General features: G+C 38.2%; 60 protein-coding genes (1 of these 60 only partly in view). 16 read left to right on the top strand and 44 right to left on the bottom strand.

Going from position 1 to position 57671, the window contains the following annotated elements:
• Nucleotides 1-641, top strand: the 3' portion of a protein-coding gene (locus tag H0185_RS01835; RefSeq protein ID WP_343223066.1) for an IS3 family transposase. It extends 235 nt beyond the left edge of the window; only the last 641 of its 876 coding nucleotides appear in the window; its start codon lies beyond the left edge, outside the window; the stop codon is at nucleotides 639-641.
• Nucleotides 642-1168: 527 nt separating this feature from the next.
• On the opposite strand, the gene nadE is transcribed toward H0185_RS01835, so the two are convergent.
• Entirely contained in the window at nucleotides 1169-1987 is an 819-nt protein-coding gene (nadE, locus tag H0185_RS01840) for an ammonia-dependent NAD(+) synthetase (RefSeq protein ID WP_221870634.1), read from the bottom strand.
• Nucleotides 1988-2198: 211 nt separating this feature from the next.
• Here nadE and H0185_RS01845 point away from each other — a divergent pair, with 211 nt between their 5' ends.
• Nucleotides 2199-2720 carry a MerR family transcriptional regulator gene (locus H0185_RS01845; protein ID WP_221870636.1) on the top strand — a complete coding sequence of 174 codons (522 nt, stop codon included), beginning with the start codon at nucleotides 2199-2201 and terminating at the stop codon, nucleotides 2718-2720.
• 106 nt (nucleotides 2721-2826) lie between these two features.
• Here H0185_RS01845 and H0185_RS01850 read toward each other — a convergent pair whose 3' ends face one another.
• The 3 genes from H0185_RS01850 to H0185_RS01860 all read right to left on the bottom strand — a co-directional run bounded on the left by H0185_RS01850 (nucleotide 2827) and on the right by H0185_RS01860 (nucleotide 6371).
• Entirely contained in the window at nucleotides 2827-3837 is a 1011-nt protein-coding gene (locus H0185_RS01850; RefSeq protein ID WP_246628961.1) for a potassium channel family protein, read from the bottom strand.
• A 315-nt stretch (nucleotides 3838-4152) separates the two neighbouring features.
• A complete protein-coding gene (locus H0185_RS01855; RefSeq protein ID WP_221870814.1) occupies nucleotides 4153-4635 on the bottom strand; it encodes a ribonuclease H-like YkuK family protein in 483 nt (160 codons plus the stop codon).
• A gap of 188 nt (nucleotides 4636-4823) precedes the next feature.
• Entirely contained in the window at nucleotides 4824-6371 is a 1548-nt protein-coding gene (locus H0185_RS01860) for an acyl-CoA carboxylase subunit beta (protein WP_221870637.1), read from the bottom strand.
• A 294-nt stretch (nucleotides 6372-6665) separates the two neighbouring features.
• Here H0185_RS01860 and H0185_RS01865 point away from each other — a divergent pair, with 294 nt between their 5' ends.
• Nucleotides 6666-7055: a thiol-disulfide oxidoreductase DCC family protein gene (locus H0185_RS01865; protein ID WP_221870639.1), complete on the top strand. Its 390-nt coding sequence runs from the start codon at nucleotides 6666-6668 to the stop codon at nucleotides 7053-7055.
• A gap of 1 nt (nucleotide 7056) precedes the next feature.
• Here H0185_RS01865 and H0185_RS01870 read toward each other — a convergent pair whose 3' ends face one another.
• The 13 genes from H0185_RS01870 to H0185_RS01930 form a co-directional block, all read right to left on the bottom strand.
• Entirely contained in the window at nucleotides 7057-7902 is an 846-nt protein-coding gene (locus H0185_RS01870) for an alpha/beta fold hydrolase (protein WP_221870816.1), read from the bottom strand.
• A 43-nt stretch (nucleotides 7903-7945) separates the two neighbouring features.
• Nucleotides 7946-8503 (bottom strand): AAA family ATPase, encoded by a 558-nt coding sequence (locus H0185_RS01875; RefSeq protein ID WP_221870641.1) that lies wholly within the window; start codon nucleotides 8501-8503, stop codon nucleotides 7946-7948.
• Nucleotides 8504-8537: 34 nt separating this feature from the next.
• Complete coding sequence (locus H0185_RS01880) at nucleotides 8538-9038, bottom strand: GNAT family N-acetyltransferase (RefSeq protein ID WP_221870643.1); 501 nt, start codon at nucleotides 9036-9038, stop codon at nucleotides 8538-8540.
• A 121-nt stretch (nucleotides 9039-9159) separates the two neighbouring features.
• The gene (locus tag H0185_RS01885; RefSeq protein WP_221870645.1) at nucleotides 9160-9858 is read right to left on the bottom strand and encodes a hypothetical protein; all 699 of its coding nucleotides are present in this window, start codon (nucleotides 9856-9858) and stop codon (nucleotides 9160-9162) included.
• Nucleotides 9858-10607, bottom strand: a complete 750-nt coding sequence (locus H0185_RS01890) for a hypothetical protein (RefSeq protein WP_221870647.1) — start codon at nucleotides 10605-10607, stop codon at nucleotides 9858-9860. The genes H0185_RS01885 and H0185_RS01890 overlap by 1 nt, the downstream gene beginning before the upstream one ends.
• Nucleotides 10585-11499 carry an ATP-binding cassette domain-containing protein gene (locus tag H0185_RS01895; RefSeq protein ID WP_221870649.1) on the bottom strand — a complete coding sequence of 305 codons (915 nt, stop codon included), beginning with the start codon at nucleotides 11497-11499 and terminating at the stop codon, nucleotides 10585-10587. The genes H0185_RS01890 and H0185_RS01895 overlap by 23 nt, the downstream gene beginning before the upstream one ends.
• A complete protein-coding gene (locus tag H0185_RS01900; protein WP_221870818.1) occupies nucleotides 11496-11873 on the bottom strand; it encodes a GntR family transcriptional regulator in 378 nt (125 codons plus the stop codon). Before H0185_RS01900 ends, H0185_RS01895 begins: the two co-directional genes overlap by 4 nt.
• Nucleotides 11874-12134: 261 nt before the next feature.
• A complete protein-coding gene (locus H0185_RS01905) occupies nucleotides 12135-12680 on the bottom strand; it encodes a hypothetical protein (protein ID WP_246628963.1) in 546 nt (181 codons plus the stop codon).
• Nucleotides 12681-12728: 48 nt separating this feature from the next.
• Entirely contained in the window at nucleotides 12729-14684 is a 1956-nt protein-coding gene (locus H0185_RS01910) for an insertion element protein (RefSeq protein ID WP_221870651.1), read from the bottom strand.
• A gap of 1 nt (nucleotide 14685) precedes the next feature.
• A complete protein-coding gene (locus tag H0185_RS01915) occupies nucleotides 14686-14934 on the bottom strand; it encodes a hypothetical protein (RefSeq protein ID WP_221870653.1) in 249 nt (82 codons plus the stop codon).
• Between the two features lie 289 nt (nucleotides 14935-15223).
• Nucleotides 15224-16138, bottom strand: coding sequence for a DMT family transporter (locus H0185_RS01920; protein WP_221870655.1), 915 nt, complete (start codon nucleotides 16136-16138; stop codon nucleotides 15224-15226).
• Between the two features lie 123 nt (nucleotides 16139-16261).
• Nucleotides 16262-16795 (bottom strand): GNAT family N-acetyltransferase, encoded by a 534-nt coding sequence (locus H0185_RS01925; RefSeq protein WP_221870657.1) that lies wholly within the window; start codon nucleotides 16793-16795, stop codon nucleotides 16262-16264.
• 59 nt (nucleotides 16796-16854) lie between these two features.
• Nucleotides 16855-17217, bottom strand: coding sequence for a group I truncated hemoglobin (locus H0185_RS01930; RefSeq protein ID WP_221870659.1), 363 nt, complete (start codon nucleotides 17215-17217; stop codon nucleotides 16855-16857).
• 217 nt (nucleotides 17218-17434) lie between these two features.
• On the opposite strand from H0185_RS01930, the gene H0185_RS01935 reads away from it, so the two are divergent.
• Nucleotides 17435-17905, top strand: a complete 471-nt coding sequence (locus H0185_RS01935) for a GNAT family N-acetyltransferase (RefSeq protein ID WP_221870661.1) — start codon at nucleotides 17435-17437, stop codon at nucleotides 17903-17905.
• A 439-nt stretch (nucleotides 17906-18344) separates the two neighbouring features.
• Here the strand turns inward: H0185_RS01935 and H0185_RS01940 are convergent, their stop codons facing one another.
• The 3 genes from H0185_RS01940 to H0185_RS01950 form a co-directional block, all read right to left on the bottom strand.
• A complete protein-coding gene (locus tag H0185_RS01940; protein ID WP_221870663.1) occupies nucleotides 18345-18623 on the bottom strand; it encodes a hypothetical protein in 279 nt (92 codons plus the stop codon).
• A 78-nt stretch (nucleotides 18624-18701) separates the two neighbouring features.
• Complete coding sequence (locus tag H0185_RS01945) at nucleotides 18702-18968, bottom strand: phage holin (RefSeq protein ID WP_221870665.1); 267 nt, start codon at nucleotides 18966-18968, stop codon at nucleotides 18702-18704.
• 275 nt (nucleotides 18969-19243) lie between these two features.
• A complete protein-coding gene (locus tag H0185_RS01950) occupies nucleotides 19244-19477 on the bottom strand; it encodes a group-specific protein (protein ID WP_221870667.1) in 234 nt (77 codons plus the stop codon).
• 141 nt (nucleotides 19478-19618) lie between these two features.
• On the opposite strand from H0185_RS01950, the gene corA reads away from it, so the two are divergent.
• The 4 genes from corA to H0185_RS01970 all read left to right on the top strand — a co-directional run bounded on the left by corA (nucleotide 19619) and on the right by H0185_RS01970 (nucleotide 24088).
• Nucleotides 19619-20569 (top strand): magnesium/cobalt transporter CorA, encoded by a 951-nt coding sequence (gene corA / locus H0185_RS01955; RefSeq protein ID WP_221870669.1) that lies wholly within the window; start codon nucleotides 19619-19621, stop codon nucleotides 20567-20569.
• Between the two features lie 265 nt (nucleotides 20570-20834).
• Nucleotides 20835-22967 (top strand): transglycosylase domain-containing protein, encoded by a 2133-nt coding sequence (locus H0185_RS01960; RefSeq protein ID WP_221870671.1) that lies wholly within the window; start codon nucleotides 20835-20837, stop codon nucleotides 22965-22967.
• A 200-nt stretch (nucleotides 22968-23167) separates the two neighbouring features.
• Complete coding sequence (locus H0185_RS01965; RefSeq protein WP_221870673.1) at nucleotides 23168-23824, top strand: FMN-dependent NADH-azoreductase; 657 nt, start codon at nucleotides 23168-23170, stop codon at nucleotides 23822-23824.
• A 111-nt stretch (nucleotides 23825-23935) separates the two neighbouring features.
• Entirely contained in the window at nucleotides 23936-24088 is a 153-nt protein-coding gene (locus tag H0185_RS01970; RefSeq protein WP_221870675.1) for a YpzG family protein, read from the top strand.
• 98 nt (nucleotides 24089-24186) lie between these two features.
• Here the strand turns inward: H0185_RS01970 and H0185_RS01975 are convergent, their stop codons facing one another.
• The 4 genes from H0185_RS01975 to H0185_RS01990 all read right to left on the bottom strand — a co-directional run bounded on the left by H0185_RS01975 (nucleotide 24187) and on the right by H0185_RS01990 (nucleotide 28288).
• Nucleotides 24187-24621 (bottom strand): GtrA family protein, encoded by a 435-nt coding sequence (locus H0185_RS01975; RefSeq protein ID WP_221870677.1) that lies wholly within the window; start codon nucleotides 24619-24621, stop codon nucleotides 24187-24189.
• A complete protein-coding gene (locus tag H0185_RS01980) occupies nucleotides 24590-25654 on the bottom strand; it encodes a glycosyltransferase family 2 protein (protein WP_221870679.1) in 1065 nt (354 codons plus the stop codon). Before H0185_RS01980 ends, H0185_RS01975 begins: the two co-directional genes overlap by 32 nt.
• A 35-nt stretch (nucleotides 25655-25689) precedes the next feature.
• Entirely contained in the window at nucleotides 25690-27369 is a 1680-nt protein-coding gene (locus tag H0185_RS01985) for a DUF6044 family protein (protein ID WP_221870681.1), read from the bottom strand.
• Nucleotides 27370-27571: 202 nt separating this feature from the next.
• Entirely contained in the window at nucleotides 27572-28288 is a 717-nt protein-coding gene (locus H0185_RS01990) for a hypothetical protein (protein WP_221870683.1), read from the bottom strand.
• Between the two features lie 203 nt (nucleotides 28289-28491).
• Between H0185_RS01990 and H0185_RS01995 the strand changes: the two genes are divergently transcribed.
• A complete protein-coding gene (locus H0185_RS01995; protein ID WP_221870685.1) occupies nucleotides 28492-30216 on the top strand; it encodes an AAA family ATPase in 1725 nt (574 codons plus the stop codon).
• 174 nt (nucleotides 30217-30390) lie between these two features.
• On the opposite strand, the gene H0185_RS02000 is transcribed toward H0185_RS01995, so the two are convergent.
• The 3 genes from H0185_RS02000 to H0185_RS24185 form a co-directional block, all read right to left on the bottom strand.
• Nucleotides 30391-30636 (bottom strand): cytoplasmic protein, encoded by a 246-nt coding sequence (locus H0185_RS02000; RefSeq protein ID WP_221870686.1) that lies wholly within the window; start codon nucleotides 30634-30636, stop codon nucleotides 30391-30393.
• Nucleotides 30637-31143: 507 nt separating this feature from the next.
• Nucleotides 31144-31311, bottom strand: a complete 168-nt coding sequence (locus H0185_RS02005; RefSeq protein ID WP_221870688.1) for a hypothetical protein — start codon at nucleotides 31309-31311, stop codon at nucleotides 31144-31146.
• 213 nt (nucleotides 31312-31524) lie between these two features.
• Nucleotides 31525-31653: a hypothetical protein gene (locus H0185_RS24185; protein ID WP_281427513.1), complete on the bottom strand. Its 129-nt coding sequence runs from the start codon at nucleotides 31651-31653 to the stop codon at nucleotides 31525-31527.
• 295 nt (nucleotides 31654-31948) lie between these two features.
• Here H0185_RS24185 and H0185_RS02010 point away from each other — a divergent pair, with 295 nt between their 5' ends.
• The gene (locus H0185_RS02010) at nucleotides 31949-32731 is read left to right on the top strand and encodes a GNAT family N-acetyltransferase (protein ID WP_221870690.1); all 783 of its coding nucleotides are present in this window, start codon (nucleotides 31949-31951) and stop codon (nucleotides 32729-32731) included.
• 70 nt (nucleotides 32732-32801) lie between these two features.
• On the opposite strand, the gene ltaE is transcribed toward H0185_RS02010, so the two are convergent.
• Entirely contained in the window at nucleotides 32802-33833 is a 1032-nt protein-coding gene (gene ltaE, locus H0185_RS02015; protein WP_221870692.1) for a low-specificity L-threonine aldolase, read from the bottom strand.
• A 322-nt stretch (nucleotides 33834-34155) separates the two neighbouring features.
• Between ltaE and H0185_RS02020 the strand changes: the two genes are divergently transcribed.
• Nucleotides 34156-35313 (top strand): TIGR04053 family radical SAM/SPASM domain-containing protein, encoded by a 1158-nt coding sequence (locus H0185_RS02020; RefSeq protein ID WP_221870694.1) that lies wholly within the window; start codon nucleotides 34156-34158, stop codon nucleotides 35311-35313.
• 142 nt (nucleotides 35314-35455) lie between these two features.
• Here H0185_RS02020 and selB read toward each other — a convergent pair whose 3' ends face one another.
• From selB to H0185_RS02045, 5 genes are all read right to left on the bottom strand, one after another.
• On the bottom strand, nucleotides 35456-37339 hold the full coding sequence (selB, locus tag H0185_RS02025; protein WP_221870696.1) for a selenocysteine-specific translation elongation factor: 1884 nt from the start codon (nucleotides 37337-37339) through the stop codon (nucleotides 35456-35458).
• A 75-nt stretch (nucleotides 37340-37414) separates the two neighbouring features.
• A complete protein-coding gene (gene coaW / locus H0185_RS02030) occupies nucleotides 37415-38221 on the bottom strand; it encodes a type II pantothenate kinase (protein ID WP_221870698.1) in 807 nt (268 codons plus the stop codon).
• Between the two features lie 180 nt (nucleotides 38222-38401).
• Nucleotides 38402-41539 (bottom strand): AAA family ATPase, encoded by a 3138-nt coding sequence (locus H0185_RS02035; protein ID WP_221870700.1) that lies wholly within the window; start codon nucleotides 41537-41539, stop codon nucleotides 38402-38404.
• A complete protein-coding gene (locus tag H0185_RS02040) occupies nucleotides 41536-42681 on the bottom strand; it encodes an exonuclease SbcCD subunit D (protein WP_221870702.1) in 1146 nt (381 codons plus the stop codon). Before H0185_RS02040 ends, H0185_RS02035 begins: the two co-directional genes overlap by 4 nt.
• A 326-nt stretch (nucleotides 42682-43007) precedes the next feature.
• Nucleotides 43008-44087: a CotH kinase family protein gene (locus H0185_RS02045; protein WP_221870704.1), complete on the bottom strand. Its 1080-nt coding sequence runs from the start codon at nucleotides 44085-44087 to the stop codon at nucleotides 43008-43010.
• A 165-nt stretch (nucleotides 44088-44252) separates the two neighbouring features.
• Here H0185_RS02045 and H0185_RS02050 point away from each other — a divergent pair, with 165 nt between their 5' ends.
• Nucleotides 44253-44840, top strand: coding sequence for a CotG/ExsB N-terminal domain-containing protein (locus tag H0185_RS02050; protein WP_221870706.1), 588 nt, complete (start codon nucleotides 44253-44255; stop codon nucleotides 44838-44840).
• Between the two features lie 79 nt (nucleotides 44841-44919).
• Here H0185_RS02050 and cspD read toward each other — a convergent pair whose 3' ends face one another.
• Both cspD and H0185_RS02060 read right to left on the bottom strand, forming a co-directional pair.
• Nucleotides 44920-45120, bottom strand: coding sequence for a cold-shock protein CspD (gene cspD, locus H0185_RS02055; protein WP_221870707.1), 201 nt, complete (start codon nucleotides 45118-45120; stop codon nucleotides 44920-44922).
• Nucleotides 45121-45666: 546 nt separating this feature from the next.
• Nucleotides 45667-46035: a hypothetical protein gene (locus H0185_RS02060; RefSeq protein ID WP_221870831.1), complete on the bottom strand. Its 369-nt coding sequence runs from the start codon at nucleotides 46033-46035 to the stop codon at nucleotides 45667-45669.
• A 428-nt stretch (nucleotides 46036-46463) separates the two neighbouring features.
• Here H0185_RS02060 and H0185_RS02065 point away from each other — a divergent pair, with 428 nt between their 5' ends.
• From H0185_RS02065 to H0185_RS02075, 3 genes are all read left to right on the top strand, one after another.
• Nucleotides 46464-46688, top strand: a complete 225-nt coding sequence (locus tag H0185_RS02065) for a hypothetical protein (protein ID WP_221870710.1) — start codon at nucleotides 46464-46466, stop codon at nucleotides 46686-46688.
• A 211-nt stretch (nucleotides 46689-46899) separates the two neighbouring features.
• Nucleotides 46900-47532, top strand: a complete 633-nt coding sequence (locus H0185_RS02070) for a LysE family transporter (protein WP_221870822.1) — start codon at nucleotides 46900-46902, stop codon at nucleotides 47530-47532.
• A gap of 93 nt (nucleotides 47533-47625) precedes the next feature.
• Nucleotides 47626-47946, top strand: coding sequence for a hypothetical protein (locus H0185_RS02075; RefSeq protein WP_343223063.1), 321 nt, complete (start codon nucleotides 47626-47628; stop codon nucleotides 47944-47946).
• A gap of 78 nt (nucleotides 47947-48024) precedes the next feature.
• Here the strand turns inward: H0185_RS02075 and H0185_RS02080 are convergent, their stop codons facing one another.
• Nucleotides 48025-48645, bottom strand: coding sequence for a LysE/ArgO family amino acid transporter (locus tag H0185_RS02080; protein WP_221870712.1), 621 nt, complete (start codon nucleotides 48643-48645; stop codon nucleotides 48025-48027).
• A gap of 178 nt (nucleotides 48646-48823) precedes the next feature.
• Here H0185_RS02080 and H0185_RS02085 point away from each other — a divergent pair, with 178 nt between their 5' ends.
• A complete protein-coding gene (locus tag H0185_RS02085) occupies nucleotides 48824-49621 on the top strand; it encodes a TIGR00266 family protein (protein WP_221870714.1) in 798 nt (265 codons plus the stop codon).
• A 75-nt stretch (nucleotides 49622-49696) separates the two neighbouring features.
• Here the strand turns inward: H0185_RS02085 and H0185_RS02090 are convergent, their stop codons facing one another.
• The 8 genes from H0185_RS02090 to H0185_RS02125 all read right to left on the bottom strand — a co-directional run bounded on the left by H0185_RS02090 (nucleotide 49697) and on the right by H0185_RS02125 (nucleotide 57516).
• Nucleotides 49697-50515, bottom strand: coding sequence for an ABC transporter ATP-binding protein (locus tag H0185_RS02090; RefSeq protein WP_221870716.1), 819 nt, complete (start codon nucleotides 50513-50515; stop codon nucleotides 49697-49699).
• Nucleotides 50516-50684: 169 nt separating this feature from the next.
• Nucleotides 50685-51209 (bottom strand): gamma carbonic anhydrase family protein, encoded by a 525-nt coding sequence (locus tag H0185_RS02095; protein ID WP_221870718.1) that lies wholly within the window; start codon nucleotides 51207-51209, stop codon nucleotides 50685-50687.
• Nucleotides 51210-51232: 23 nt separating this feature from the next.
• Nucleotides 51233-52744, bottom strand: coding sequence for a tripartite tricarboxylate transporter permease (locus H0185_RS02100; protein WP_221870720.1), 1512 nt, complete (start codon nucleotides 52742-52744; stop codon nucleotides 51233-51235).
• A 35-nt stretch (nucleotides 52745-52779) separates the two neighbouring features.
• Nucleotides 52780-53286, bottom strand: coding sequence for a tripartite tricarboxylate transporter TctB family protein (locus tag H0185_RS02105; protein ID WP_221870722.1), 507 nt, complete (start codon nucleotides 53284-53286; stop codon nucleotides 52780-52782).
• Nucleotides 53287-53350: 64 nt separating this feature from the next.
• Nucleotides 53351-54346, bottom strand: a complete 996-nt coding sequence (locus H0185_RS02110; protein WP_221870724.1) for a tripartite tricarboxylate transporter substrate binding protein — start codon at nucleotides 54344-54346, stop codon at nucleotides 53351-53353.
• A 304-nt stretch (nucleotides 54347-54650) separates the two neighbouring features.
• Nucleotides 54651-55445: an enoyl-CoA hydratase/isomerase family protein gene (locus H0185_RS02115; RefSeq protein WP_343223064.1), complete on the bottom strand. Its 795-nt coding sequence runs from the start codon at nucleotides 55443-55445 to the stop codon at nucleotides 54651-54653.
• 20 nt (nucleotides 55446-55465) lie between these two features.
• Nucleotides 55466-56677, bottom strand: a complete 1212-nt coding sequence (locus H0185_RS02120) for a CaiB/BaiF CoA transferase family protein (protein ID WP_221870726.1) — start codon at nucleotides 56675-56677, stop codon at nucleotides 55466-55468.
• A 197-nt stretch (nucleotides 56678-56874) separates the two neighbouring features.
• On the bottom strand, nucleotides 56875-57516 hold the full coding sequence (locus tag H0185_RS02125; protein ID WP_221870728.1) for a GntR family transcriptional regulator: 642 nt from the start codon (nucleotides 57514-57516) through the stop codon (nucleotides 56875-56877).
• Between the last annotated feature and the right edge of the window lie 155 nt (nucleotides 57517-57671).

Consider the following 57671-nt stretch of genomic DNA (forward strand, 5'->3'; position numbering starts at 1 on the left):
AAACAGTCGCCAGAAGAATGAAAGAACTCGGTCTTACAGCTACTCCAAAAGAAAAATTCGTAGTCACAACTGATTCAAAACATAATTTAAATGTATATCCAAACTTAGTTAAACGGGAGTTTAACGTAAAGGAGCCTAATAAAGTCTGGGTAGCTGATATTACTTATATTTGGACACTTGAAGGTTGGTTATATTTATCTTCGATAATGGATTTGTTTCCTAGGAAAATAGTAGGTTGGAGTATAGGGAGTACCATGAAGAAGGAATTGACTCTACAAGCCTTAAACATGGCCATTATCTCAAGGCAGCCACCTGAAGGGGTTATACATCATTCTGATCGTGGTTCTCAATATTGTTCTAATGACTATATTGATGCATTGAAAGAACATAAAATGCAAATTAGCATGAGCAGAAAAGGCGACCCGTATGACAACGCTTGCATTGAGTCTTTTCACGCTACAATAAAGAAAGACTTAATCTATAGAAGGCGTTTCACTACAAGAGCAGAAGCTATAAAAGCCATCAATTTTTATATCAGCAATTTTTATAATGAAAAGCGTAAACACTCGACATTGGGAAACTGTTCTCCGAATCAATTTGAGAATAAGTATTACCAGTCAGAGCTTAAAATCATCTCATAGATTAGACATTTGGTGTTAAAAATGACCAGTCATGTTTTCCGAGTGGTCATTTTTAACACCCCACCAAACGAAGTGCGGTAGAAGTTTGAGGAGAATTTTGTCTCAATTTTTTGTGTCTACTTTCTTGACAGAAGACCAGAACACAACCCTCATTCGGACTTCATTTCCGTTTTTCACCCTGAGACTGTCCGAACACAACCCTCATTCGGACTCCATTTCCGTTTTTCACCCAAAGACTGTCCGAACATACCCCTCATTCGGACTCCATTTCCGTTTTTCACCCTGAGACAATCCAAACTCTACCTTCATTCGGACTCAATTGGCGCTTAAGCGCCCGGCACGACCGGGGAAAGCGATGTGCCTTGAGCGAAAATCTCCCCCTTTAACACAGCCTTTAATAAAGGAAAAGCAGTCCATTTCAATTTAGAAAAGGACTGCTAATTCGTGTGCATAGGTATTGTATATCAAAACAGAACTGTTACAGTTGTGATCGGTCGTTTTTCAATGTCAATAAGAAGGAACTTTTGTTATTTCCACCACTCATCAAAAATAGTTGCAGGTAATTGGCGTTTATGTTCTGTTACGAGATAGCGTTTCTCAATTTTTTCCGCAACTTCAGGAGAAACCTTTTTGCCTTCAAGGTAATCATCAAGCTCGTCATAAGTAATACCTAACTCTGTTTCATCGGCTTGCCCTGGCTTTTGATCCAATAAGTCTGCTGTAGGAACTTTCAAATAGAGCCTTTCTTCTGCACCTAACTCCTGTAGCAAAGCTCTCCCTTGGCGTTTGCTTAAACCTGATAAAGGGAGAACATCCGCTCCACCATCGCCATATTTTGTATAAAAACCAGTAACAGCCTCGGCAGCATGGTCGGTTCCAATCACAAGCAACCCTTCTTCTCCGCCAATAGCATATTGTGCAATCATTCTCATGCGTGCCTTTACATTGCCCTTATGATAATCGCTTAGTAATTTGCTACCTATGGTATTGAATTCCGTCTCAACAGCATCCACGGCACTTTTGACATTATAAACATACTCTTTATCTGCCTTAATAAAATCTAACGCGGCTTTTGCATCATCCTCATCTTTCTGAACTCCATAAGGGAGGCGCACAGCAATAAATATTGCTTCATACCCTTCTTTTCTAGCTTCTTCCACCGCAAGCTGGGCAAGTCTGCCTGCTAGACTTGAATCTTGTCCACCACTAATTCCAAGTACAAAACCTTTGGCTCGAGAGTTTTTTAAGTAGTTTTTTAGAAAAGTTACACGGTCTTTAATTTCTTGCTTTGCATCAATTTCTGACTTTACATGTAAATCCTTTATAATTCTCTCTTGTATATTCATCGCATCCACCTCATTTATAACATACTAAAAGTTTAATACTTTCTGACTCTAGATTCAAATGAATGGTCGGATTGGACGAGCGGTATCTTTTTTTAACTTCGACAAAACACGAAGAATCTTCTCTTTCTTTGCCGAACAAATACTTGTTTTGTCATTCTTAAAGGATTCCTTTATTCGATAGCGAATGTGTAATTATCGGGGAGGGATTCGTATGAATACAAATGCAGTTGCAAAATTACTTGGTGTTTCACCGAGCACCATTCAGCGCTGGGTGAAGCATGCCAATCTTAAAATGAACCGAAATGAACTTGGCCATTATGTGTTTAATGATGCAGATATTGATGTAATGAAAAAAATTCAAGAGCAGATTAATAATGGAGTCCTCCTTCAAGATATTGCTGCAGCAGCGAAAAAGACTCGACAGGCAACGGTAAGGAAAGAAATGCGCCAGGAGGATTTCGAGAAACTTCTAACTAAAATAACTGAACTCGAGGCAAAAATAGAGCGTAAAGCTGACGAACATGTTTCGTACCAACTCCTGCAGCACCGAAGAGAAATCGAGGAACTCCATGAAAAAATCGACACTCTCACTCAACAAATTGAAAGGTTAGAAGAAAAGGACAGAAAAAATGAAATGGATTCAATTGATATGGTTGCAGCCTCCACTGAAGAGACTGGACTCTTTAAAAGGCTAAAGAAAAAAAACTTCATTAGTTCGTTTTTAGGGATTTAAAAAAGCACATTTCAATGATGTGCTTTTTTCATTCTCGTTGACTTAAATATAGCTTTGTGAATAACCTAGTTTTCATCCTGGACAGCGTTCTATCAAGTAGTTTTATCTATGTAGTGATTTTTTCATATGTCTTTTTATCACATATAATAAATAATCTGCCATCAGTTGGGATCTCTTCATGAGAGCGGCGTGCAATATCTAAGCTAGTTCCGTCCGAAATTAATGTTGCACCTTGTTCAAATAGTTCTGCAGCAGCATCTCTATACGTAACCCAATGGTTCTTCTTCCTAATCTCATAAAGGGTTTCCCCTTCTTTTTTACTCATAAGCTGTTCGAATAATTGACTAGATCCATGATGAATGGTCGCTTGCGCCATTAATCGAGACAAAGAGTCACTAGACAAAATAAATTCATCGACATTTGCGTGGTCAAAAAGCGCTAGGTGCATTTCCTTCTTCACTTCCACCACTGTATAGATATCTTTATTGTGTTTTTTTGCCAGTTGCTCCACTCTTGAAGCAATGAGAAGAGACTTTCCATCCGAATACTCTGCGTGTTCATTCCATTCATCGGAAAAAATCGCCACCGATTTTGCCTCAAGAATATTGGCTTTTAGTAAGATATCTTCAGCAGCTGGGTTTCCACTAACAAAATGGACCCGCTCGTGAACGATTGGGGAATGGGGGCTATTATCAATAACGACCACATCACTTTTATTATCGTTAAGGAGGATTTCCTCAAGGATACTTCCGAGCTTATCCTTTGAGGAGCCAATCAAGATATAATGTTGTTTCCCCTCATATTTCAATTTCCCTTCCTCCTTTAGCCTCCGGAAGATAGTAAAACCCTCGAAGAGCTTCCCTACAAGAATCCCCATTGCGCCAATCCCAAAGGTATAGACAAAGGCCATTGTAAAGATCTTTCCAAAATCAGTTTTAGGATATATCTCACCGTATCCAACTGTAACAAGTGTTGTCATCGTCCACCATAGGGCGTCAAGAAAACGCGGAAATGTTTCAGCCTCGACCTTCAACATTAAAAAACTACAAAGCACTATTAGAATAATAGCAATCACTGCCGCATGCCACAGACTGATCTTGATAAATTTTGAGAGCATTCTATGTAAAACACCCATCATGTATCCTCTTTTCACAATGCTCTTATTGCTTATAGCGTTTATTGCATTTTATTTGTACACATCTAAAGAAATCCAATTATCAGATAAGAACTTGTAAACTTATTTAAAGCTTCATCATTAGCCGTACTTACGCTAAAATTCCAACTGAGTTTTTAAAGTATGCCCAAAACAGTGAAGATGAATGCCTCTTTTTTGCATCTGTCCAAGAGTATATTTTTTTCAACAATAAAAAGAACGGCGGTTTTTTATCCCCCGTCCAATTTTAAAATCAATCAAACCAAATTATGGAGCCAGTTACTTCGTAAAGCGATTCGCATAGCTGGAGGCTACAAATGCTTCTGGTTTAATTTTAGGTTCAACGCCAATGGTTTCAAGTCGTGAAACCATTTCCTGTACAAACTCTCTTGTCTTATTTCTCTTCCCCGAACCGATATCCAAATGACCTTCCATCGTAAAAGTAGCACCTTTATAGATATGCGGTAAAACGATGTCAATCATCCGGTTCTTATGCTCTTCTGTAAACTGATAAACGATTTCCTCCGTAAGTGAAGTTTCATAACTGATCCGTTCATGGAGATGAAGCATTTTTCTTGGAACAATACTTTTTCTAATACAAGCCCATGCGCCTTTCCCTTCATTTTGAATCACAATGCCAGTAATAAAAATGGTTCTGTCCATATGAACCTGAGAATCAGTTCCAACCATCAACTTGTAATTCCCATTTGGCTTTCGGTTCATAAATTTAAGGATTCTCTCAAATACCTGGTCAAAAGTCATGTTCTGTTCTTGTAAATTCTGAAAAACATACTGATTTGTACCCACCTGTTATCACCACATTATTTGGGATAGAGTTGAATTTTTCACCCTAAACACCTTTGATACTACTATTGTATTAAGCTAGTAACAGGATGTTGTTCATTTTCTGTGATTTTTTCAGACGGACACGCACCAATCGAACCTTTCATTCATATACCAGTTGGCCAAGTAGCTAAACGTCGTTCACTTTTTTTGCGTTTTGAGGTTAATAGGTATTCAAGCGATTGACATAAAAATTTTCTAGTCTCGGCTGGCTCAATCACATCATCAATTAAATGTTTGGCTGCCGCCTTATATGGCGAACTATCAAATGACCAATGAGTAAGGAGCTCCTGTCTCATTTCCTTTGGATTATCAGATTTTGCCAACTCACGACCATACACAACGTTAATTCCAACTTCAGGACCTGTGAAATTAATTTCTGCTGTAGGCCATGCCACAACTAAATCTCCGCCCATTCCTGGACCAGCCATATTGCCATAGGCTGCACCAATGCTTTTACGGATAACTACAGAAATCTTAGGTACCGTAGAAAGAGCAAGTGCTTGATTCCAGACCATAATTTTTGTTGGCATTTTTGCTTTTTCCGCTTCCGAGCTGATACGGAATCCTGGTGTGTCATGAAGAAAAACCAATGGAATATGAAAAGAATCGCAGAGACAGATAAATTCAGTGGCCTTTTGACATTCTTGAGGCCCTGGTGCACCTGCAAATTGATTCGGTTGATTCGCAATGATTCCAACTGTTTGCCCATTTAGATGTGCCATACCAGTAATCAGCCCTTTACCAAAATTAGGCTGAACCTCAAACATCTCTCCATCGTCAACAAGAATTCGAATGATTTTTTTCATATCATAAACCCGATTGCTTTTCTCCGGGAGGATGTCATACACTTCCTCCACCCTCCGGTTAGGGTCATCGTTAGTTGCCCTCATCGCCGGCTGTTCATCAGCATTTTGCGGCATATATTCAAAATATGTTTTCAACTGATTGATACATTCCTCTTCCGTAGCTGCATTCTGATCAATTTGACCAGTATATTTATTATGAACAGTGACTCCACCGAGTTCCTCCGGTGGTAGCTTTTGACCATTAGCAAGTTCAAGCATCCTTGGGCCCGCAATTGCCATGCATGTACCATTAAGCTGGGTGACAAAATCAGATGAGACCGCCATCCACGTTGGTCCCCCAAAGCTATCACCAAGAATAGCCGTCATCGTGGGAACCTGGCGATGATGAGTTAACATTTCTGGAGGAAACAATTTATCGCTAATCCCGTCTGAACCCATCCCATCTGGCATACTTAATCCTCCACCTTCATGTAAGAAAAACATCGGTAATCCATTGCGTACAGCAAAATCGTGTACCATTCTTGATTTCCGAATATGAACATTTCCTTCTGTCGCTGCAAAAACGGTCTTGTCTCCAGCCTGAACAACTGCAGGTCGCCCATTGACTTTACAAACGCCCGCTATGAGACCATCTCCATAGCTTTTCTGTTCCTTGCCACTTACATCTGACGTATTTAACATTCCGAACTCCATAAATGACCCTTCATCAGCTAATAAGTCAATTCTCTCTCGAGCAGTTAAAAAGCCTCGGTGATGCTGACTTTTAATCTTCTCTTCTCCCCCACCCAATTGAGCTGCGGCCTTTCTCTCTTGTAAATCCTCTACTTGTCTTCTAATGTTATCCATAGAAACCTCCTATTAATCTAGTTATTAAACATTCTAACCAGTCAGTATATAGGTCTATCATTAAGAGCCTCCTATTAGTAGCAGGCTTTTAATTTTTTATTTATAGAACACGTTTTATGCAGACTATAGTTTTAGAATCTTCTGAATATATATTTACTCTATCATAATATGTATGTAAGCTTATAACAATTATTTCAATAAAAAACTGTATCCTTTCCGTTTTTTACGAAATAAAATAATAGAAAATGTTAGAATATAGGTAGAGCAAATAGTCATTACATGGAGATGACCAAAATGAACAAAATTGTTTTATTTGATGGAGAATGCCACTTTTGTGACCAAAGTGTTCAATTCATCATTAAGAGAGATCCCAACGCTAACTTTAAGTTTGCATCAATACAAAGTGATATAGGGCGACAAATCATTAGAGATTATAACATCCCACTGCATATAGATAGCTTGATATTAATTCAGGATAACCAATTCTATATAAAGTCAACTGCAGCCCTACGAATCTGTAAAAATTTAAAAGGGGTGTGGAAAATCGGGGTTTTCTTTCTCCTTATTCCAACACCTATTCGGGACTTGGTCTATGATGATATTGCGAAAAATAGATATAAGTGGTTTGGAAAAAAGGAAGTATGCGAAATTCCATCACCCGAAATAAAGAAAAGATTCTTATAGATTAGCTTCCAATTTCTAATAAAAACTTTTGAACTTCTTTTAGAAATAATTCCTTTTCTTCCAAAAAGGGGTAGTGATTGCTCTTTAAGAAAGTTACCAGCTTAGAACCTAAAATCTCATCATGCATCTCAAGTGAGTACACCAATGGACATTGAACATCGTAATTCCCACACATAATGAGCGTAGGTGTCGTAATCAGTTTTAACTTTTTGCTCACATCAAAGATTTGAAGTTCACGATTAAAGAAGTTCATCCTTGTAGCTGACATTTTTTTCGTTCTATCTGTAGAGAAAAATTCTGAATAACGTTGCGGATCATATAATGAAAGCTTTGTTCGTTCAATGGAGAGCGCCTTTCTTGCTTCATCAGATAAATCAGAGCGTTTCAATTCTTCTATTAGTTCTTGCATTCTCGTGAATTGGGGATGGTTTCGATTATAAATACATTCTGAAGAGAATGTAGCATATTCCCTGGCTGCAGCACCCACTACCACATTGAAGCTCAAACTATCTGAAAAATAAATAGCGTAAATAATCCCTAGCATCCCCCCGGTTGAATGCCCAGCATAGCCCCATTGATTATAACCCAATGCCTCTCGAATGGCCTCTAAATCGAAAATCGTCTCCAACATACTAAGCTGATAATGTTCTACTGCTTTCGCCGACTGTCCTGCTTCCCTCAAGTTCACAAGATAAACTTGATGTGAGCTGGTAAAAGTATCTGCAAAATAGTCGCCTGTCTCATTAAACTCAGAGTAATGATGTGTCACACATAAGGGGGTGCCCTCCCCCTTTATGAAGATTTCAAACACTCCCCTAGAAGTATTAACCAACCTTCGCTTCCATATATCCACCCTATTTCCTCCTCGTCATTCTAAATGTATGAACCTGCTATATTCCAAACTTTTCCTTAATTTTCACAGCAACCTCTTTAGGACCTAAATTGGTATTATTAATCTTAATAAAATTCTTCCTAGTAATTTCCCCAGCAAAGGAATTCAATCGATAATGATTCATACTACTTTTCAACTCATTATCAGACCATTCAAGATCACGTTTTGAAGGCTTATGGGCAAGTCGGTTTGGTGATTTATTTCTAACTTTCCGTTCATCTATATCTGCTTCTAGCTCTACAAAGTAGATTTCTGCCCCTTTTTCTTCAAAGATTGTGCAAAGTTTATCAACAAACGCCCAATCATCCTTTTCGTTAAAAGCCCAAACGTAGGTAAAAATCATCCCTTCCAAATCACTATTTGCCACAGCTTTAAACACCTCAAAACGGAATAAATCCGATAGCCTCCAAGTCTCAGGTCCGAACCCAAAAATTGGAGACAAAAGCTCTAACGTCATATGATTATGAAAGAGTTTTAATTGTGTTTTTTGGGCTAATTCCTGCCCTACCGTCATTTTTCCAACAGCTTGCGGGCCAAAGATTAGTACAAATTTCATGTGGTCCTCCCTGAATGATGCTTCCATCTACTATTTATAAGAACAACACCATATGATGCTCATCTAAATAGGTGAGCTCATCTAATTTTAATGCCCGTTTTTCTGTTCCAAACACGTCAAACCCCAATGATGTATATAGTTTTTTCGCTGGTTCATTTGTAGTTACAACAGACAAATTTAGTTGCTCTATCACTCCAATGGATTTCGCTTTTTTAATGGCCTCGATTAATAGAATTCTGCCAATGCCAGATCCACGATTTGCTGGGTCTACATACATCCCAACAATATTGGCTCTATGTCTAAACTTTATATATGTTTCTTTCACCAATGTAACGGTACCGACCAACTGATTATCTAAAAAAGCCCCATAAGTAAAAGATTCTTCCGATGCAAGCCTTTGTCTATACACCTCAACAGGTCTGTTTTTCTCTTCTTCGTAACTTGAACCGAAAGCCTCAGGGTTGTTTCTCAATGCTTTTAATCTAATCTCTAAGTACTTCTCCGCGTCTAGGACTCCTAATCTCCTAATTTTCATCTTTCCACCCCTTTTAAAAATGATTTTATCAACCATTATACTTCAGAATATAATGAAAATAAACGAAAAGAGTGTCCCTTAACAGGAACACCCTTCTACAGCTCTAGAAAGAAGTTAAATGCTAATTTATTAGTTGTAATGCATCAATATTCCCTTCAATCTCAATACCACTTGGAATGCGCAAATAAACAAAAGAATCTCCACTCCTGAACGAATGATGCTCAAACATCGTTTCTCCAGTAAATTGTCTAACTGGATAACCATTTCCTGCAATTGCAAAGTTAAACTCTTGATAAATAGAATTAATCGTTAGGATATTGTCTGTTAATTCAACTTCACTGGGCTTTAGAAGGCTTGAGAAATCAAGTTCGTCTACCACTAAGCCCGTTGAGTAAATAGCTACCTCAATTGTCGCATCCGCTTTTTCCTTCCTTTCTACAAAAACTTGCGGTCCATTAATTGTATTAGGAACAATGCTTATTGATTTGTTCGAATAATGTTCAAAGTTTCTCTCTTCTTGTAAATAAGAAGAATCAATTTCAGCGACTTCTCCATTACTTAATTTTGAATAAAGCTGTGAATAAGGATCATTCATTTCATCATGGTCATCCTTTTCTTGAACACTTTTTATATTCCCATGTTCCTGGGCAAAAAGCGGAACAGTTACTGAAGCAAGAACAAGCACTCCCACATAAACCAATAGCAGCCAGTGGGTGATTTTTATCGTCAAGTACTTTTTTCCAATCTTGACTGTGATAAAAAAGAACAAGCCAAACAAAATGACAAAAACAATGGGTAAAACGGCACCTAGCAACATCATTATCTTTTCACCTCCAAGCGGTTCAATACACTAGTAGCAAGTGTAAAGAATGCTACCGTTGTAAGTACTGCTTTTAGAATAAATAACGATACTGTTGTTTCAGTTGTATAAAACTGAATCATATTCCAGAAAAATGGTTCCTTTTCCTTTAAGGAAAAAGCCTGGAAAAATAATGTCCCAATAAACAACACTGGAATAATCACCACAAACACTTTGCTTATTTGAACCAATGTTCCGATAAAATATCCAATAGAGCTAATTAAAAACAAGTAGAAAAACGTGGTGAGTATTCCCAGAATGTAATGAGATGATCCACCTGACAGATGGTATAATTGTTCATCCATGAATAAAGCTGAAATAATTTGTAGTAAATTCCCTGACAATACTGAGGTAATAGCACCAAGGAGGCCTGCACTTCCCAAAAACAATACATTTGCTAGGCTACTACTTAGTCGATTGGTTACGAAAGTGAAATCATAATTTCGGTACGGTTTGGTTGTGATCGTTATTGCTGTTATAAACGCCCAAATCATCGTAAATACAAAAATCATATCGGAAGAATAGTATTTTATATTTACACTAATGTCTCCCCCACTAAAGCCAGAAGAACCTACACCACCCAATGAAAAAAGCATCGCTAAACTTTGAATCCCCACAAGCGAACTAAACGAATCAATATTTGCCTTCAATTTATAAAAATATTGATTTTTCACCGTTTCTACTAAACTAGTAGTTGTTAAAGACATCATCTATTCCCCCCTTTGACTTTGCTTCTGTTGTGAGATGAACAAAAAGATCACTTGAACGAACAGCTGTAACCTCTAAACCAGCCAATTGTGCTTGTTCTTCTATGCTACCTGATCCTGATGAATCTTTCCTAACAACAGCATACAACGTGTTCATTCCCACCTCTTTTTGATATAGAACTTCTTTATTGTTTATCAGTTTTAGAACAGTTTCTGAGTTCCCTTTGATCCCACATGCCCATTCTTTGACTTCGGCAATTGGCAAATGCAAAAGCTTGCTTCCCTTATTAATTAGGAGAACGTCCTCTAGTATGTCTTCTACCTCATCAACATGGTGACTTGAAATAATGATTGTCCTGGGGTGAGCAATATAATCTTTAAGCAAGGCACGGTAAAAATCTTTCCTAACAGCTTCATCCATTCCCGTTGTCGGTTCATCAAAAATCGTTAACGGGCAGCGAGAGGCTAAACCAATAATCATATTAAATGTGCTCGTTTTCCCTTTTGATAGTCGATTATGATAAGCTTTTTCGTCAAATCCAAAATAATCAAATAGACGTTTTGCTAAATTGGCATCATAGTTTGGATAGAACCGTTTCGCTTCTCCTAATAATTCACCTAGTTGCAATGCAGGCGGGAAGCTCATTTGATCGTCGACAAAGATACTATTTCCCGAAACATTCAGACTATTAAATGATCTCTCAGAAAAAACCCTCACTTCTCCTGATGTATTTTTTATGTACCCTGCGATAATTTTAAGCAAAGTGGTCTTACCTGCACCATTTCTGCCGACTAGTCCTGTGATGGTGTTCTCTTCAATTGAAAAAGATAATTGATTTAGTACTTTTTTTCTGTTATATGACTTTGTCAACTCTGAACATTCTATCACTTTCATGTTTGTACCTCCTCTTCATTTGCGTCTTGGATCATGGTAATCAATTCTTGCTTAGAAATATGTAGCCTGTTTGCCTCTTGAACTAATTCATCTACTAACTGCTTTAGTGTTTGATTTCTCCGTTTATTCAGGATGATTTGTTTTGCATCTTCAGTCACAAACATTCCAAGCCCCCGCTTTTTATATAGTATCTTCTCGTCTACTAGAAGATTAAGTCCTTTCGCTGCAGTAGCTGGATTAATTGTGTACATTTCTGCAAGTTGGTATTGTGAGTAAACCTTTTGATCCGCTTGGAAGTGGTTATTTAGTATTTCTGATTCAATCCAATGAGCTATTTGTACATAGATAGGCTTAGAACTATTATTGTTAAGAATCGCCCTCGCCCCCCTCCGGTGTAGTGCATTACTGTTGTAATGTAGTATATAATAATTTGCCAATCTTTTCAATTCAATTCGTAAAAATTAGGTATATACAAAAAAAAAAAACAGCCCGTAATTGGTAACGGATTCCGTTATGGGAGAGAAAACTTAAATTCTCCCCTTAAAAAGTAAGGTGTTTAGCACACGATTTATCACATTAAATAACAATAAAAAAAGCATCGGTCACTGATAACCGATGCTCTTTTTATTTTCTGTTTAATTTCTTATTGAATTTGCAATTTCCACTAATATTTCGGGTGTAACTTTATTAGATATTCTTTTATCAACACTCAAAACATACTGAAATCCATTTTTTTCGAATACTAAGAGGTTAAAACTTCCTACGGCTTTCGTGCTATAAATTGCTTCGTTGCCGTCATTTAGTTTCATTTTTTGGTCGATAAGGTTATCCCTGAAATCAATCCCATATTTAACAGGTTGGACAAAAATCTTATAGTGATTTTGAGGTATATCCTTATTTATATACTTGATTTCAAGTTTATCGTTAGGCTTATCTTCTATATCACCTACCCTTGAAAAGCTATGAGTAAAAGCAATTGGAGGTAGTTCGACTGGCAATTCAATATTACGATTAAAATGTATGCTACTATCTTTTAATGCCTGATGAATACCTGTATACCCGATTTCAAAAAATGATTTTTGAAATTCTTCGCTTGAGTAGTCTGCTTTAGCTACAAATGAAAATGTAAAGGTGAGAACAATACATAAAACGGATATTTTTATTATCTTGATAAAAACCACGTCCTTGATATTTTAGGTAATCCACTCAGACGTTATTATCTACAATTATTACCTTAAATATAAAATATCCTCAATTTTAAATTCCTTATCCGTTATACCTAGTCGTTGGGCGGGAGTTTGCTTTTTACCATCTAGACCTTTAATTGTTTCACAATAGTTATAAAAAGTTCGTAGAATCGTTAAGGCATACTGAGCATATTTCGGATTGAAATTTGCGTAAATATAACTCTTACCATCTCCCCTAGCTGTTACAAGAGGACGTTCCAAGATGGATAACCTCCTACGAATTTGTTGAATAAACGAATTTGAAGCGTGGTCACTTACATTTAATATTAGATTTGCAATCTCACTTGGTTCCAAAGAGGATAGGTCTGTTTTACAATCTACATTATAAAATCCTTTATCCTTTGTTGGAATAGGATGCTCTATTGGTTCTTCTGCCCACTTACGATATGAATCCGAACCAACAACTACTTCTTCGTGAAAGGTTGCATTTTGAAACAAATCAAGAAGTTTAAGATAACCTAAGCCCCAAATAGAACGAGTATCGTGCATCATTGATGCACCCCAGCGTAGTAATTCCCCTCTACCTTCATTGTGCTCTTTATAACATTGCTTCAAGGTTTTTCCTCTATCAACTTGGCAAATAAAATGGTGAGCGTCTGACAGACGGATTTCTTTCTCAAAAACACGGGAAAAAGCTGTCATTAAGGAATTATCTTTATCAGTGACAAAACGCCATTCTGATGCGTTCACAAGCTGCTTAATAAGCCAAAGGTGAGCGATAGTAGTGTAGGTGGAATTGACGTGTAATCCTTCAACGTATTTCCCTCTCCGCTCAAATTCCTTCAGTGCCGCTTTATATTCATAGTCAGTTTGTGTATCGTTCTGAGTAGGAGGCTGGGGGAAAAATGAACGGTCTTTAAAACGAGCATTTTTTCGGCAAAATTCATTTAAATGGTCTTCTTTTAAAAGATCTGTGTCCAATTTGATTTCGTCTAAGTCAATATCCCAATCATATGCAACATCCGTCCTAAACACATATTGTGAATGGACATCTGCGGTGACAACGATATGAGTAGGAAATTGTGATTCTTCAACATCATGAAATTCTTTGCCTCCCTGACCTTTTTTCCGAACATTATTCAGGTTATAAATCATTTTATCGGTATTTAGCCACATTACTGGAAATTCCGTTCGGGCAAAAGCAGTTTTCTCGTGTCGTTCAAGGAATTCTAAACATCTTCGATATACCCATTCTAATTTGTGATAGTAGGTGCTTACTCCAATTTCTAATTTTTCACAGGTACGAGTAACAGGAGTTCTATTTAAAAGGTCTCTTGTAAATGAAGGCAGGATGTCGTTTCTCTTTTGATTGTACGTTGTAGACTGTTTTCTGGTCGGCAGCAAACTTGTTTTCTTTTTACAAGTTTTGCATTGCCAAACTTGAGCACCTACTTTACTTTTTCCTTGTTTATAAAAGAGACTTGGTTCCCTAAAAGGATTTGCTTCGCCATTGATGCAGGTTTCCTTATGAAACTGATAATCTGGTTCCAAATCTTTAATCGTCTCTATACGCACCAAACGTTTGATTTCCTCAGCGATTGACCAATTGGAAACAGGCATCGAAATGCACCCCCAGGTCATTCCCCTGATTAATCCTACTGGGTCATCGTTACAAATAATTGATTGCCTTTCTCCTTTTCCACGTCCACTTAATCGATAACGACTTGGTTTTGATTTTACCGAAGTAAATTTCTCTTGAGGCAATCCGTGCCATTTACAAAAGGGGTTGGTGCAAAAGTTATACTGAATCTGGTGTCTTTTTTCGTTAAATGTAAAAGATACGGGGCGATAAAGAAGGTCATTATATCTTTTCGAAAATCTACTTGGGGCTAACTCTACATATTGTTTTACTCTATCGGAAACCTCTTCTTTTGATAAAGGTATCTGAACAACAACATCTTCTTCATCCTTCGTAGCTAATCTTTTTAGTTGAGCCAACTTATTTTTCCTCCGTTTCCTCTATTCCAAGTTGTTTGAGCAATCGTTTATTATTCCGTTTATTCGTTGCCCATTTAACAAAATCATCATCAGTTAGAAGATTCTTTAAAAATTTATCTACCACTTCGCTTTCGGTGTATTCGCTATACTCCGAAAAGGCTGCCACGATGTTTCTTGTATGTTCCGAAATAAGCCATTCAGGTCGCTCTGCATTGAGATTTTTAGGCTTAATATAATTCCATTTTTTCATCGCCATTTGCCTTCCTTTCTTCAAACCGAAGTCAGCTTTAGCACCAAAATTAGTAGCTAAATTAACATATCAATTTTACAGAGGACAATAATTATTGTCCACTTGTTATTTAGGTTGTTAATACCACAATTATCTCCACAATAAAAACTGAATAAACATTGATATAACAATAAAAAGCAAAGACCAAATCGCTATGCGAAATGGTCTGTTAAATGGATAACTATTTAGTGTTTTCTCTCCCTAAACGGAACCCATTACGTAATTGGACTGTTTTTTTGTATTCTAGTTACTACATTTGAGTATCTTTGGCTATTTTCCTATGAAGCATCGAAGATATAAACTCTTTGTTCACACTTGCTATTAGCGCACCTAGGATTGTAATGAAACCACCTAGCCACGAGACGAAAGAAACCTGTTCCTTAAGCAAAAGAATTCCAAATAGAACAGTCCAGACAGGTAACAAATTCAGGTATGGAGCTGCTTGACTAGCGCCAAGGATTTTCACACCAGCATTCCATGCTAAATACGCCCCAACGGATGCAAGTGTGCTAACATATAACAAAGAAACCCATGCTGTACCATTCATACTGACCATGCTTGGTTCAACCGTTCCAATACAACTAATTGCACTGAAGATTGTCCCATATAGGGCAGATCCAGCAGTTAAAGTAAGAGAATCATGCTTTTTCCCATAGCGTTTGCCTATCACCGTATAGATTCCCCAAGCCAAGCAAGCTAGCACAACTTGAACATTTCCTAGCAGAGATCCATCTAAAGCAGCAACTCCACTTTTCCCTAAAAATAAAACGATCACACCTAAAATTGAAATCCCTGCACCAATCCAGGCTCTCATGCTTACCTTTTCTTTCAAAATAAATGGGGTGAATAAAAGGATGCTAATGGGAATTCCAGATGAGATCATCCCAGCTTGAGAAACGCTAATATTTCCAAGTGCCATATAGGTTAATGTGGAAAAAGCAAAAATACCAGTGAAGCCAAGGATGGAGAACTCTTTCCACATGGTGACAATAGGGAGTTTCTTTTTATTTAAATTTAATAACCCTACAAGAATAAGTGTTGAAATCCCCCACCGAGTTGTATTCAGTAAGGTCGAAGGCATTGCCTCACTTAAGTACCGTCCGCATATATAATTCCCTCCCCAAAGGATAGTTGCTAGTACTAATAATCCCATTCCCCTTTTCATGTTTTGTATTGATCCTCCTAGCGTAGTTGCGAATCTACCAATTGGTTAACGCCACCACTGCCTTTTATGTAAAAAATTCATATGACCGACTATTCCTTTTCACCTTTACGCAATGATATGAATCTACTGTTTATGTTCCCTCCATTCCTCTTCCAATATACTCATTTCCCATTGACTCCAGTATGTGTCATTGTGTTTTAAAGTGTCTCGGAACAGTCCCTCTTTCGTAAAGCCCGCTTTTTCATAACATGCTATAGCCCCCGAATTAAAATCAAAGACACCAAGAGTGACTCGATGCAACTTCAGCTCATTAAAAGCTATCTTCAGCATTTCCTGTATCATCAACTCTCCTAAACCTTGTCCTCTATAGCGTTCGTCGCCCACTAGTACTCTACCAATTCGCGCTGATTTGTTTCTATGGTCAATTTTCGTTAAAGAAATATGGCCAATCACCTTGTCTTTCTCATTATGAACTACACAATAAATAAGCTTCGTAGAACCTCCTTGATTGGCGTCCCTTACATAGTCCTCTAGTTGTGCTTCTGTTAACGGGTAATAAAAGCTAGATCCGGCCCATTGAAGCAAAAATGCAGGTGAATCAACCCATTGAATAAGAGTCTGAAAGTCTGGTGGTTCAAAATATCTTAAAGCAATCATCAAGTCCCCCCCCTAAAAAAAGGGAGTTGAAGACAACTCCCTGGTAACTCGCTAAAAATTTATTTATTAAGAATATCGTCCCTAAGGGTAGCAACCTTTGTCAATGCTGTATCAATATCTGCCTCGCTAACTCCAAAGTGAGCAAGTGCGTCGTGAAGATGATTGACAATGGCATTGAAATGCTCAGGCTGTAAATTCATCCCTTCATGTGCTTTGGCCATTGACTTTCCTGAATATTGGTTCGGTCCACCTAATGCAAAACTAATAAATTTCGCTTGATGACGGATTTGCTTGTCCATATCCGTCTCTTCAAAAAATTGATTAACAGTTTCATCCTTTAAAACAAGTTCATGATAAAAATAATTTACAACCTTTTCAATTGCTTCCGCTCCGCCCACTTTGTCGTAAAGGCTTTGGTCCATAGAAAACACCTCATTTAAAATTTAATCATTGGTATTTTCTACAAAAACCCTATATTTATCCACAGTTTATCTTTATATCATGATTAGCATTTAAACAATTGACACGCTTGAGGTAATATTCTAAATTTAAAATAAGTTTATCACGATATCATTTAGAAATAAACAAAACGATTGCGTTTTTACATTGGACTTCCTAATCACTCTAACGAGGTGAATCATGAAATTATTTATAAAAGAAATGGACGACGGGTTTGCTAGAGAAATTTTACATTGGAAGTACTCTCCACCATATGACTTCTATAACAACGAGTTTAGTGAAGAAGCATTACGAGAATTGCTAGAGGAATCTTATTATGCAATAGTGAGTTCGGAAAGGGAATTAATTGGATATTTTTGCACTGGAAAAACAGCACAAGTACCGATTGGCTCTCAGTTCGGTGCATATTCTAAAGACTTGCTTGATATTGGTATAGGGATGAAACCAGCTCTAACAGGACAAGGATATGGGAGTGAATTTTTCGGTTTTATTTTAGCACACATAGCAGATTCTACTCCGTATAAGACTATCCGTTTAACAGTTACTGATTTCAACAGTCGGGCCATTTCTCTTTATGAAAAACATGGTTTTGTTAAGAACCTGGAATTCAATCGTGGTGAAACTAAATTCATTACGATGATAAAGGAATAGAAAAAGAAAAAGATCCTACCACAAATGGAGGCAATGAAAATCCTTTGGCTTTTGGTAAAGTAATCTCTCCAATCAAAAAAAACGACTCTAACATTCAAAATCTGAATTTAGAGTCGTTTTTTATGTTCGGTTTGGAGCTTATTTCCCCTTAATTTTTAATCCATTAGCGTTAAAAATTAATACTATAATTAACAGCTGGCATAATTCCCTTTATAAAAAAGGGGTTATGCCTTTTTGAATTTAACCTAAGTATAGGAACTCAGTTGATTAAAGTGGAAGGCGGCGAAGACTCCTGTGGGAGTATGGAGACCCCACAGGTGCCTAAGGCACCGAGGAGGCTCCCCGGCACGCCCGCGGAAAGCGAAGCCGCCTGGAACGGAAATCAACAACTATGTTTTAGCACATTACTTAATTTAAAGGCCTTTTCAGTGTCCTCCCACTAATGTGAAGGATCTTTTCGATGCTTTCTAAAGAATGATATAAATTTAGATTCCCTAACGATTCTAAACAATCTAGAATCCTTAATGGCGGTTAGCAATTGATATTCTTTAATTGAAGTAAAGACATTATGAAACCTGATTGCCAACCGTTCCTTTCGTTTTCCTTCCTTCTTTTCTCTTGGCCCATTCATATATCTTTTCAACAAAAACTGAACAGCTTCCTCAATTATAAGGAACAAAGCAATGGGTATGAGGGCAATGATTATCCATTTTACCATGGTTCCAGCCCCTTTCATTAACCTTCATTATGATTAAATATATGAAACTATGATGATATGATTCCTTTTACGACAAATTTAATGGGGTTTGCGATACAACTTTGCTCGGTTACTATCTCGATACCCCTTAGTTGTTGGATCTTGAACTAAACCAAGAAAAGATAGAAGGAAAAAAAGACTATTTGTAGTCGCAAACACTTCATTTTTTAATTGCTCAGTTAGTTGAAAATCCGTTACACCGAACACGTTCAATGCCTGTAGCATTAGCTGCAGAACCAATAAAACTTGAGAAACAAAAGCAAGTACCCATGTACGATTTCTAAACCGGACTTTCCAATTAATCAAACCTATCAACTCCTTCATAACGAAAGCATTATGCTTCAGTTTATGCAAGAAGGAGGATGGGTTGTCTTCTTTTTATTCCTGTTTCTTCTAATTTACATAAAATAATTCTCTCTTTATTACATTTAAGATTCCTTTGCACAATATGTACCCCCAATCCAAACCGGTACACCATTGTATACTGAATTATTCGACAAATTATCAAAGAATTCCTGTCTTTTTACAGAAAAATTATATTAAGATGACAAAAAAAACGCCAAATGGCGTTTTTATCATTCTTATACATTTTTTAAGACCATATCAATCCTTCTGTTCCGTTCTTCCCTTTCCTCTAGCGAAGCTAAGTCATATTTTTTCAATAAATGAAACACTTCGTTAAGGATATCTTGAGTATGTTCTTCACTAAAAAAGCGCTCGAACAAAGATTTTGCTTCTTCAGGTAAGTACGGAGACTGTTCCTCGTATTTCTTTCTAACGTCTTCCGGGCTATGATCAATTTTACATTCTCCCATGACAATCCCTCCCTTTTAAAAGATTTCTTCTTCTAGGATACCAAAATTTACGAGAATTTACGCTTATGCTTATGGAATTTTTGTCCATATATGTCTTTTCGTTTAAACTATAGATAAGCATACTATAAATGAGGGACTTATATGATCCGTACAATAGCGATTAGTAAAGAAAACCAGATTCATTACGATATACCAGTTCAAGACCTTGTTAGCAAAGATTATAGTTGGTATTGGATTGATTTTAATCAACCAACAAAAGAGGAAGTAGTTGCCTTAAGAAATCCACTTCAGTTTCATCCACTTGCAATTGAAGATTGTCTTTATAACCTGCAAAGAGCAAAATTAGATTACTACGAGGACCATACTTTTTTTGTATTCTATTCGCTGAATCAGAAAAGATTGGAAAAAGATGAGGTTGACCTATTTCTTTCTGAAAAGTATATTGTGACATTTCATCAAAACCCCTCCTCGGAGATTAATGAAGTTTGGAAGCGACTCAGGCACTCTGCAGATCCAAGTATATTGACACCGGCTAATGTGTTGTATCATATCTTGGATAAAATTGTGGATAATTATTTCCCCCTTGTCTATGAAATAGAAGATATTCTTAATGACTTAGATGAAAATTCAGGCCAAGAAACGATGGAATCTTTGCTTGACCGGCTCTTTGATACAAGGCATGATTTACTTGCTTTACGTCATACCATTAACCCGATGAGAGATCTTGTGTACAGGATGCTTAACTCACAAAGAGTAGCAGACCAAATATCAAATATCGAATATTTTTCAGATATTCATGACCATTTGCTGAAATTAACAGAAATGGTAGAGGCAAACCGGGAACTAACCACAGATATTCGTGACAGTTATCTATCCCTCAACTCACATGAAACCAATCGAGTCATGAAGGTTTTAACCGTCATCACAACAATATTCATGCCTTTGACCTTTATTGCGGGTATATACGGGATGAACTTTCAGCACATGCCTGAGTTGTCTTGGAAATATGGATATTTTGCTACTCTCTTCCTTATGCTTATCATCGGCATAGGAATGTTTCTATGGTTTTGGAAAAAGGGTTGGTTTAAGTAATGAAAAATGGAATAACAAAAAATAAGCATCTGATTTTCCTGTAGGTGCTTATTTTTTTATGCTATAGAATTTTTTCATATGGCTTTTCTTCCAAATGCTATATACCCATATTCTCTTAATAAAAAATACCAAAATGCTTTCTTACCTGTACTTTCTATTTTCCGATTTAATGATAATAGATATAATAATGAAAAATGTCTAACTGAAACCCTTTGTAGAAAAAATACGTATAATAGATAGGAATACAAGTAAGATAGGAGATCAAATGGAGAAGCTAATACATATCATGAAAAAAGTGATAAAGCGTTTATTGGATGCTTTCATTCTTTTTTGGCAAAGAAAACATATAACGCAAATTTTACTATTAGGAATTTTAGTCATCATTCTTTTATCTATCCTTTGGTTTGCGTTTATCGCCAGCCAAGCGAATGTTCAAAGCTTAAAAGATGGATTAAATCAATCGACAATGATTTATGACAAGGACGGGGATTTAGCCGGTAGTGTCGCGACAAACCGTACGAATAGCGTATCCTTTTCTCAGTTACCTGCCCATGTGCCAAATGCTGTGGTTGCTATTGAGGATGAACGTTTTTATGAACATAACGGCTTTGATATTAAAGGGATTGCCAGGGCGTTTTTCAACAATCTATTTGCAAGAAGTATTACTGGTGGCGGAAGCACCGTTACGCAACAATTAACAAAAAACGCTTTACTCTCACAAGAACAAACTTATAAGCGTAAGGTTGAAGAATTATTTCTAGCTGTTGAAATTGAAAAAGCGTACGAAAAAGAAGAAATCATGGAAATGTATCTGAATCAAAGTTATTTTGGAAGTGGTGCTTGGGGAATAGGAAATGCTTCAAAAAAATATTTTAACAAGGACATAAAAGATGTGTCCATTAGTGAAGCAGCCACGCTCGCTGGCCTTCTTCAAGCTCCTTCCGCCTTGGATCCTTATAAAAATTATGAAGCTGCCATCAAACGGCGGGATGTCGTCCTAGGACAAATGAAAAAACTTGAAATGATCTCAGAAACAGAATTCAAAGAAGCAAAAAACGAAAAGATTGCCTTAAAAGATGGCGGCGGCAGTGTGATTGACCGAAAATATCCATATTATATGGATGCTGTCTTGGATGAAGCGATTAATGAATATGGGTTAACACAGGAAGAAATTTTAACTAGGGGCTACGTGATCCACACGCAACTCGATCAAAATTTACAGACAAGCCTTGAAAAAGTGTACGCAAAAGACTCTCTCTTCCCGAGAAGTACTGGTGAACAACGGGTTCAAAGTGGAGCCGTGTTGCTCGACCCAAAAACAGGCGGCGTTCGTGCACTTGTTGGTGGTAGAGGAGATTATGTCTTCCGGGGATTTAATCGAGCTACTCATTTGAAAGCACAACCTGGCTCGACAATGAAACCACTAGCTGTGTACACCCCCGCCCTTGAGGAAGGCTACAAATATGATTCTATGTTAAAAGATGAAAAAGAATCCTTTGGAAATTACAGCCCAGAGAACTTTTCAAAAACATATCAAGGCGAAGTTCCAATGTATGAGGCCGTAGAAAAATCGATCAATCTTCCAGCAGTCTGGCTACTTAATGAGATTGGCCTAAGTAAAGGGATCTCCTCAGTAAATAAATTTGGAATTCCCTTACAAGAAGAAGATAAAAACCTTGCCATTGCACTAGGTGGTATGCATAAAGGGATTTCCCCTCAACAACTTGCGGAAGCCTATTCAGCCTTTCCCAATGGTGGGGTTCGAAACGAAAGCCATATCATTACCAAAATAGTAGGTCCAACTGGTAACGTTGTTGCGGAAAATAAGAAAAAATCAGTGAAAGCAACAACAAAACGAGTGGCAGAAGAAATGACTTCAATGCTCCTCAATGTTGTAGAAACCGGTACTGGCCAAGCTACTAAAATGGATGAAATGCAAATCGCTGGGAAAACGGGCTCAACTCAGCTCCCATTTAATGATATTAATGGCACAAAAGATCAATGGTTCGTAGGTTATACTCCTACAATCGTTGGTGCCGTTTGGATCGGGTACGACAAAACAGATCGTAATCATTACTTGCCAAATAGCAGTTCTGCGACAGTTGTTCCGATTTTCAGGGATATCATGACTCAAGCCTCGCCTTATATTGATAAAGCTGACTTTCCTGTAAGATCAGTGAATGCACAGCTTGGACAAAATGAAAGTAAGTTGACTGAAGAGCAGTTAAAAGAGCAAGCAAAGAAACTCGAAGAAGAACTCAAAAAAGCAGCTGAAAAAGTCGAGGTAAAGCTTAAGGAAGAAGCACCTAAATGGAAAGATGTCTTAGAAAAAGCAAAACAAGATGCTGAAGACATTGGAGGAAAAGTAAAAGAAAAGCTCGGTGATTGGATACCGTGAACATGAAACGTTTGGGACCCGGTGGTTCCAAACGTTTTTTACTATGCATATTTGTTCTACCCAACTGATGTATTTAGAATATTTCATCTATTGACACTAAATCTTCATGAACTTGTTTCTTTCTTAAACCATGGAAATACATATTTCAAATATAATAGTGGTGATATGATGAGAATCCATAAAGATTGGAATGAATATACATGAAGAAACTGCTATATATAACAGCCAATCCAAAGAGCTTGGAAAAATCTAAAGGCTTACAAATTGGTGAGACATTTATTGAAACCTTTCAAGCTGAGTTACCTGATGTTGAAATTACCCGCCTTGATTTGTTTAATATTGATATGCCCGCCATGGACGCTGAGTTAGTTTCAGCACGCGCAAAAGTAGGTGGTTACGGAGTACCAATCGATCAATTAGAAGAAGGAGAACGAGTCAAGTTATCCAAAATGCATGCTCTTGCTGAGGATTTCAAAAGCTATGACTTTTATGTATTTGTCTCTCCTGTTTGGAATCTAGGATCGCCAGCTGTATTAAAAGCCTATCTTGACAATCTGTTTGTTCACGGCAAAACCTTTGCGTTTACTCCTAATGGACCTAAAGGATATTTAACTGGGAAAAAAGGCATCCATATTCAGACACGTGGTGGTGTTTATGACCAAGGACCCATGAAGGGTTTAGAGTCAGGTGACCGCTATCTACAAATTGCCTTAAATTTTCTTGGAATAAGCATGATGGACTCCGTGATTGCCGAAGGCTTTGATCACTATCCAAAACAAATTCCAGAAATCATTGCAAAGGCAAAGGAGAAAGCCGTTCTTGCTGCAAAGAAAATGGCACGGTCCAATTATGAGTAATAAGCTTAACCAAGAATTTGTATAAAACATACGGATTAAGCAAAGTCTATAACCGATATTCGGTTTTTCGAATATCTCCCGTATCAACAAAACCATCTAAGAGGTGATTTGATGAGTTACAGAGATTTTCTAGACCCTCAATCACAGCGTTTCGTGAAAAACACGACAAGACGAAAACACTTAAGTGCTCAAATTAACGGCGAAACGCAAAGAAGCCTTAGCAACACTATTGCGTATAGTAATGCAAAAGCTCATAGGTTTTGATATCGGGAAAGGAAAAAGACGCATCTATTGCGTCTTTTTTCTCTTTTAGTAAAAAAAAACGAGCTGTGAAGATAAGCTCGTTTGGTAAGTTGTCTTTTCTATTCCTCCGTAACACTTCTAAAAACAATCGTCTTCTGTCCTATATAATTAGTGAGTGTATATGTGACGGTTCCGATTAACACCGCCAATTCATCTTGGGATATAAAGCTTAATGTCTGGCTAGAAAGCTGAATAGTAGCAGCTACTATCTCCCCTAAAGAATATGAGACAATATAACAACTAAGGATAACAAAGAAAAACCTAGGAATCCCTTTGGAACCATTTATGTTGCTTTTAAAGGTAAAGGAACGGTTCAATATGTAGCTAACCCCTGCCCCCATACAATTCCCAACAAAAGTTGCTAACCAATATGACCAACCAAAGAGATTTAAAAGAATCAACATAATCGATAGGCCAATAATAGTATTGATCACTCCAACTAGAAGAAAACGAAAAAATGAATTAGTTCGTCTCAGACTGTTTACGGCGATCATCTCTGTAAGGCTCCTTATTTAGGTTGTTTTCTTGCAAGACCACACTTCCCATTGTAGGGGAATCCTCCACGATTGGTCTTCCTAAATTAAATAAATCAATGTCGACGTTGTATTTTGGACGCCTTTTTGTCTCCTTATATATTTTCCCGATATATTCACCGACCAACCCTAACCCAATAAGCTGAAGTCCACCAATTAACCAGATTGACGTTATTAATGAAGTCCAACCTGTTTCTGTACTACCGAAAAATTTTAAAGAAAGAAAATAGGCCCCAAATATCAAACTCACAAAAAAGGATAGACAGCCGACCAACAACACGAAACGAATGGGAGTCACGGAAAAGGATGTGATTCCATCTAAGGCAAATGCTAGCATTTTCTTTAATGGATATTTTGTGACCCCTGCAAGACGCTCTTTTCGTTCATAATACACAGACGTCGATTTAAATCCGATTAACGGTACAATCCCCCGCAAAAAAAGATTTGATTCTTGATAACGTTCTAATTCTTCAATCGCTCGCTTACTCATCAATCTATAATCAGCGTGATTATAGACTAGATTTACCCCCATTTTTCTCATTATTTTATAAAAACCTTCTGCTGTTGTCCGTTTAAAGAAACTATCACTGTCACGTTTTGACCTGACACCATAGACAACCTGATAGCCTTCCTTGTATTTCGCCACGAAATCACGGATAACTTCAATATCATCTTGTAAGTCAGCGTCAATGCTAATCACACAGTCAGCCATCCTTTTGGCCGAGAAAAGGCCGGCGAGTAGAGCATTTTGATGCCCTACATTCCTAGCTAACTTTAACCCCCTCACAACGTTTCCCTGAATACTTTCCTTATAAATAATCTCCCAGGTGCTGTCCTTACTCCCATCATCAACGAAGAGCAGTCTACTTTCTGCTGATATCGTTTGCTCTTGTATCATGTCGGTTAGTAAGGTTTTTAATTGTCTCATCGTTTCCGTCAATACTTCTTGTTCGTTATAGCACGGGACAACGATTGTAAGTACTGGTTGTTGCATTGTTGTACCCTCCCTGTTGTAGGCTTACAGATAAGTTAAAACGTACTGTAAAGGTGAATTTTCCATGCAGATTCTTTTGATTTGAATACTTTCTCGAGTTTTAGTCCATTCTCATCCGCATTCTCAATAAAGACAGAGGAAAAAATATATCTTCCACCCATCTTTTTAAATTGGTCCATATTGAGTTCTAAATTCTTTATCCGTTTTTTGGTAGATTTCTTAAACATATAATGTTTTCCTAATTCAGCACTAAAAAGATAACAACGGCCACCCCATTCATCAAAATAAGTGCGAATCGTATTATTCTTATCAAGCTCTTTTTCAATAATTTTACGGAACTCATATTTATAGGTTAAAGGATAAAAATTATTATAAGTGTCGAGCGTGTAGAAACCATTGTACTGTGCAATGGCGGGGTGAAGTCCAATGCTCGCTACTCGATAATCATCCTGAGGAATTCCGATATAATCTTTAATTTCATTGAATTGTTCTATAGCATAAAATTGTCCAACTGACGGCTTCTTTGAATAAACAACCTCTTCGTTCGCAAAAATGAGTACAATTACTTGAGCAACTGCTATCCAAGGCACAAGTTTTCTCCAATAGCGCCCTCTTTCCCATAACACTTTTAACCCGATTGCAAATAGCACATAAATAATTAACGGGCGTAAAAAATGGTAACGGGCAAAATTAAACGTATTGAGAAAATGAAATTTTTCTGTAGCTGGAACCCATCCCTTATAGAACCAAAAGGCATACCAAGCGGAGAGCGCAAAATTTAAGATAAAGAAAAACACAAACCATTTTTCTTGTCGCCATAAACTTTTTAACCAAATAGCAAAGAACGCTAAAAAAAGCACAGGTTGGATAATAATGGTATGGATGGTTAATACATGATTGTGGCCGAGAAAGTAGTTTTTAAAGGTTAACCGTACAGATTGCCAGAACGTTAATCGAGCATGGAAATATTCATCCCTACTGTTCGGTTCATGATCAAAGATAAATGAGTACACGAGTCTATATTCGACTAACATAAATATCAATGTCATATAAACAATGGCAAAGAAAAATGGCCAATTCCATCTCTTTTCCCTGATTCCATCACTTAGCCAGAAGACTCCTAATGCACTTAAAAAAAAGAAAAAGCCTAGCACAATACTTGCGTACAAAGGAAGTAGGGTCAGTACTAAATAATTCTTCCAGGAGTAATCACCTTTACGAATATTAAGAAATGCCCACAAAGCAAGTGGCATCCCAAGTGTACTAAGCATGCCTGATGGCCAAAACGGGGTCATCGCAAAGGCTAAAGCAACACCCACTCGGATGATGGCCCAGTTTTTATCAGGGACGAAGTGTTCTTTCAACAATAAATACATCCCTAGAAAGGCTACGAAACGAGTAATCGCTTGACTAAGCCCATAAGCAACCATGGTCGGGAAAAAGGCATGTAGCCAAACAATCAAGCTAAATTCTGTACCAAAGGCATTTCTCTGGAGCTCCCCATTGATGATTTGTGGAATTCTGGCTTCCGTGGATCCAAGGAGTTCGCCACTCTCCACTAGAACCTTATACCAAGCTAGATTTGAATCTAGGTTATCATGGACTCTTATATGAGCATCTTCCCCTAGGATGAATAGTGGCGAGAGAAATAACGCCAAGAAGATAAGAGCACCGACGAAAACCCGTTGTTCCGTCTTCGATTCCGTTAATGTCAATCGTCACACCCCATAATTGCCGTAATCTTACCCTTAAGTTTCGCGTTTATCCTTGAATCTATTCCCATCATCTCCAAGATAATTTCAGTAGCCGATCCAAGTCCTCATAAAGAAAGGCCGTTACCGCAATGATTGTATAGCAAGAAAGGTAGAGAAAAGAGCCAAAAGAAAAGAACGCCATAGTTGCTGGCGCTCTTCATCATTAATAAAAATCAACATCATCATAGCCTGTTAAAGAATCCATATGGCTTGCAATCATAGCAATGATGGTACTTGCCTCTTCCTTTGTAAAGATAAAGTTTGACTCATCCTTTATAAGTTCATCATCTTCCGTCCAAATTCGATTAACTCGTCGTAATACACCGTCTCCAGTATCATTTACAATTCCAAATTGATAAGTAACTTCAACCTCATCTTCCTTTTGGAAAGCTGTTACTTCAGGAGTTTCCCATTCGACATCGATTTCTTCGATAATGTCTCCATCATCATCAATAATCTCACCAACATAATATTCATCTTCATCTTCCTCAACATCTACAGCTGTCAAATATTCTTCACCCTCGACGAGTCCATCGTCTTCTTCAATATAATAAACCTCAGTATCATCTTCATTTAAAAATTCATGGAAGCTTTCATGAACGGCATCTACAATATCATCAATATCTGCTAGGATTGTTCGTGATGGCTGTTCAAGGTCGACATCAAAGGTTTCTACGTAAAATTCTGAGTTATATGGGTCAAAAAATAACGTGCAAAAATATTCTCTTTCATCACCCTCAGTTTCCACAAAAAACTCAATTCTTGGGTGTTTTGCACTGCGGTCGATGGTCATATGTCCAGTTTGATCATATTTTTCACAAATCGATTCGAGATGCTCTTGTAATTCACCTGTTACCCTGTCAAACCATTCTAATGACATGAGCCTCACATCCTTTCCATTTACTCGCATGTATTATGTCCACTTTTGTCCATTAACCTGAATACCAGTTTCAACCAGTAAGCTAGTAACAATGGCTTCTACCTTGTTTAGAAAAGAACATCACATTCTTACATGAAATTACCATCACTTTTCTTTTTTATTACTCTTATAATGGTAATTAGATTGAATAAGGAGATGGAAGAATGAACACTACTAAGATTTTCTCTAAACTATTTCCATTTTTCGCAGTCCTCATGATCGTCTTGACAATAAGCACAATCATTTATATAGATACAACGTCCAATAAAACTTCCGTCCCATATTCAACTATTGCTCAAACAGTCGAATCTTTGGGTACTGAAACGGCCAATTTAACAGAACATCCAGATGGAACACTTGAACTTGAAACAAAGGAAGCAACCTTTATATCTAAAGTTCCACCGAATAGTCAAATGGTCGAAGAATTAGTAGCAACGCAAAATATTCATTATACTTATTCAAACAATAGTAAGTATGGCTCACTTATTTTAGGAGGTATTTTCTTTCTTCTTCTCACAGCCGCTTTTATCGTCCAGAAGAAAACAAAAGGTGGAATAGGGATTGGCAATAAAATGAAAAACAGTCTCTCAAAACCAACTCCTCTTCCATCGATTACACTGAATGACGTGGGTGGACTTCAAGAAGAGATGAAAGAAGAAATTCTTCAGACTCTCTCAATCCTTAAAGAGCCAGAACGTTCCGTAAAAATGGGGATAAAGCCACCAAAAGGGATATTATTATATGGTCCTCCAGGTACAGGAAAAACCTTACTTGCACAGGCAATTGCTCAAGAACTAAAGGCTAATTTCTTTTCAGCAAGTGGTTCGGCTTTTAACGAAATGTTCATTGGTGTAGGTGCCTCCCGAGTCCGCAGCTTATTTACCAGCGCACGTAAACAAGGGCCTGCTGTCATTTTCATTGATGAAGTGGATGCTCTCGCTGGGAAAAGAAAACCAAATGGGGGTGAAGAAGGAGAAAAGACTCTAACCGAACTCCTAGTTCAACTCGACGGTGGTCATGATAATGATGGCATATTGTTCATTGCTGCGACTAACCGGAAAGATATGCTAGATGAGGCATTTTTGCGACCAGGAAGAATTGATTTTTCATTCCAAGTTCCCCTTCCTGATACAAAGGGACGCAGAGAAATTATCGACATCCATATAAAAGGGAAAGAACTTTCTGATGAAGTTCGTGCTTCTCTTGATGAGTTAGCCGAGAGCACTTCTGGTTTTTCTGGTGCCGAACTGTCCTCCCTTTTTGCTACTGCCAGTAGACTTGCATTAAGAAAAGGCCGAACAGTATTATTAAAAAGCGATTTGGATTATGCTTTGGACCGGACGATACTAGGAAGTAGCTCTAGAGCACTATTGGATGTAGATCTAAAGCGCAGAGTCGCCATCCATGAAGCCGGCCATGCACTTATCGCTGCTGTCACCAAACCTGGCTCAGTCAGGAAAGCAACGATTGTTCCTCGTGGTCAAGCATTAGGATACGTTGCGCCTATCTCTAAAGAACTACAATTATCGACCACTAGTGAACTATTAGAGAGAGTGGCAATGATACTTGCAGGTGGAGTAGCAGAAAGGCTATATCTTGGCGAACATAGCATAGGGGTAAGTGGTGACGTCCATCAAGCAAAGCAAATTATTGAACAGATGGTCGATACTGGGTTATTACAAGATGGATTCACTCTAACCTTTAGCAAAGCAGATAAAGAAGAAAACATGCAAAAGCTTTTCCACAAGGCTCTTACAAAAGCAGAAACACTGGTAACCACACACGAGACACAATTTCAGGCACTCGTTGATGCTTTGTTAAAGAAAGAAACACTAGAAGGGACCGAGATAGAGGAAATCGTAAACACTAAAAATCAACTGGTCTCGTAAGATTCCTACCCATAACAACAAAAAGAAACAGGAATCTTAGCTACAGATTCCTGTTTCTTTATATTTTTTATTAAGTTTCTTTTCATTAATATGACCTTCATATGACATTCAATCATGTTAAACAGGATATCTAGCTGTTCTTACGATCGCGGATTTTAGCATCCTAAACCTATATTAAAACCAAACATTATGCATTTTCATTAGAAAATTCTTCGTAATGGGGTATCCAGAACTTACGCCGATTATTGAGTCGATTCCACAATAAGGACAAACAGCTGTATTTTCGTCATCCACCCATTCAACAATTTGACTAGGACTAAAAATCTTCTGACAATGGAAACAGCCACAAACTTCGTCCTGCTGTAGCTTATCGCGATGACGACTACTAAAAAGATATGCATCTTCTATTTGTTTATCCATAAGAATCAACTCATTTCTATTAGGAATTTAGCCATAGAATCGATTATACCTAATCTGCACTCCAAAATCTCAAGAGTATTCCCAAATGGTTCCTTCAGGGAAAATTCGGGTTACCCCGGGCAATTCTTCCAATAAAAAGGTCCTTAGAGACCAACTTGAACTTGAACGTTTCTAGACTAAGCTCCCTCCTCTGTTTCAAGGTATCAGGCTTTTCAATTTCAACGAACCCCAAACAAAGACAGAAAAACATCTAGCAGCCCCCACTTATCTTTTGGAGCTACCAAATGAACATGGGAGATGCTTAAAAACAATTGACACATCTTCCCCACAAAATCCTCATTCACTTCTATTCTATGTCACCATGCAAATTTAATAAATCAAATACTCTTACTATTATATTCTTCCCTACTATCTTCAATACCTTTTTAGCTATTTGACTGTCTATAAGTTTTGAAAAAAGATCCAAAATAAAAAATACCGCAACCTTTTTGACGGATGCGGATAAGATTAGATAAAATGATTATTCTCTTCATTATCAGGATCGATAGCTTCAGCTAAAAGATGAATATCCTTGATGATCTGTACACGGATTCTGTCATCCTTACATTTTTTATATTCATCAAACAAACGACCCAGTTCCTCGATGAAAATAGTTACTTCCTCAGCTTCGGTCATAATATGATTACCCCTTTATCATTAATCCAGTTCCTTATTATTTACGTGCTTTTCCATCAAGGCTAAATAAGTGGACACTACGTTCTACCCGATAAATAGAAGACCTAAACATTTTGTCCGATATTCACTAGGGATGTTCCTCCTTAAGTCTCAAGTCTCTTTCAATTTAATTAAAATAACCGTCCAATTCAATTGGACGGAAATAGTTATTGTTTACCAATGACGTGTACGATCAAGTAGTTGGTCAATTTCAATTGGGCTCATTGTTAAGCAAGATGCTTCTTCGGCAATCTCAGCCGTTTCATCAAGTAATTTGTCTATGTCGGTGTAAAGTATTACCATGCCGAACCTCCAGAATGGTTTATTTACTATACAATCCGAAAGACAATAACATTTTGTGGGGGTACTTATATATTTTTTCATAGGTTGATTGGGATTTATGAATGCACAGTCTTGGTTGGGTTTTTATTATCACTTTCTGTAAACTTGAGTGTTGATTTCTGCTGCAAACAGTGGTGTTATACGTTAACAAAGCTCTTTTATGAGTTTACTAAAATAAACCTGTATCAAAAGTCATATTTGTATTAAAATGAATATCAATATTCGGAAAATTACCATTGCTACAGGAGGACTAGGAATGATTAGAAAGCTTTTGGCAAAGGACCATCAACAGGTTATGCAATTCCTTGCAGATGAACCTTCAATTAACTTATTTATTATTGGAGACATCGAGGCATTCGGCTATGATTCTACTTTTCAAGCACTATGGGGGGAGTTTTCCGATAGCGGGGATTTAGTTGCTGTCCTATTAAAGTATCATAATTCATTTATTCCATACGCAAAGGATGCCTTTGACATTCATGGGTTTACAGAGATTATTAAGTCCTTTACAACGGAGCCTTTACTATCTGGTAAAGCTGATATCGTTGAACAATTTGAAAGGATTCAAGGCCTTAAACTTGGTAGAAAACAAGAAACCTACTTTGCAGAGTGCCGGACAGATGCACACTTAGGAAGATCGGAATTACCTATTAAAAAAGCAACGCTAATGGATGTGGACCGTATTATTGAATTACGCTCAACAATTGATGAATTCGTTGTAACCGATACGTCTCGTGACATGCTCATTCAGTCAATGGAAACCAAGACGGGACGAACCTACTTCTTAGAAGAGAATGGCATCTTAACTGCATGTGCCTCAACAACAGCAGAGAACTCGGTTTCTGCAATGATTGTGGGCGTTTGTACCAATAAAAATCATCGACAAAAAGGTTTAGCTACTACTGTTTTACAGAAGCTTACCCAAGATGTGCTTACTGAAAATAAAATCCTTTGCCTGTTTTACGATAATCCGGCTGCTGGACGAATTTATAAAAGATTAGGCTTTCAAGACATCGGCAAATGGACCATGTACCGGTAAACCAAACTTATTAAAAGGACTCACCTGCTGGGTAGCCATTAGTGCTATCCTGCAGACGAGTCCATTTTTATTATTTACATTTTAGGGCGGCTCTAGAAATCGCTGCAACTGCATCCTCAATTTGTGTGGAACTAACATCAAAATTGGTCACAAACCGAACAGACGTCGTCCCAAACCCTCCCGCTAACACGCCTTCTGAATGCAGATGAGTAACAAATTCCTCTGAGCTAACTCCAAGTTCCTTCACATCTACAACAATAATATTTGTTTCTACAAGGTTTATTACATGAAGGCCATTAATATTTTCAATACCCTCTGCTAATTTCAAAGCATTCGCATGGTCGTCACCCAAGCGATCTGTCATTTTCGTGAGGGCAATTAATCCTGGTGCTGCAATAATCCCTGCTTGTCGCATTCCACCACCAAGCATTTTCCTCCATCTTCTTGCTATGTGAATAAATTCTTTACTTCCTGCAATAATCGATCCAACTGGTGCCCCGAGACCTTTTGATAAGCAAAACTGAACAGTATCAGCATATTGTGCAAAGTCTTTTACGTCTACACCTGCACTCTCTGCAGCATTAAACAATCTTGCTCCATCGATATGTACTGGAACTTGATGAGATTTGGCCATTTCATAGATTTCTCTCATATTCTCAACCGGAACAACTGCTCCGCCTGCACGATTATGGGTATTTTCAATAGAAATCATTCCTGTAACAGGATAATGAATATCCACACCTCTAACCGCATTTTTTACATCCTCAGGATTCATAGCCCCGCGAACTCCAGCGATTGTCCTAGTTTGGACTCCTCCTAACGCAGCTACAGCTCCCGCTTCATAATAAAAAATATGAGATTCAGCTTCTAAAATAATTTCTTGACCAGGTCGGCAGTGCGTCAGTACCGCAATCTGGTTCCCCTGTGTACCACTTGTTACCAACAATGCAGCTTCTTTGCCAAGAATATCGGCAGCTGTTTCTTCTAAAAGAGTGACAGTAGGATCTTCCCCATAAACATCATCCCCAACCTCTGCATCATACATTGCTTTTCTCATTTCTTGAGTTGGTTTTGTAACTGTATCACTTCGTAAGTCAATCATTCTTCGCTCCCCTTTCACCATTGCTTGAAATCTATGCAGTTGCTAATAGTTTCTATTTTAACAGAATTCTGTTTAAAGATTAGGGGAAATTTGACCTTTCCCTTATAGAGAATCCTGTTTCTACCCGGAACGACTAGTCACACTCATTGATTGATTTCATTCCTTTGTAGGAAGATTGTAACATTCCAACCAAACGTTTCGCTTTTTTACTTTTATAATAACATTATATTAAAAAAGATATCGGTGATTATACTACCTAGAACGAGGCTGAGAGAGAGGAGTAAATGCCTCCTATTAAACTATGAAAAGATGGTGATTAAGAATGCAAGGACATCAAAATGGGCATGGAGTAGCTGGAAAAGGGATGCATCCACGTGTAATTGACTATAATGTCAATCCTTTTATTGTGATTTGGGAAGTAACCAGAGCATGCCAACTAAAATGTGTACATTGTCGAGCAGATGCTCAAACAAACCCAGACCCTCGCGAATTAAACCATCTAGAAGGGCTCGACTTGATTGACCAGATTTATGATATGGGGAATCCGATGCTAGTAATTACAGGTGGAGGTGGAGATTGCATGCTGAGAGAAGACCTTTTTGAACTCGCTGATTATGCAGTAAAAAAAGGAATGCGTGTCTCGATGACACCGAGTGCGACACCGAGTGTGACAAAAGAGAAAATGGTTAGAGCAAAGAAAGTAGGACTATCACGTTGGGGCTTCTCGATTGATGGACCAACCCGTGCGATTCATGACCATTTTCGGGGCACTCCTGGAGCTTTTGATTTAACCTTAGAAAAAATAAAATACTTAAATGAATTAAACATGCCCTTGCAAATCAATACAGTTATTTCTCGCTATAACTATGATCATTTAGAAGAAATGGTCAAGCTCGTAACCGATATGAAAGCCGTCATGTGGTATTTTTTCCTGCTCGTTCCGACTGGACGGGGTCAATTAGATGCCTGTCTAACTCCTGCTGAACACGAAAAAGTATTTCGCTGGTTGTACGAATTGAGCAAAACAGCTCCCTTCGATATTAAGACAACAGCTGCACAGCATTATCGTCGAGTGGTCTTCCAACAAAAAGCTCGTGAAAACATTGTGGATAAGCACGAGATTCGTTACGAGGACACTTTAACAAAAGATATGGCTTCTTCCACTGATGGATTAAAACGTGCACCAAAAGGCGTGAATGATGGCAACGGATTTGCCTTTGTTTCACATACTGGAGATGTCATGCCAAGCGGTCTTTTACCTATTGTAGGTGGGAATATACGGGAACAACCACTCGCAGAGATTTATCGTAAAGCAAAGGTCTTTAAAGATCTTCGTCAGCCTGATAATTATAAAGGCAAATGTGGTGTGTGTGAATTCAGAAAAGTATGTGGTGGCTCTCGTTCAAGAACCTATGCAGTTACTGGTGATTATATGGAAAGTGAACCATTCTGTGTGTATATCCCAGAGGTAATGCGGTAAAAAGAATAGTGTTTTATCCTAACGCTAACTTTAAAGAGGCTCTTCCTACTTTGTTTCATACACTATAAAGGTTTTTTTGATGAAATCTCGACTCTTTACCCAGATTATAAAACAGCGGACTGATTTTTCAGTCCGCTAATCGTTATTTTCTCCATACGCGTTTATTTTCTACACGTCTTGTATAGCCTATTGAATCAAGCCGCTCGAGGAACGGAATCATATACTTTCTTGACAAATCGACTGCCTCTTTCGCCTCTCCTACTTCAAATTCAGAACCTGTGTGGTTTCTAAGCTTCGTTACAGCTTCTTCGAATAACTCCATATCCCAGTAATATTGGTCATCTAATGGAACAATTGTCTTTTGTTCTTCAAGAAACCTTTTTAATTCTCCAGAAAGGTTATCAGGGATTCCTGCATCCTTAAAGTAATCCTTTAGGTAACGAACCTTTAATCCATCTTTTCGTAATTCTTTTAATAGATTTTCTGTCCGTTTTTCCCAATTTTTTGGAACATGCGGTTCGAAGGAAGCTGTTTTAACATATTGATCCTTCCGGGTGAAGATTCCCTTTTTAAGCCCATTTTCAACCACGAAATCCAGGAGGTTCTTAGGAAACATTTTTTGCATACTTTGAAGAAGCTCGGCCTTATTAAGTCCCTGGCGCATTGGATTTTCACGATGGTAATCTTCTAGCTTGTCCGTGATATCATCTTCAATCGCCTCAATCAGCTTCGTTAGCGTATACTCCTTCCCATTATATAAAACAAACTCTTCACTCTGAAGAGTATCTTTTAATGTTCCCTCATCTAGAGCGGTGCGTTTATTTAATTCAATGAGTGGTAAGCTTTTTGCTTCGTATAATGCCGCTGAAACACGTTCGATTGGAGAACCAACTTTTTTCTTTTCAAGTTCTGCAATTGTTTTCTCACCAAAACGATATTTATTGCCACGAGGGTCGATTACCCAACCACCACCTATTGTTTCCTGGGGACTTGGTCTGCGGATAATAAACCGATCGCCTCGTTTTGTGACAATCTCTTCCTCTAATCGGAGCTGACAAAGAATCTCTTCATTTTCTTCTTTTAATTCATTTCTGTCAAAAAAGACAATTCTCCCCATTACTTCTGCTGTTCCGATATGACATTTGATTGGCGTTCGTTGCTTAACCAAATACTCAAGGTCTTCAACTACCTTGATGGCAACATCAAGAGTTCTCGTCACAATAAATTGCTCAGAAGAAACAAGTACTTCCCCGCGTTCAATGTCTTCCTTTGAAACACCAGACAGATTAATCGCTACACGCTGACCTGCAAACGCTGAGGAAGCTGGCTTATGGTGCACCTGTAACTGACGCGCTCTGACTTCAAGTCCTTTCGGCATTACTTTTAAAAGCTGCCCTTCTTCAACACTTCCCTCATATACTGTTCCTCTAACCACAGTTCCTTGCCCTTTCACTGTGAACACTTGGTCGATTGGCAAGCGAAAAGCTCCGCGAGAATCACGAACCTCTTGTTGTTTCAAAGTCTCGATAATTTTTGACTTTAACTCTTCAATCCCTTTTTTAGACAGTGAGTCCACCAACATAAAAGGCGCGTCCTCAAAAACAGTTCCTTCTAACTCACCTAAAATATCATCTTTGACAAGATCAATGAATTCTTCCTCGACACGATCCACCTTCGTGACCGCGATGATTCCTGCTTTAATGCCCAGGAACCCCAAAATATCAAGATGTTCTTTCGTTTGCGGCATAACACCTTCGTCGGCAGCCACGACTAGTACGACTAGGTCAATTCCTGCTACTCCAGCAATCATTTGACGGATGAATCGCTCGTGTCCTGGCACATCAACAACCGAAATTTGCAATTCATCATCTTCGTATAAGGGAGCGAACCCTAGCTCAATTGATATTTGCCGTTCTTTTTCTTCTTTTAATCGATCTGTATCGACGTTTGTCAACGCTTTCGTTAATGTCGTTTTTCCATGGTCGATATGGCCAGCCATACCGATTGTAAAATATCGTTTACTCAATACTGACACCTTCTTTTATCTCATCTACCATTAATACTCTACCTTGTCTGACACTTTTGTTCAAGAAACGATTCTTTAAACGATTAGTGACCCAAGAGCTCCACAATATTCTCCGTCTGGTAAGAAATGCGGAGTAAGTCCAACCAAGGTTGAAAAACGCTCTAATCCAACCTGCAATGCAGGGTTCTCAATAAGCGTACTCCCGATATAAACGATTACCTTGGTTTGGTAATAAGTTGCGGTTTGATTACTAAGGAGTACAATGGTTTCCGCAATCATATTCACAAGAGCCGCCATCATGTCTGATTCTGAATGAACGCCAAGTTTTTCTACTTTGGCAAAATTACTAGCTGTTAATGTCCCCTCAATAGGTGGCTCTCCAGGATGATAAATGTCCTTCACCAACAAGTCAATAGAAGCTCTATCGCCTTCCATTGCCTGTTCGGCCAGTTGGGAATATTCAACCTTAGAAGAAAGAAGCTTCCCAAGACCCATAAATGTTCCACCACCAATGCCACTCCCGAGTATTCTTTCTGTTTTCTCTTCTTCAATCAGATACCATGATGTTCCTGTGCCGATGTTAACAAGCATGAATTTTGAGGCGATTTGAAGTCTAGACTGTTTTATTAGATAATTCGCCCCCACACAGGTGGCCTTAAATTCTGTTACCACCCTAGCCTGTGGAAAGTATCTTTTCTTTAAATATTCAGCCTTCCCTCCAGTTAGATTTACCTCTGCTTGCTGAGCTAGAATAGATAACCACCCCATTGCCTCGTCTAGCTTTTCGATTGGATACTTTTTATATGTAATCTTTCCTTTTTCTTCTATTACGATTTTCAATAATGTTCCACCTGCATCAATCCCGATCTTCTTTTTCAGCATCCAACACCCTCCTTAGGGTAGTGATAAGCGTAGCTCCTTGTTAATAATCTATCATAAAAACTCTTATTCGAACGAATTAGAAGTATGCTGGCTTTTTCAAGTAAAAAAAGAGGGGCACACTAAAGTAAAGTGTACCCCTCTTGGAATCTGAAAGTTGTTGTATGTTTAGACGTCAAGTCATTAAACTGAGAAATAAAACTCTGTTTCACTTCCAGATTGGGTAGCTGTCACTTCTAGGCGAGCATCAATCCGTTCCTTTAGTTCTGGAACATGTGAAATGATCCCGACTAAACGACCGCTACTTTGAATATCAATCAATGCCTCGATTGCCTGATCTAAAGATTCTGGGTCAAGCGTTCCAAAGCCTTCGTCAATGAACATGGTCTCTAATGACACACCACCGGCATAATTTTGAACAACATCTGCTAAACCTAGCGCTAAAGAAAGGGCTGCTTTGAAGCTTTCCCCACCCGAGAGAGTTTTTACGTGGCGTGTTTGACTCGTATACTGGTCAAACACCAACAGTTCTAGTCCACTCTGAACATTTCCCTTCGAACGATCAGTTTTTCGTAATAGTTTGTAACGTCCACTTGTCATTTTTCCCAACCGAACATTCGCTTCTGTTAAAATATCATCAAGAAATGCAGCAAGAACAAAGCGCTCGAACGTAATTCGATACGTATTCTGTCCCTTAGATATTTCGTAAAGATGCCCAATCAGATTATACCGTTCTTCTAATGACTTAATATTCTCATTGATGCTCTCGACAGTAGCTACAATCTGTTTATTCTCACGCAATTTAATATAAAGATTTTGGTACTCTTCCTCTAAGTTTGCAATCACCTGTTCAAGTTCTAATAAAGCCGTACGCACTCCCTCAATATCAGGACGTTTAGCATCTTTTAATAGTTTTGAATATTCGTCTAAACGGTCCGAAACGGAACGAAACTCCTCTCGATAATTACGGGTTTCCGCTTCTAGTTTTTCAACCACCACGTCATCTCGTTTAGCTTCCCGGTATAGTGAATAGGTTTCAAAACCCTGTTGATTCATTGTATTGATAAAGGTAGCCCGCTCATCATCCAATTTGGTTTTCGTCTCATTGAGTCGTTTTTCTGCTTCCTCGAAGCGAGTTTTTTCCTTGTCTAGTAAATCCTTTGCATCCTGATATCGTTGTTGGGATAATTCAAGCTGACTAGCTAATTCCTCCTGAACACGAACTGCTCGTATATACTGCTGTTCAAATGCCTGCGAGGAGCGCAAATCCGCTGGAATACTTCCCATCAAACGAGCCAATGTCGTCTTCTTTTCTGTAAACTGAATCGTTAGTTGTTGCCGCTCACTATCAAGTGCTTTCTTTTTCTCCTGCAACTCTACCTTCACGTGATCAAGCTTTACAAGCTCTTCTTTTACTAATGGAAGTTGTTTCATTTTACTAGAAACTGCTCGTTGGTCTGTAACAAGTTGAGAAAGCTTGGATTCCACTGTTAGGATACGCTCCTGTAATTCATGAGCATCAAAATCAGGGTCCATGTTCTTGAGTTCAGAAAATAATTCATCGCCATTTTCTACAAGTGTATTTAATGTGAGGCTTATCTCCATCAAAACTTTTTCACATTTATTTTTCTCTTTCTCAAGAAGGTCAGCTTGTTCCCTTGCGGCTTTAATATCCTTCTCGGTGGGAATTGACCCCTCTTCAGCTTTAGCTGGCTTAGGATGATGATTTGAGCCGCAAACCGGACATTCATGTCCATCAGTTAACTTGCTAGCCAATACGGCTGCCTGCGAATGTAACCATGTCTGCTCAAGAGTTTGAACTAGCGCTTTCCCATCGAGGAGCCTCGCTTCTGCATTTTCCAGTTCAGCTCTACGCTTATCATTTTCAAGGTTGCCTTGCTGAATTCGAAGTAGAATTGTTTCATATTTTTTGAGCTTGTCCAATTCTTGTTCGAGCTTTTCAATCTTCCGTTCACCCTCTAGGAAGGTAAGCTGGGATTTTTCAATTTCTTCTTTATTTACTTGAAGAGTTTTCAACTTTTCCTCGGTAGCCCGTACGGATTCTTCACATTGCTCGTTTTGCTTTTGGACAGAAGTAAGACTCTGATTTACACGTTCCGTTTCCTGTTTCATGCCAGCAAAAGCTCTTACATCGTCTTTCATGTGCTCTAGCCGATTAACGGCCTCAACGGCATCCTTCCGTTCCTGTTCTCGAGCTGTTTGCTTTTCGAACTCTTGCTTACTCACATTCATGTTTTCTGTTAATATAGTTATCTTTTCAGAGGTAGTCCTCAAGAATACCTCTACTTGATCAAGGTCTTTCTTCAGCCTATGACATAGCGCTTCTTGACTTTCGAGAATTGCTGCCTTTTTAGCATTTTGTATTTCTAATTCTTTTCCCTCAAAAATAACCCTTTGTCCTTCAAGCTCTATTTTTTTCTGCTGTAACCCTTCCATTACTTGTAGCTGCTTTAATAGAGATTCAGCTTCAAAAAGCTGTTGCTGCACCTGATCACGCTGTTGTTGCTTATTATTTTTCTCAGCATTTAAAGCCGCTAGTTTTGTCTCCATCGCACCAATTTCATTTTTTATTAATGGAATCATTAGGACATCATTTGTACTAGCACTTTCAAGAAATTCTATTAATTCCTCATTACCCAACGCCTGTGCCCTCCGTAGAGTGGCGCTTCGTTCATCAATTTGAATTTCAACCGTTTTTTTAAGTTCTGTTGCTTCCTCTTTCAGACGCTCCTCTACCTTTTTATAGATTTCAGTATGAAACAGCCTCTGTAGAATCACTTCTTTCTCTTTACTATCAGAAGTTAATAGTTTTCTAAATTCTCCTTGGGGGATCATTAATATTTGGCGAAATTGATTGCTATCGATAATCATAATTTCTTTAATCTTTTCGTCCACATCGCGAACATTGGCTGCAAGTAACTTCGGCGAATTGTTACCCTCTAGCAGATACAGCTCTGCCTTTGCTCCCACCGTTGTATAACCATCTCCACGCTCTTTTCGTTTTTCCTGCTGAGGAGAACGAGTAATTCGGTACGATTTTTGGCGAAGTGAGAAATCTAGACTAACCTCAGTTAGTACATCATCCTTTGCAAACTGACTTCGAAGGTCACTGCCATTTCGGTCTTCTCCACTTGCCTTGCCGTAAATGGCATAGCTGATGCCGTCAAAAATCGTTGTTTTCCCGGAACCTGTTTTGCCTGAAACAACAAACATAGTACGATTTTCAAGTCTAGTAAAATCAATAATTTCCGTCCCTGCATAGGGTCCAAAAGCCTGTAGAGTTAATTTTAATGGTTTCATTTTTGTCCCTCCGCTTTTAGGACATTGTTCATAATTCCTGTCATAATTTCACGCTTCTCATCGGTGAATTCAGCCGTTGTCATTTCCCGGTAAAAATGTTCAAACAAGTCTATTTCAGTTTTCTTGTCGTCTTTAAAGGATTGAAAATTCCTTAAATGTTTTTGATCTAATGACTCAATTTTCCGTTCGAGGTGCAAAACATTCGGGTATATTTGCCGGAGCTTGCCAATTGGATCAATTAAAGAACCACCGTCCAGTAGCGTAACCTTAAGATAATCATCCACCTTTTGCTTTTCATAAAATTGTGGATCAAGCAGCTCCTCAAGATATCCTTCTACTTCCCGCATATCCTGCCTTGGAGTTAAGGTTCTTTGTCTAATATTGAAGCTACCATTGTCGTTCATCTCAATAATAGAGATTGATTTCCGCTGTTTCGCTTCAGAGAAAGAATACTTCATCAATGAACCAGAATATTTTATCTTGTCATGGCGAATAGCATCAGGACTATGTAGGTGTCCTAGTGCTGTATAGGAAAAGGGGGCAAACAAATCTGAGGTTACACACCCGGACCCACCGACCGATAAGGTCCGTTCCGATTCACAAGTCTCTCCGCCGAGGACAAAGGCATGTCCCACTAAGACATTCGGTTCGTTTGGATTTATATTTTCTTCAATTTTACCAATGAGCGCTTTCATCGCATCTTGATGAGAATGGACGGTTGGGTCATCTAGAAGGTGGCGCACTTGTCCTGGCTCAGCATATGGTACTAAGTGAAAATTGACGCCATTCACCTGGACCGGATGTAGGTCAGGTGTCAACTTTCCTGTTAAATAAAAATGATTATGTTTGTACCAGGAGCTTCCGAACGAAAGGCGCTCAGCACTATCATGATTTCCCGCAATCGCAACAATCGGAATGTTAAGCTCCACATTTATTTTAAAAAGCACTTCGTCTAAAAGCTCCACTGCATCAATAGGTGGCACCGAACGGTCATAGAGATCACCCGCTATTACGACCGCATCTGGCTTCTCTTCCGCGACCACATCAATAAATTGGTTTAACAGAAATCGCTGATCTTCCGTCATATATATTCCGTGAACTAGCTTCCCCAAGTGCCAGTCTCCTGTATGGATAAATTTCAATCTCCTCACCTCTCCTTATCTCTTTCTCCAATGCTATCATTATAGCAGACAAGTTATCTCCTTAATCAGGACAAAATAAGGAAACAATTCCAAGCAACTATTTATCTCAATCCCCACTTTTTCATTGAACTGAATTAGGAAACATTCTGCCATTTGCTCCCTCACCAAGGAACGTACGTTCTTATTTTATCAATAAAACTAGAAAGAATCTACCTAAAACTATCAGTTATGCTAATGTTTCCGTTTCAATCAGATTTGTTTTAAATATAGCCATCAAAAGAAAAAAAGGATGCATTGTCTTTTTCATGCATCCCTTTTTCCTTATATTACTCTAATTTATACATTTGTTCTTTAATAAACCTTCGTCTCTTTTCAATAAATTCTGCAATTACGGTAGGCTCTTGATCAAATTTTTCAATTGCATGTTTCTTATAGGGGTCTCTAAGAACATAGGGGCGTAGATTGTTCACTAGACGCTCTATTTTAGGATTCATTTGCTCTAATGTAAAAGTGGTATTTAGCATTTCCCTTAAGATTTGTTGGTAACGTCTTCGAAAGGAATCAACGTCCAAAATCCTGGCCGTTAAAGTGTTAAAACCCGTAATGGGCACAAAGTCAGATCCAAGAAGCCTCCCGTGTACATCTCTCCCCCATGTAGCATCATAATCCCAAGGAATAATTTCAAAACGTCCTGTAGCCCCGTTTCGATATAAAGCATAATTATGAACAAATCCATCATAATTTTGGGTGAGCACCACCCCTGCTAACCAACGCAGATATTTTTCAACGTCTAGAATTCTGATAATCTCTTTATTAAAGTCCGCACGAGAAAGGGTATTAATCCTGATAATCATCTCTTCTAAATCTGTTTCGGTTTGCTTACTTCCGTACTTCCTTTCATAACCAGAGGTAAGAGACGCTTTGGTTTTTTTTCCAATTCCACTTAATAATGAAAAATTACCATCCCCATTTACCGCATAAAAAATAGCTCCTAAAGGGAGATTTCTTTTCATTAAAAACTGTTGATCAACCGATTCAAGCTCTAAGTAAATTCCTTGTGCCTTCCCATTTAAGGTTAAGAAAACATGTTTTGAAGTTGGTGAAAGACAACCAACCTCGGAAAAGAAATCAAGCGATAGCTTGTTCCGAATGAATGATGGATCTTTATATTCAGCATTAAGATGAATTTCTCTAGCACCTTGATAAATAGCTGGTTTGTAAAAGCCAATATGGTAAGACTTCTTTTTGAACTCACGTATGTGGGAACCACGATAAGCGATATCCACATCTAGCTTCTCACCTTTAGTTAAAAGTTTTGCTGGGACTGGATCGTCAATCCATACGTCACGCTGAAGTTCATTTAAGTCTAGGGGTTCAATAAATAAATTGTACATAGGTATGCTCATGTTCCTCCCCCTTCTTCCTTTTTATTAAATCGTATGTAAAAGGGGGTCATGTCCTCTAAATCATTCGTCCATTTTTATTAAAAATACGCACTAGCCCACCACCTTTTTAGGTTCTTGCAGTATTTTATTAATAGAACAAGAAATAAATATGAGGGAGGTTTGGTTTTGACACGTTCATATTCAAGTCATGATATTGAAAAAGCTGTTGAAATAGCTGAGACAAGGGGGCTTGATGACTTTTTGATGCAACACCCCCATGAGAAACGGATTGATACGGATAAAAAAACTGAGAGGGAATTTCACAGAAATTTTACAGGGCAACAAGAAAGAAATGAAAACACTAAGAAGAGCATCTTTGATGTGATTATGTTTGGTTCAAGTCATCCAAAAACACACCATAAGGATTCTCACGCAGACCAGATAATGACAAGTAGTTCAAGTGAAAGAAGTGAGTCTCCTAGAATAGAAGACGATATGACGACCTGCGATCCTTGTGAAGAAGTGCAAGAAATTGTCAGAGGAATTAGAGCTGGAAAATATAAACTTAGAACGACAGCGTTACAGGGAGGCAGCACCACGGAAAGAACTCATCATAATAAGAACAACAGATTAAGACATCCTGAACACTGGCGTACGCTAAACAATCACAAAAGAGAAACTAGAATGAACGAGGTACAACAGGATCAGCTCCACTATCACAGTGCCTACTGGGAAAATGGGAATATGTGGGCATTAAAACTAAAGCTGAAGTAACGGAACTTAGAGTACTTTTATGAATTAATAAAAGCCCAACCAAATTGGCTGGGCTTAGAATTTTTATAGTTGAATAATATTATAGTTTAACAACATTAGAAGCTTGAGGTCCACGAGCACCTTCAACTACTTCGAAGGAAACTTCTTGACCTTCATCTAAAGATTTGAAGCCTTCAGATTGAATAGCAGAGAAATGAACAAATACGTCATTGCCATCTTCAGTTTCGATGAATCCGAAACCTTTTTCAGCGTTAAACCATTTAACTTTACCGTTTTTCATAAAAAAAAATCCTCCTAGATTGGCTATCTATCAATAGCCGCGTTGATTTTGCCCATTCACAACGTTTAGTATTGCAGTTCATACTCAACTTATTCAAACCATACATCTTTCGAACAAGCTAATTGCGTTATCTAACTCGTGCAATCGGCTCCTTAAATTTACCATCGTTTTAAAAATATGTCAATATGAAAACCCTTACAAAATTACCTTTCAACACCCTTAAAATGTACACTATGTATCAAAAGGGCTGGACAAGAATGATAAAACGCTCCTCGGATTTTTATTGCAGAGTAAGATTTTATTACAGTAATTTCACGAATTTACCTACATTTTAAAAAGACGATATCGATAAGAACTATGGATTTTGAAAAAAATATTATTTTCTTATTTTACAAGTCCACCTTCTTATTTGCTAATGCGGCGAAGTGCCAATTTGTTGGTTAGTGAAGTGCGAAGTTCACCAAGATCCCCTTTAATCAGAATGACGAAACCCCTAAAGCCAAATGACTCTAAGGGTTTCCAAAAGGTTATTAGGGTGTCCTATGCTTATCTTCTTCTACGATGTTTTTTCTTTCTGTTATCATCGTCTTCATCTCTGATCCCAGCTACAAGATCATTGATTAAACAACGACGAACTGCACGGCAAATGTCTTCACTGTTAACATAAGCCTTCACTGGAACTCTGAAATTGTCAAACGTTCCTAGCACGGCATCATCGTTTCTGTTGTGTCCTCTGTCAAAAGTACCTGCGACATCCCCAGTGTCTCTCTTGCGGCGGCGTCCAGTTTGAGCACCTGCTACATCTCCAGTATCTCTCTTGCGACGGCGTCCAGTTTGAGCACCTGCTACATTTCCTCTTCCTCTTTTGTCGTCACTAGTGAATAGTCCAGCGACATCATCATTATAATATCCCATTTGAATTTCCCTCCTTTCGGCTTTGTACTGTATACTATGTAGTCCTTGTACAGGCTGTTAAGGCGAATATCTATCCAACAGTTAAAATGGGTTATTATTTTGAAGCACAATTTTCAGATTAAACTCTCTAGTTGATTAAAAGTGGATGATTTAACCGTTTTGCACGGGAGGTTGCTCTAAGAATGTACTGTTGGGAAAATAAAAAAATATAGTGAAAAAGTTCTGAGAATAAAAAAACAAATTTCTCACTCTAAATGTTTGGATAATTTGATGTATTTTGTGTTATAATATTAAAATTTTCATATCTTATATAAAAGTACGTAAACTTCTTCGTAAATTCCCATAAACAGGGGATTACCTATAAACCACAAAACGCACCACTGGATTTTTGTTCGAAAAGTACCTCAATATTTTTAGGAGGGATAAGGATGACAGAAATTCTAATTCTTATTTTCCTAATTTTATTTATTGTTTTTTTAAAGATGGCGATAGCCGCTTATTTAAAGAAAACCAATAATAAACACCTTTACATTTCACTTTGCCTTTTAAGTATGATTAGTGTATTCCTAATGCTGTTTTTATTCCCAACTAGTTTTGAGGAGATTAGAACTGACAAGCAAACAACCAACCAAACAAATGTTAAGAGTGGATGATTTAAAAGATCCTGATGAATGAAAATGGCATAGAAGATAAAAAATTTAGGAACATCCTTGAAGTATCAAATGGGATGAATAAATATTTTTCCTTTGTCTCCCCTTGAATTTTAGTGGAGGCATTTTTATTAGGACAAGAAGTTTTAAATTCCCATGCTTGTTCATAAAATGTAAAAACTTATAACGAGCTTTGGGAGTGGGTACCTTGAATATTAGCGTTCATTTACTAATTAGTTATATCTTTTTGGGTATAACATTAGCTGCTCCAATCGGCCCAGTGAACTCTGCTCGATTGGACAAAGGAATTAAAAATGGCTTTTGGCATGCATGGATTGTTGGAACAGGCTCAATGATAGCAGATGGGATATTCATGATCATGATTTATTTCGGTCTTGTTAACTTTTTGGACATCCCCATCATTCAAATTTTCCTATGGCTTTTTGGAGGATTTGTGCTCATTTACTCTGGAGTTGAGAGTATCTTAGGGGCAAATAAATTTTCTTTTGATAATCGAAGACAAAAAGATTCCCTCTTAAGATGCTTTCTAACCGGTTTTATTATGTCTATCACAAGCCCATTGTCCATTTTGTTCTGGTTAGGAATTTATGGTTCGATCCTTGCCAAAACAGCTTCCTCATATGGGACCGGTCACTTATTGGTATATAGTAGTATGATCTTTCTAGGGTTAGCGATTTGGGATATACTTGTAGCTGCTTTAACCTCTGGCCTCCGAAATTATTTAAATTACAAGAGCCTTATTTTCGTATCCGTCCTGTCCGGCATTTCATTAGTTGGCTTCGGGCTATACTTTGGCTTTCAAGGAATTCAGGCACTTTTTCAATAACCGATCGAATTTTGTTTTAAATTGTGGAATAAAGGCACCCATCTAGGACCATTCTATTGATATGTAGTAGGTTAATTATATATAGGGGTGCTAATGATGACCGTTTTTGTTTATCAGACATTTGAAATAAAACAAGATAAATTTCAAGACGCAATGGAAAATTTAAAGGAAATACAAAAGTTTAGAAATGAGCATTTCGAACAAAAAGTAGAGATTTTATCCCCCATATCTGGACAGGATCATACATATGCTCTGTTGTCGACTTATGATGGACTAGCTGAGATGGAACTTCAGGATAAAAAAATGTTTGATGACGAGGATTATCTAAAACTCATTGGTGACTTCTTCCTGAAAAATATTATCCAAGGAAGCATGCATACACAAATCTATCGGACAACCACTACTAAAGGGTAGAGTACTTTTTGGTCACATTTGACTATGGGATAGAAATGTTCGACAAGGGGCGCCTATAAAGAAACAGGCAGCCCCTTTTTATTTGAATACACTCCCTATTTGTACCCCGATATATAGTGCCACGCCCCAAATCAATATGCCTGATACTTTATTGATGAATACTAATAAACGACCATTTGGGTCTAATCCCCCAATCACACGACCTATAATTGCAAGTCCAAGAAACCACAACCATGACACTACGATACAGGCTGTAGTAAATACCACTTTTGCACTCCCAGAATAATAGAGGGAGTTCGTACCAATTACACCGATTGTGTCAAGAATTGCATGGGGATTTAGAAGTGACACCGAGATAGCAAATAATATCTGCTTTTTCGGTGATAAAGCCACGTTGTCTCCGGTTATTGAAGCAGGTTTACTATTCCAAACAACCCAACCCATATACAGCAAAAATAGGAATCCAATTAAGAATAAGATTGTTTGGAAAACAGGGATGGCAAGTACCATAATGGAAACCCCCATTACGGCTAATAAAATGAGCAACGTATCACAAAATGAAGCCGTTATGATGACCGGTATCACCTTTTTGAAAGATGGTTGTGAAGATCCTTGATTTAAAACAAAAATATTTTGTGCGCCAAGTGGAAGGATAAGTCCAAAAGCTAACAGTATTCCGTGGACAAGTGCTCCAATCATGATCACATCCACCTTCCTTGTTCATTGTATGGAATATCTTCTACTCAAATTTAATATAAACCAATGCAACAGACAATTCATTTCTACCAAGTAAAATGTCGAGAATAATAATGAAACTTTTTCCAGTCTATCTCGTACAGATTATAGGAAGTAGATTAAATAAAATGGGGATGATGAGATGAATAACCATGAAATTGATTATGAATTATTTGGAGATGATATGCAGTTTGTTCAGGTAGAGCTTGACCCTGGTGAAACAGTCATTGCTGAAGCAGGAAGCTTAATGATGATGGATGACGGAATTGCCATGGAAACAGTATTTGGAGATGGTTCATCCAATAATCAGGGCGGTATAATGGGAAAACTATTAGGCGCTGGAAAACGTGTTCTGACAGGTGAAAGCCTGTTTATGACCACATTTACGAATGAACGTAGTGGGAAAAAGCGAGTTTCCTTTGCCTCCCCTTATCCAGGGAAAATTATTCCCTTAGACTTAAGTGAGTTTGGAGGCAAGGTCATTTGTCAAAAGGACGCATTTTTAGCTGCAGCAAAGGGCGTTACGGTTGGGATAGAATTTCAGCGTAAAATAGGCGCAGGCTTCTTTGGCGGAGAAGGATTCATTATGCAGAAACTAGAAGGCGATGGAATGGCTTTTGTGCATGCTGGAGGAACACTCTATAAGCGAACACTTGAGCCAGGTGAAGTGCTTCGTATTGATACGGGGTGCTTAGTTGCGATGACTCAAAATGTAGACTATAACATCGAAATGGTTCGTGGGGTCAAAACCGCTTTATTTGGTGGTGAGGGTCTTTTCTTTGCTACACTTCGTGGTCCAGGAACTGTTTGGATCCAATCACTCCCATTCAGTAGACTTGCAAGTAGAGTATTTGCCGCTGCGCCTCATGCAGGAGGATCCTCAAAAGGAGAAGGAGGAATCGGCGGATTATTCGACCTTCTAGGCGGGGATAGGAATTAGGACTAAGTGAAACTGCCTATTTGAGAGCTCATTTAAAAAGCCTCCAAAAACGATTTTTGGAGGCTTTTTTTGCACTTATCTCTTTTCCGCGTAGGATTTAATTCGAATCCACGGACGCTCGTTTTCCCATACCAAGGAGATGGGGACTCTGAATGTTTGTTCTAATAAAGATTCGTTTAACGTTGATGATTTTTTCCCACTAGCGACAACCTCACCAGACCTAATCAACAAAGCATTGGTAATCGAAGGAACAATTTCTTCGATATGGTGGGTCACATATAAAAGAGTCGGTCCACCAGGAGTTGCAAGCATCTCTTCAATGGTTGAGAGTAGTTCTTCCTTTGAATAAATATCAAGCCCGTTACAAGGCTCATCCAATATTAAGAGCTTTGGAGAGGACATTAAGGCACGTGCAATCATCGCTTTTCTCCTTTCACCTTGGGATAAAGAAGAGATTAATTGATTTGCTAGATGCCTAATTCTAAATCGTTGAAGGAACTCTGTGGCTTTTTCTATATCCTGTTCCGTAATGTCTTCATATAATCCAATTGAGGCAAATTTTCCACTTAGTACCACTTCCAGTGTCGTATCACTTGGACGGGATTGATATTGGTCATCTAATGAAGAACTCACCCAACCAATGGATTTTCTCAATTCAGGTATATTTGTTTTTCCAAAAAGATTCCCTAATACTGAAATTTCTCCACCATTTGGCCATTGATATCCAGTAATCATCTTTAATATAGACGTTTTGCCGGAGCCGTTTAACCCGAGCAACGCCCAGTGTTCCCCACTCTGCACATTCCATGAAACGTTTCTTAAAATATCTTTGCCATTTCGATGCCAGACAATGTTTTGAAGCGAGATGACATCGCCCTTACTAGTGTTACTCATTTGTAATTCCCCCCATCAGGCCAACAAAATAGTATGTATTTTCAGTATATTCTAACATAAAGAAGGAGAAAAAGTAAAAGACGGTGGTTTGGCCAAAAAACATATTTTCAGCACAATAGACCACCATCCCTATTAATCACTTTTAAAGCCAGGTAAATAAAATTGAAACCTATTCTTTTGCAACAATTCCGGCATCTCTAAATCTTCTTCCATTTCTTTGATAGTGGTTAGCTCCTTCAAGAATCCTTTGTTTTAAGCGATCATTTATCTGTTTTAATGGTTTGGCTGGTACTCCTGCTGCCAACATTCCTTCCTCAATGACCTTATTTTCACCGACGACAGCACCTGCAGCAACAACTGCACCTTTTTTAATATGTGCTCCATTAAGGATAATTGCCCCCATTCCAATGAGCGCACCTTCCTCAATGGTACAGCCGTGAATAATACAGTTATGACCTATGGTTACATTTTTTCCAATATGCACTGGAAAGCCCTCATCCACATGGATGGTTGTTCCTTCTTGTACATTGCTCCCGCTTTCAATTGTAATTGAATCATTTTCCGCACGTAGAACAGCATTAAACCAAATGGATACATCCTCCTTTAAAGTAATATCTCCAATTAAATAGGTCCCTGGAGCTAAGTATACGGATTCATCCACATTCGGCCTCATTCCGTCTAATTCATACATCATAATAAGTACCTCCCTAAATCGTGTTACGATGCGATTGTATTTTTATCGCCTCTAAGTTTCGCTTTTCGGTGATTGATCCATTTTTTAAATAATGGGTAAACAACACTAATTAATGCGAGTATCAATAAAACCAAGCTAATTGGTCTAGTAAAGAAGATAGTAAAATCATTGTTAAACATTTGCATCGCTCTTCTAAATTGGTCCTCAGCAATTGGTCCAAGAACAACGCCCAAAACAATTGGAGCAAGTGGGAATTTTGCATTTTCTAGGAAATAGCCGATTACGCCGAATAATAACATGACCCCAACATCAAATATCGAATTTCTAACAGCAAAGGTTCCAATGATACAAAATAGAACAATTAGCGGTCCAATAACGGAGTAAGGAACTCGTAATATTTTAGAGAATACGGAGATAAACGGCTTTGCGATTAATAAGATCAACAAATTGGCAAATAATAGTCCAATTAAGATGGTGTAAACTAAAGAGCCTTGTGTTTGAAACATTAGTGGACCTGGCTGAATTCCATGAAGAATAAATGCTCCCAGTAAAATGGCTGTCGTAGCACTCCCTGGGATCCCTAAAGAGAGCAAAGGGACCATAGCTCCCATTGCAGCGGCGTTATTCGCCGATTCTGGAGCGGCAACACCTTCTGGAATCCCTGTTCCGAATTCTTCAGGCTTTTTTGACCAACGTGCTGCTTCACTGTAGCTTAACATTGCTGCGGTTGTTGCACCGATTCCAGGCAATATCCCAATGAAAATCCCCAATAGGGAGGATCTTCCAATTACATTCGAAATTCTCTTCATCAACCCCCAACTAGGAAGCTCTGTCCTAACCTTCTGCTTCGAAGTTTGCCTTGGTCTTTTTTGAACTTGGCGAAGAACTTCTGATATAGCAAATAAACCAATCAATACTGGAATAAAGTCAATTCCAGACATTAATTGACCAGACCCGAATGTGAAGCGGGGAGTCCCTGTCATGGAATCAAGGCCAATAGTTGCAATAAATAAACCAAATGCAACCCCAATAAATCCTTTAACTAGATTTCCTGCACTTAAAGAAGCAACCACTGTTAAGCCCATTAACGCTAGGGCAAAGTATTCTGGTGCAGCAAAGCTTAAAGCAAATGTTGCCAATAAAGGTGTTAAGAAGATTAAGACGATTGTTCCTATTACCCCACCTGTAGCTGAACTAAAGATAGAGACACCTAGCGCTTTGCCACCTTCGCCTTTTTGTGCCATTGGGTAGCCATCAAAAACAGTCGCCACCGCCTCAGGTGTTCCAGGTGTACGGAAAAGAATCGCGCTTATACTTCCAGAGAATACAGAAGTGGCATATATGGATGTTAATAGCAGGAAAGCAGCGGTTGGGTCCATTGCATAACTGACAGGCAGAAGAATGATGACCAGCATTGTACCGCTAATTCCAGGAATCCCTCCGCCGATAAAGCCCAAGAGAATTCCTGCTATTAAAATCAGAAGATTGAACGGGTCGAGTAAATTCCCTAGTCCTCCTAACAGACCATCAATCATTGAGTTCACCTCGTTTTAATTAGTAGTAAAAATGATTAATAGAACAGTAAACTAAATGTACTAAAAATACCTACTCCTCTTGGAAAGGGTGTATTGAGTAATATTGGAAAAAGAACAACCGCACCAGCAGTAGCGAACAACCCAGTTAGAAGACCGCGTGTCCAATTCTTAATCCCAAAGATAAGGGACAAAACAAAAATAAAGACCACAGTATCAATAATGAACCCTATATATTCCAACAAAAGGGTGTATCCAATCAGTGCACCTAATAAATAGAAAAACTTTTTAGGGTATACTAATTTTTCCTCTTCGTTTGCTAAATCTTCAGCCTCTTCGTTTGCTGTTTTTACCTGATTCCCCTTTTTTGAAAAAGTTTTTATGAATAATACAATTGACAATACCAGCATGATAATCATTAACCCAGCTGGCCATGAACCTGGTGCAATTAAATCGCCCGCTCGATTTTCGATTTGAAAGGACATCACCAGAAAAAACAGCGAAAAGGCTATCATGACAATAGATATATATCGTTCTAGTAACATGTCTTTCCTCCACTCCTAATGGAATATAGAAAGGCAGGAAGACCTGCCTTTCCACTTACATTGCTTAGTTTGCTTCTAAAATCTTTTTATACGTTTCTATTAATTTTTCTAGTTCCGCATCGTACTCCTCAGAACCTAACCAGCCATCACGAAGGTGTAGGTAGCTTGCTTTTTCATATTCTTTATAATCAGGACGATCCTTCGCTTCTTCCAAAGCTTTTTCTAAAGCTTCTACAATTTCAGGTGGTGTATCCTTATGAACCATAAATCCTCGACCTTGTCCATCAGTTACATCAATACCTAGGTCCGTTGAAATGGGAACATCTTCAAAGCCTTCCATCTTGGTATCCGTGAAGGCAATCAACATCTTAATAGAACCTTCTTGTAATTGGGCCACTGATGGTCCTGGCTCCTCTGCAATCACATCAATATGACCACCGAGTAATGCTGCTGTCATTTCTCCAGATCCATCAAAAGACACATAGTTAAAATCTGTTCCGGTTGCCGCCTCAAACTGAGCCAGTACAAGCTCATCAAATCCTTTTGCACCCGTTCCACCGACTGAGATTTCGCCTGGTTTTTCCTTCGCTTGGGCAATAAGGTCATCGATATCTTTAAATTTGCCATCACTCTTTACTTGAAGTGTCATCGTATCATTTTGTACGCGGCCAATTGACTTAAATACGCTCATATCGTTTGGTTCTGCTCCAGATGCAATATTAACTGGATGATTGGAAGTCATAGACCAAATCGTATATCCATCCGCCGGCTTTCTTGCTACATAATCAGCAGAAGGAATCCCAGCAGCACCTGGCATATTGACAACATTTATATTTACACCAAGAATATCCTGCAATTCCTTTGTAACGGCACGGGCGAAATTGTCACTACCTCCACCTGCTCCAAAACCAACGACTACTTCAATTTGTCTCTCAGGATAATTACTATCCTTTCCGCCTTCCCCTTCAGAAGAAGAACCCGTCTCGTTTGAGTTACACGCCGTTAGCAACATAGCAAATGCAAGTAGAAAAATTAGAAATGATAACCTTTTTATCCTCATAATTTACCCCCATTTTTATTAATCTCTTCACTTACGTTTCCTTTCACGATTACCAGAGATTACTCTTTTTACAATTAGAGAAAGCGGTGTCATTTTCACCTATTAAAATCGTTTAGGTCACCTCCACAAGGATCTCTTTTTTAAATTTTGATAATTTTCTAATTATTAAGTATGCAATTATTGTGCCAACCGTAAAAACCTTCAATTATGGATACATACACGAGATCGTTATTATTTTTGTTCCAATGTGAATCAGACAACATTCTGATGCTTGTTTCAAAAAGAAACAACCTATCTTTTGAAACTATGAAAATTTAAAGTTTGGCTTTCTTTTATCGAGAAATGCATTAACCCCTTCACGATAATCTTCTGAAACAAACGATTCTAAAACAAGTTCAGCTATCTCTTCAGAATCTGATACATCGCCATTAAGAACCCGATTTATAATGGTTTTAGAACCTCTAACAGACATTTGCGCATTTCTACAGATAAGGTGGGCAAATTCGTATGTTTGTTTTACTAGTTCTGATTTTTCTATGATTCGATTAATCAGCCCCATTTGAAGCGCTTCTTCAGCATCGATGATTCTCCCTGTAAATAAGATATCCTTTGCGTTTGATGGCCCAACTAAATCGACGAGATTTTTTGTACCTGGTGTATTGTAAATTAACCCTAATTTTGCCGGAGTGATTCCAAAACGACCAGATTCGTCTGAGAAACGAAAATCACAAGCAACAGATATTTCACATCCCCCACCTACACAAAATCCAGAAATCATGGCGATACTTGGTTTAGCACTTTTCGCAATTTTTTCTTCGAGAATCATGGTTGCATCGTTGTATTTTTCTGCACCCTCTGCTGTGTAACGGACTGTTTTAAACTCACCAATATCCGCACCTGCCGAAAATGCAACTTCGGTTGTACTACGAAAAACCATAACCTTTACATCCTTATTATCATTACATTGGTCTACTAATTGAGCTAGGTCTATCCACATATCATAGGTCAATGCATTTCTTTTTTCTGGACGGTTAATGTAGATGGTCCCAACACCATTTTCCACCTGCAAATATACTTTCTTTTGATCCGTTTTACTCACGAGGTCCAGCCTCCCACATTTTATTTTTGAACGGTTTGCGAGTATTGTTTTACTACCCCTTGTTCGATTAGCCTTTGGATTTGTTCTGAAGAGTACCCTAACCCTTGAAGCACGGTTTCACTGTGTTGTCCAAGGAGCGGTGCCGGAGTGTGTATCTCCACTTCTGTTTCTGAAAATTTTGTAGGGGAACCAATTACCTTCATTCTCCCGATAACAGGGTGTTCTAACTCTTTAATCATGTCCCTTGCTAGATAATGTTCATTATTTAGCGCTTCCCCAAAGTTATTGATTGGGCCAGCGGGAACCCCTGCCTGTTCGCATTTCTCAATCCAGTAAGAAGTATCTTTCTGCATGGTAATTTCCTCAATTTCACGCTCTAATTCTTCAACATGGTCATGACGTAGGGAATTGGATAAATATCGCTCATCTTTCACCCATTCAGGCTTTCCGAGCACATGATTACATAGCTTCTCCCAAGTACGCTGGTTTGCACACCCAATCATCATATAAGAATCCTTCGCTTTAATTGCTTGATATGGTGCGGAAACACGGTGTCGATGACCTGTAGGTTGCGGGATTGTTTGATTGGAAAAATACGCTGCCGCTTCCCATGTGAACCATGGTAAACCTGTTTCAGCTAATGAAATATCAACCATTTGGCCTTTTCCAGTTTTCAATTTATGGATATAGGCAGCCAAAATCGTATAAACGGCAGTGATTCCTGCACCAATATCATAAACGGCAATTCCCGACTTCAAAGGGCGCCCCCCTGGCTCCCCCGTCATACTCATTAGTCCTGTCAAGCCTTGGGCAACGAGGTCAAAACCACCTTTGTGAGAGTATGGTCCAGTTTGACCATAACCAGAGATAGAACAATAGATAATCCCACTATTTAGTTCTTTTACCCTTTCATAATCAATTCCTAAGGATTTCGTTACCCCTGGTCGATAGTTTTCAACAAAGACATCCGCTTCTTTTATCAACTCATAAAAAACTTCTTTTCCTTCTTCCGATTTTAGGTCCAGGGCAATACTTTTCTTATTACGATTGATTTGGTAAAAACAAGTTGATTCTCCATTGACAAATGGCCCCATCTGACGGGAATCATCTCCACCTTGGATTTTTTCAATTTTTGTCACCTCAGCTCCCAAATCTGCAAGAACCATCGTACAATATGGACCTGCCATGATTTGAGATGCATCCAATATTTTTGCTCCTCTTAGAGGACCCAATAAAAAAACCTCCTTCTTTCTTTCTCATTTTATATTTTTATCCTTCATTGCTTCACCTATATATGTATACTGTATACAGGATACAACTTCATTGTAATGGGCATATTTTTGAAAGTCAATTGAATTTTCTAAAAATTAAATTTATTGTTCTGGTACAAAAAAAAAGCAAACATCTCACAAGGAAATGTTTGCTCTCTCTATAAATCTTCTAGACCTCTTTTTTGATCATTATGCATATGAGTTTCGACTTTTTGGATTGATTTTTCTATATCCCTTGCCTTCAGGGCTTCTAGTATCTCTTTATGCTCCTCGTAGATCTCGAGGTTATTCTTTGCTTTTTTATTAATATTCGCGCGATAAATTAACAATAATGAGCGCACATAATTTAATAATTGAATCATTCTTGGATTTGGACAATAATACATAAGTAATTCGTGAAATTGGGTATTTAGTTCGAGGATTTTGAATGGGTCTCCCTCTTGTATTGCTATTCTCGACTCATTCAGCACAGCTTCTAATTTAGGAAAGTCTTCTTCAGGAATTAAGGTGACAACGGATTTAATCACTTCTTTTTCTAATACAATTCGGGTTTGATAGAGATGAAGAAAATCATTTTTATTGATTTCAACAATTCTCATCGTTGAATGCTCTTGGATGATTAACCCTTCTGATTGAAGCTGGCGTAAAGCTTCCCTCAGCGGTGTTCTACTAATCTTATACTGGTCAGCCAGCTTTGACATAATTACTTTTTCACCTGGTTGAAGTTTCCCAGTTATAATAAGTTTCTTTAATTCCTTATATGCTTGTTGATATAAAGGTTCAGGAATAGTTAAACCCAATTCAATCCCTCGCTTCTCTCTAAACTAATAAAATTTTTCTAGTATATGTATACAGTATACAATAAAATCATAGATTCCTTTAGTCTAATTGTCAAACTTTTTAATTAATATAGTTTTGTTTACCTTGACTATGGATTTCCGCTCCAGGCACGAGC

The sequence above is a fragment of the Mesobacillus maritimus genome (genome assembly GCF_019749255.1).
Taxonomy (GTDB): domain Bacteria; phylum Bacillota; class Bacilli; order Bacillales; family Cytobacillaceae; genus Mesobacillus_B; species Mesobacillus_B maritimus_A.

Coding starts and splice junctions, on each gene's coding strand:
- nadE (WP_221870634.1), bottom strand. CDS start 1,987: ATGAATATACAAGAGAGAATTATAAAGGATTTACATGTAAAGTCAGAA.
- H0185_RS01845 (WP_221870636.1), top strand. CDS start 2,199: ATGAATACAAATGCAGTTGCAAAATTACTTGGTGTTTCACCGAGCACC.
- H0185_RS01850 (WP_246628961.1), bottom strand. CDS start 3,837: ATGCTCTCAAAATTTATCAAGATCAGTCTGTGGCATGCGGCAGTGATT.
- H0185_RS01855 (WP_221870814.1), bottom strand. CDS start 4,635: ATGACTTTTGACCAGGTATTTGAGAGAATCCTTAAATTTATGAACCGA.
- H0185_RS01860 (WP_221870637.1), bottom strand. CDS start 6,371: ATGGATAACATTAGAAGACAAGTAGAGGATTTACAAGAGAGAAAGGCC.
- H0185_RS01865 (WP_221870639.1), top strand. CDS start 6,666: ATGAACAAAATTGTTTTATTTGATGGAGAATGCCACTTTTGTGACCAA.
- H0185_RS01875 (WP_221870641.1), bottom strand. CDS start 8,503: ATGAAATTTGTACTAATCTTTGGCCCGCAAGCTGTTGGAAAAATGACG.
- H0185_RS01880 (WP_221870643.1), bottom strand. CDS start 9,038: ATGAAAATTAGGAGATTAGGAGTCCTAGACGCGGAGAAGTACTTAGAG.
- H0185_RS01885 (WP_221870645.1), bottom strand. CDS start 9,858: ATGATGTTGCTAGGTGCCGTTTTACCCATTGTTTTTGTCATTTTGTTT.
- H0185_RS01890 (WP_221870647.1), bottom strand. CDS start 10,607: ATGATGTCTTTAACAACTACTAGTTTAGTAGAAACGGTGAAAAATCAA.
- H0185_RS01895 (WP_221870649.1), bottom strand. CDS start 11,499: ATGAAAGTGATAGAATGTTCAGAGTTGACAAAGTCATATAACAGAAAA.
- H0185_RS01915 (WP_221870653.1), bottom strand. CDS start 14,934: ATGAAAAAATGGAATTATATTAAGCCTAAAAATCTCAATGCAGAGCGA.
- H0185_RS01920 (WP_221870655.1), bottom strand. CDS start 16,138: ATGAAAAGGGGAATGGGATTATTAGTACTAGCAACTATCCTTTGGGGA.
- H0185_RS01925 (WP_221870657.1), bottom strand. CDS start 16,795: ATGATTGCTTTAAGATATTTTGAACCACCAGACTTTCAGACTCTTATT.
- H0185_RS01930 (WP_221870659.1), bottom strand. CDS start 17,217: ATGGACCAAAGCCTTTACGACAAAGTGGGCGGAGCGGAAGCAATTGAA.
- H0185_RS01935 (WP_221870661.1), top strand. CDS start 17,435: ATGAAATTATTTATAAAAGAAATGGACGACGGGTTTGCTAGAGAAATT.
- H0185_RS01940 (WP_221870663.1), bottom strand. CDS start 18,623: ATGGTAAAATGGATAATCATTGCCCTCATACCCATTGCTTTGTTCCTT.
- H0185_RS01950 (WP_221870667.1), bottom strand. CDS start 19,477: ATGGGAGAATGTAAAATTGATCATAGCCCGGAAGACGTTAGAAAGAAA.
- corA (WP_221870669.1), top strand. CDS start 19,619: ATGATCCGTACAATAGCGATTAGTAAAGAAAACCAGATTCATTACGAT.
- H0185_RS01960 (WP_221870671.1), top strand. CDS start 20,835: ATGGAGAAGCTAATACATATCATGAAAAAAGTGATAAAGCGTTTATTG.
- H0185_RS01965 (WP_221870673.1), top strand. CDS start 23,168: ATGAAGAAACTGCTATATATAACAGCCAATCCAAAGAGCTTGGAAAAA.
- H0185_RS01970 (WP_221870675.1), top strand. CDS start 23,936: ATGAGTTACAGAGATTTTCTAGACCCTCAATCACAGCGTTTCGTGAAA.
- H0185_RS01975 (WP_221870677.1), bottom strand. CDS start 24,621: ATGATCGCCGTAAACAGTCTGAGACGAACTAATTCATTTTTTCGTTTT.
- H0185_RS01980 (WP_221870679.1), bottom strand. CDS start 25,654: ATGCAACAACCAGTACTTACAATCGTTGTCCCGTGCTATAACGAACAA.
- H0185_RS01990 (WP_221870683.1), bottom strand. CDS start 28,288: ATGTCATTAGAATGGTTTGACAGGGTAACAGGTGAATTACAAGAGCAT.
- H0185_RS01995 (WP_221870685.1), top strand. CDS start 28,492: ATGAACACTACTAAGATTTTCTCTAAACTATTTCCATTTTTCGCAGTC.
- H0185_RS02000 (WP_221870686.1), bottom strand. CDS start 30,636: ATGGATAAACAAATAGAAGATGCATATCTTTTTAGTAGTCGTCATCGC.
- H0185_RS02005 (WP_221870688.1), bottom strand. CDS start 31,311: ATGACCGAAGCTGAGGAAGTAACTATTTTCATCGAGGAACTGGGTCGT.
- H0185_RS24185 (WP_281427513.1), bottom strand. CDS start 31,653: ATGGTAATACTTTACACCGACATAGACAAATTACTTGATGAAACGGCT.
- H0185_RS02010 (WP_221870690.1), top strand. CDS start 31,949: ATGATTAGAAAGCTTTTGGCAAAGGACCATCAACAGGTTATGCAATTC.
- ltaE (WP_221870692.1), bottom strand. CDS start 33,833: ATGATTGACTTACGAAGTGATACAGTTACAAAACCAACTCAAGAAATG.
- H0185_RS02020 (WP_221870694.1), top strand. CDS start 34,156: ATGCAAGGACATCAAAATGGGCATGGAGTAGCTGGAAAAGGGATGCAT.
- coaW (WP_221870698.1), bottom strand. CDS start 38,221: ATGCTGAAAAAGAAGATCGGGATTGATGCAGGTGGAACATTATTGAAA.
- H0185_RS02035 (WP_221870700.1), bottom strand. CDS start 41,539: ATGAAACCATTAAAATTAACTCTACAGGCTTTTGGACCCTATGCAGGG.
- H0185_RS02045 (WP_221870704.1), bottom strand. CDS start 44,087: ATGAGCATACCTATGTACAATTTATTTATTGAACCCCTAGACTTAAAT.
- cspD (WP_221870707.1), bottom strand. CDS start 45,120: ATGAAAAACGGTAAAGTTAAATGGTTTAACGCTGAAAAAGGTTTCGGA.
- H0185_RS02060 (WP_221870831.1), bottom strand. CDS start 46,035: ATGGGATATTATAATGATGATGTCGCTGGACTATTCACTAGTGACGAC.
- H0185_RS02065 (WP_221870710.1), top strand. CDS start 46,464: ATGACAGAAATTCTAATTCTTATTTTCCTAATTTTATTTATTGTTTTT.
- H0185_RS02075 (WP_343223063.1), top strand. CDS start 47,626: ATGATGACCGTTTTTGTTTATCAGACATTTGAAATAAAACAAGATAAA.
- H0185_RS02080 (WP_221870712.1), bottom strand. CDS start 48,645: ATGATTGGAGCACTTGTCCACGGAATACTGTTAGCTTTTGGACTTATC.
- H0185_RS02085 (WP_221870714.1), top strand. CDS start 48,824: ATGAATAACCATGAAATTGATTATGAATTATTTGGAGATGATATGCAG.
- H0185_RS02090 (WP_221870716.1), bottom strand. CDS start 50,515: ATGAGTAACACTAGTAAGGGCGATGTCATCTCGCTTCAAAACATTGTC.
- H0185_RS02095 (WP_221870718.1), bottom strand. CDS start 51,209: ATGATGTATGAATTAGACGGAATGAGGCCGAATGTGGATGAATCCGTA.
- H0185_RS02100 (WP_221870720.1), bottom strand. CDS start 52,744: ATGATTGATGGTCTGTTAGGAGGACTAGGGAATTTACTCGACCCGTTC.
- H0185_RS02105 (WP_221870722.1), bottom strand. CDS start 53,286: ATGTTACTAGAACGATATATATCTATTGTCATGATAGCCTTTTCGCTG.
- H0185_RS02110 (WP_221870724.1), bottom strand. CDS start 54,346: ATGAGGATAAAAAGGTTATCATTTCTAATTTTTCTACTTGCATTTGCT.